Consider the following 56,066-nt stretch of genomic DNA (forward strand, 5'->3'; position numbering starts at 1 on the left):
CCGAAAAGATCGGCGGCAAGGGCGACGTTGTCATCATCAACGGACCAGCCTCGTCCTCGATCCTCGATCGCGTTCAGGGTTGCAAGGAAGCTCTTGGCAAACATGCAGATATCAAAATCCTGTCCGACGACCAGAATGGCCAGGGTTCCCGTGAAGGCGGTCTTGCCGTGATGCAGGGTCTGTTGACCCGGTTTGACAAGATTGACGCGGTTTTTGCGATCAATGACCCGACAGCAATTGGCGCTGAACTTGCCGCCAAGCAGCTCAACCGCAGTGAGTTCATCATTACCGCTGTCGACGGTGCACCAGACATCGAAAAGTCGCTCGCCAGCGGCAATTCCATGATCAAGGCATCCGCTTCGCAGGACCCATATGTCATGGCCGGTCAAGCCTTGAAGCTTGGCGTGGACGTGCTGAACGGCAACAAGCCGGCTGAGCCAATCGTGTTGCTCGACCCGCAGCTGATTACCGCAGACAACGTCAAGGATTACAAGGGCTGGACTGCAGCTCGCTAATCTCCTCCAGACAGGACTGGCACCGTACGTATATGCGGTGCCAGTCCGACTTTTTTCCATTCAATTCAGAAAGTACCGGGATATGTCGAAGATCGGTGTGCATTCCTTTGTCTGGAGCGCGGGCTCCTCGCGCGATGAGCTTGAAAAGGCGCTCGAGAACACGCAAAAGCTGGGCTACAAGCTGATTGAGTTCTCTTATCTTGATCCTGCTCAGGTCGATGTTTCCTGGCTCGCAGGCCGTATCCGTGAACTCGGCCTCGACGTTGCCGTCAGCATGGGCCTGCCACCCGAAGGCGATATCTCGAGCGATGACGCATCAGTGGTGGCCAACGGCGTCGATATCCTTGACCGGGCTGTCGCGCTGGTGCGCGATCTCGGCGGCAGCAAACTTGCAGGCATATTGAGTTCCTCCCATGGCAAGCAAGAACATGTGCTGACCAGAAGATCATGGGATAATAGCGTCTCAGCGCTGACAAAGGTGGCAGACCGCGCCAAAGCATCTGGCGTCACACTCAATCTCGAAATCGTCAATCGCTTCGAGAGCAACATGCTCAACACCGCTGCACAGGGAATGGCCTATATCAAGGATACAGGCGCCTCGAATGTGCTGCTGCATCTCGACACCTTCCACATGAACATTGAAGAGGCCGATGTTGGCCTCGCCATCCGTCACGCGGCGGACAAGATCGGCTACATCCACATTGGCGAAAGCCACCGTGGTTATCTGGGAACCGGCACAATCGACTTCCCGGCAATCTTTGACGCGCTGGTAGCAATTGGCTGGGATGACTATGTGACGTTCGAATCCTTCTCCACCACCATCGTCGATAAAGATCTGTCACTGAAGACGGCCATTTGGCGCAATTTGTGGGACGATAACGTTGCTCTGGCCAAACATGCGCACCGCTTTATCGAACTTGGGCTGGAAACAGCCCACCTCAAAGGCCAACTGGTTCGTCAGGCTCATCTGCCAGTTTAATGAACAGACCCAACACGCCTTAAAGTTCGTCGGCGGCCCACACATCTGAGCCGCCGACTTCTTGGGTCGCGCTTATTCAGCGGTCGCTTCGATATCGATCCGGCCTAACAGATACATCGGATTTTGCGATGCGGCTGCCAGATCAAGAACACCAAGGCCGTTCGGACCCTTGGCCTTGATAGTGACAGTCAATGTGCCTGGCGCGTTGATGAAGAGAAGAACGGCATCAGCAGTGCCCTGCAGTTGTGGCTGGGTGGCCGTGATTTCCTGCAGGCCCATGGTCGCACCGACCGTCAAGATGCCCCGCACCTGATCTTCGGTCATGTTGTTTTGCGCCGCGTAGAGCTTCACGGCCTTGTCAATCAGACCTTCGTCCTTGATCGTCATCTTCACTTCGCGGCCAGCGAGGCCAAAAAGCGCCCCTTGCATGCGTGTGGTATCAAACGAGAAAAACTCCTCGCCAAAGCCACTCACCAGACCGGAAAAATTGATGCTGCCGATATCCTTGCCATTCGCAGATATTTCCTTGATGACGAGGTTCTTGTTTGCTTCATCCCAATTTGCAGCAAGCCCGTAGGAGACGGTCAGAACCTCCATACCCATCTTGCGCAACTGCACGAAGGTTTCATCCGAAGAATTCTCAGGGATTGGAAGCGTCAAATCTTCCTGTTTGATCGTGATGTCGGTTGGAATGCCGTTAAATGGCTTGGTCAGTGCCATCTCATAGTTCTTGAGCTGGAACTGAACGCGCTCAGGCACCGCCGCCGCCGCCGCTTCATCACCTTCTGCCGTATCATCTGTCTTTGGGGTCGTCACGTCAACGTTGATACCTGCAGCGCGAATGGTGCCCAATTCCGGCATCAGTTGGCTGAATGCAAAGCTGGCCATCTCGTCTTCTTCAAGACTCACAAACTTGCCGAAGCCCTCGAGCGACGAACCCCAGTCGAAACCCGTAAGGCTGGCCTCAGCAACTTCGATTTTGTCGTCGCCATTACCCATTTTCAAGCCGTGCAGGCCGACATTGAGCTTGCGACCGTCCATTTGCAAAAAAGTACTATCAACGACCAGCTTTAGCTTCTTTCCTTCTTCATCGCTCGCCGTGTCAGGGGCGTCGACAGTCAGGCCGCGCAGCTCCAAATCGGCCTTGCCCATCATGTCTACGAGAGAAAGAAACTTGCCGAAATATGCCTGCCTCTCTTTAGGTGAGAGATCGTCATAGTTTGTCGCTGTTGATAGTGCCTTCAAAGTCTCCATAAGGGGCTCCGATGGCATGCGCGAGCTGACCCCCTTGCTGATCATCTCATCATAAGTGAACTTCGTCTCACCGTCTGAGAAAGCAATTTTGCTGACCGTAACCGGTCCATAGACAAGCTTTGCGTCCTTGTCGTCAGGGCCAGCCTTTTCAGTGTACAGCCGGACAAGATAGGCAACATCAATGCTCTCACCTGCGATAGCACCGGTCGTGATCAGCATATTCTTCGTTTTGGTCGCGGCATCACTCTCCGGCAGATCGACCGTAACATCATAGCTGCTGCTATCGACCGAATATTGGGCGATCTTGCCATCGGCCACCCCTGTGAAGACAACATCTTTGTAAACCGTCTTCTGACCGGTATTGGCGACTTTTTGAGTAGCGATGGTTTCAGGAATAAAAATACGCTTTGCGGAAAAGCTTGCAATCACGTCAGCAGGAGAGGCGTCGTGCGAGATATTTTTATTGAAAGCCGGCTCTTCCCAACGGATATGCGGTATCGAAGCGTTGACCAATTGTGTCTCGACTTCAACGCCATTTACCTGCAGATCGCTTTTGAGGAACAGAAATTCCTGGCGGCCATCAGCCGCCGCAATACGCAGATTGCCCCCATCGGCTTGAGGCAGCACAAAGTTGCGAACATGAATACGTCCGAGAAAATCGACCTTGACGACCTCAGCTGTGCCGCCAGTGCTGGTGATGAAATCCTTCACTTTACCTTCGTAGACAGTCTTAACCCCGACGACGCCGACGGCTGCAACTGCGATCACTGCAACGGCTGCAAATAGCGCCTTGCGCCGACCCTTGACGGTCTGCTTGTTTGCTTGTTCCACGAAGTTGGTCCTCTTACTATACAGAATTGAAACGAAACGTCTTTTAAGCACGCGAAAGTTGCTTCGCAAGCCCGGGCGGAGACAAGCGTCGGTGATAAATCAACGACTTGCAAAAACATGTGGCCACCCATGCCAGGAGTGACCGAGCCTGGGATCAAATTTGCGGCAGCGGTATCACAGCCAAGGACCGCAAATATCGCGATGGCACCATCAGGATCACGCGGAAAACTTCACGGTCACGCCACGTTGGCGGAAATAGGCCTGCATCAACTTACGGCCGGAGCGGTTGTTATGGGCCAATTTTGTCGGATCAAAAACCGCTTCCTTGGCGCCTTCACGCGCCAACGCCTGCTTGAGGTCAGTAATATGCAGGTCAATGTCAGCATTGTCCGACTGGATCGATGCGTAAATCTTGTCAGTTACCTCAGCTACTGTCTGTTCGCTCACGGTACTTATCCTCTCATTCGTAAAACCGGCCGGATATCACAAATTTTCTGGCTGTCCTACTGGATGAGTGATGTTCACAGAATCTTAATAACGGAAGTCTTCCGCAAATTTTGACTGATCTTTTCCGTGAACCAAAAGTGATCTTCTATTTTTGCATAGCTCCACTGCGCTATTGGCTATTTCGAAGGCACGCATTTTATCGTATTCATTAACTCAACGAAGCGATGCACCTCCTCCCGCAAAGCTTCGTCATCAGACGGCCCACTCCTCCTCCCAAGGGACGTCTGGAAGAATAGCGGCATCCTCCTCCCAGTCGCTATTCAAATCTTTCGAAAGCCTGCCGCACCTCCTCCCGCGGCAGGCTTTTTCGTTTCCCGCAATAGTTTCAGATATTTTTCGAGGCAGTATTCTGCCAGCAAAGCAAAAAATCGCGCTTGTAGCGCGATGGAGTTGGGCTGCAATCAATGATGTCGTATGGCTTGCGGCCGGAATGCAGAAATCCTTCCCTTCGTCTCGAAGGGAAGGACCGGTCGTTAGACAGAAAAGCGATCAGCCACCAAAGCCGAAGCCATCAGGAATGTCTGTCAGCGTAATGCCGAATGGCTCGAGGCTTTTCAGGATCCAGGTCTGATTGTTGCCAATACGGCGGTTATATTCTGCCCAAGCAGACACGAATGTCTTGAAAGGCTCGTCCACACTGTAGTTGAGGGCAATCACCGACGGTGTCGACAATACCGGAGTAGGGACCTGTACGGACCCAATGTTTGGTGCCTTCTTTGAAATCACGAGCCCGTTCAACATGGTGTTGACCAAGCCCTCGGCCTTGCCCGTGGTAACAGCAACAATGGCTTCGTCACGGGTCTTGAAACGCAGAATATTGGCCTTTGGCAGATATTGCTGGGTAATCAGGTCCTGTGCAGAACCAAGATCAACGGCAAATGTATATTTGGGATCGTTCAGTTCATTCCAGGTCTTGCCATTGAGCTCTTCTTTCGAGGAAACAATGACAAAGCTGTTGTAATAGGTCGGATCAGAGAACGACACCGACATGGCGCGAACTGGCGTTGCAGTAACCGCAAAAGCCATGTCGACCTTGCCGCTTTGTACATCCAGGATGGCGTTCGCCCAGCTGGATTCAACCACTTCAAGTTTGACGTCGAGCGTCTTGGCAATGTCATTTGCCATGTCGATGACAAATCCCTGCCACTCGCCCGTGCGGGGGTCCTTGTTGAAATAGGGCGTTTCATTGAGAATAGCCGGGATACGAAGGACGCCGCGGCTACGGATATCATCGATTGTTCCAGCTGAGGCAATGGTGCCGCCCAACAGTGACAGTGCAATCACTGCCGCACCACAGAGCTTGGAAAATAATTTCATAATCTCGTTCTCCTATGTTCCCCGGAATATTTTTTACTGTCCGCGACCCGCGCTCCTGAAAGTCCAGTCCACGAGGCCAGTCGGTCGAGAACCAGCCTATCCGTGATTTGACCGGGAACAATGCTAGAGACTCGGACGTACTTATCTGCTTTTTTATATGTCGTGCTCACAGCGGCGGAAGCGAAAGCTCGCTCGACCGCGGAGGATCGAGCACCGGCCCGACAAGTTCTCGGCGACAGTCATCGAACAACTGCTGTACCATCGGGTGTTTCTGCAGAAATCCTGCGGTTCCGAAATAGACGCGCACCTCTGGCAGATTGGTGAGTTTTTTACTGCGGATCGTGTGATCTTTCGGCCCGACACACCACGATGGAATAATCGAAAAGCCCAGCCCCTCGGCCACACAACGCTTGACGCTGGAACTGCCTGAAGTGGACACAACAGGTTGCACGATTGCCCCGTCACGCGCCAGAAAATCGACGGCAAGATTTCGAAGGGTCTGCCCGGGCTCGTAGGTTATGAACGGCCGCCCCTCCGCCCAGCTTGGTATATCCTGCGGGTCAGGAAGTTCGCCCCAGCTTTCAGGATAAACACAACTCAGCCTGTAACTGCCAAGCAATCGCTGCGGCACAACCGGATCACCAAAATATCGCTCGGAAATACAGACATCTAGACTACCGTTCTTGACCAGTTCGGCCAGGACGGTGTCACGTTCATACACCGCGAACTCGATTTCCGGAAAAACCTCGCGGAACCGCGACAATATGTTGGTGAAAAGGTAATAAAAAATCGCCTGTGGCATGCCGACACGAAGTGACGAACGTTGGTTCTCGATCAGCTTTGTCAACCGTTCGAGCATGATATCAAGCTCTGGATGCAACAGATTATAAAGTGCGCGCCCGCGTGGTGTGAGCGATATCCGCTTGGCGCCCTGTTCTGAATCGATCAGCTTACCCTTCAGAATCTGCTCCAGCCGCCGGACATGATTGGCGGCTGATTGGTAACTCAAGTTGAGTTCTCGTGCCGCACCGGAAAACGATCCCAGGCGCGCCACCTGATAAAATGTCTGGATGAGTGTAAGGCTTATCTTGGCCATGACTTTGGTCCCCCTCCCTCTTTTCTAGAGAGTGATGAGTTTTTAGCGGATACAAATTTCGTGACCAAGTAACGTCATCATCTTGTATCGACGGACAAGGCCAGCCTCCGCCAATATCGGGCGACAAGCAACAAGGTCGGCCAGAATTTATGCAATCCCGCTCTTCATTCAGCGTTATCGTCGTCGGATCCGGCATCGTCGGTGCTGCGACTGCCTACTTTCTGGCTCGGCGTGGCGCAGAGGTAAGGCTGCTTGACGCATCCGCACCTGCAGCCGAAGCAACCGGGGCTGCAGACGGCGCCGTCTCGGTCGCAAGCAAGCGTCCAGGCCCAATGATGACCGCAGCAATGAAGGGTGTCGCACTCTATGGGCAGCTGGCGGATGAGGGCCTGTTTGCAGGCGCGTTCAAACGACGCTCGACCTTCATCATTGCAGCGTCCGACGATGAATGCGCTGTGTTGGACGCCCATTCGGCAGCACTTGCAAGCGCCGGGGTCACTGTAGAGACGCTTAGTGACGCGGCCTTGCACCATTCATTTCCGGCACTTTCGCGACAGGCGAAAATGGCTGTCGAGGTGCATGGTGAAGGCCACGCCATTGGCTATCAGATCGTTCACCGGCTGCTGACCGCAGCTAAAATCAGAGTCGACCGCGATACGCAGGTGCAGGGCATCCGCGTTGAACAGGGCGGTAACCGTATCGCCGCTATTGCCACCAACCGCGGTGATCTCAGGGGCGACGCGGTTGTTATTGCGGCCGGCAACGGATCCGCCAAACTCCTTGGTTTGTCAGATGTGCTGACACCAAGAAAAGGCCAGCTTCTGGTGACCGAACGGGCACCGGCACTGAATGCCCTAATGCCCGGCGCCATCATGTCCGGCCGCTATCTCCTGAGCAAAGGCAGCCAGAAAGGCGCGCAGGCAGCAGCATCGCGTGGCCTCGGACTGGTTATCGATCCGCTCACCACAGGGCAGTTTCTGATCGGCGGTACCCGCGAAGATTTCGGCCGCCGCGAAACCAACGATATCGATGCGGTGACGCAGATATTGTCCAGCGCCGTCGATCTCGTTCCCGGTCTGGCCGGGGTCAGGCTGTTGCGGAGTTTTTCGGGCGTTCGCACCGCTGTTATTGATGGTTTACCGCTGGTAGGGCGAATTCCCGGTCTCGAAAATGGTTATGTCGCAACAGGTTTCGAAGGCGATGGCATTTGTCTTGGCCCGGTAACCGGCAAGGCTATTGCGCAGCTGGTTTGCGATCAAAAAACTGATCTCGATATCTCCGCATTTAATCCTGCCCGCTTCAACAGTTGTGGAGTGGCAGCATGACCGCAATGACATTTGAGTGGATGGGACAGAATATTCCGTTTCGTGCGGGTGAAAGTGTCGCGGCAGCCTTGGACGCAGCCGGCATCCGCAGCTTCGGCCATGACGGACTGGGACAGGAAACACGGTATTTTTGCGGCATCGGCGCCTGCCAATGTTGCGCCATGCGCATTGACGGCACAGTCCGTGAAGCCTGCATCACTCCGGCCAAAGTTGGCATGCGGGTGGAGCCGATGGAGAACAGACATGGTTGAACCAGATGTTCTCGTGATCGGTGGCGGGCCCGCCGGCATGGCCACGGCGACAGAGGTCGCGCGCGCCGGTTATATGGTTGAACTCGTTGAACAACGCGACACTCTCGGTGGTGCAATCTACCGCCAACCGATTGCTGGCGTTGAAAGGTCATGCCACACGGCGCAGACACAGGCTCGTTGGCAGGCGATCCTGAGTAAATTTTCGCAAGCCCGTATCCCGGTGCACCACAATTCGGTTTTCCTCGGCGTGGATGGCGACGGAGTGGTTTTGCTAGACAACAGGCGCACCGGACACATCGAGCAGCGCCGTCCACGGGGTGTCATCATTGCCTGTGGTGCTGTCGAAAAGGTTTTGCCGCGACCGGGCTGGCATCTTCCCGGCGTGTCCACCGCCGGTGGTTTACAAGTTATGATGAAAGAAACGGGCAGGGCACCGGAGGGGAATATCCTTCTTGCGGGAAGTGGTCCCTTGCTGATTGCAGTTGCCGCGCAGATGGCCAGGTTGGGCAAGCCACCGGTTGCCATTGTCGAGGCGGGTGATCCACTCCACCAAGTTGGACCCTCTTTTGCAATGCTGCCCCATCTTTCACTGCTACGTGAGGCAGTCGGATATCTTGCGCATATATATGCCCGGCGTATTCCGTGGATACGTGCTGCACGCCTGGTGGCAATCGAGCGCAATGAAACTGCACTCCTTGCAACCATTCGCAGCGAGGATGGCAAATCCCAGACTATCACGGCGGATCGCATCGGCCTGCATGATGGTATTCGCCCGAACGATTTTGGACTGCCGCCAGAGGTCACAGACAGCCCGTCAGGCCCGTTCGTTCTGCGGGCAGGTGATTGCCGCGAAGCTTTGGGTGCTTTTGCTGCCGACGCCGATGGTAAGCGGGCGGGCCAGGCAGCCGTTACCATACTTTCGGGCAAAGGGACGGCAGCGAACATCTCCAAAACAATAAATCGTGCCCGCAAGGCGCAGGACACCCTGTCAGCCCTTTTTGCACCATCAGATCAATCCTCGGTCTTCAACCAGTTGCCTGATGAAACCGTGCTTTGCCGATGCGAAGGCAAGACAATCGGTGATCTTCGCCAGCTCTGTGAACGAGAAGACCTGCTGAGCGGACGCGAAGTCAAACACAATGGCCGGTTTGCCATGGGCGCCTGTCAGGGACGTTTCTGCGCGGCAAATACCGCCGCTCTCATGGCTGAACTCAACCCGGGCGACCGTGCTGCGACAGCACAGGACCTCACCGGCCGCCGCTGGCCGTTACGTCCGGTTTCCATCGCGGCGCTGACTGGCGCCAACTCCACTCCCCACGATAACAATTGAAAAGGTTTACCGAGATGACTCAAGCGCAGCGATTGATACTTGATACAGCCAAGGTGATCATCGTCCGCAATCCATTCAACGATGCACCGGTTGGTGAAATTGCCGTCAGTTCGCCTCTCGAGATCGCAGAAGCCATCACACGTGCCAAGGCAGCCCAGAGCGAGTTTCGTCATTCAACTCCGGCGGTCCGCCGCGCAATGCTGAATGCACTGGCGCTGGAAATCGCCGCCGACGCGGAAAATCTTGCCAAGAGCATTTCCAGTGAAATGGGCAAGACAATCCGCGAGGCGCGTAACGAGGTTCGCAGAGCACAGAACACGCTGCGGCTGTCAGGAGATGCGGCAACATTTCTGGATGGTGAAGCACTGCACTGCGCTATCGTCGAGGGCGGCGCCGACCGTCTGGCAACCATTACCTACGAACCAGTCGGCGTGATCGGCGCCATCACACCATTCAACTACCCCCTGAACCTGCTTTGCCACAAGTTGGGCCCGGCAATTGCTGCTGGAAATGCAGTCGTTGCAAAACCATCTCCCAAGGCACCACTCGCCGCAGCACGCCTGCGTGAACTTGCCTTGAAGGCTGGATGGCCCGCCGATCTTTTCCAGGTGGTACATGGTGCAGCTGAGGCGGCCCTTTCATTGGCCAGGTCACCGATTGATCTGCTGTCTTTCACCGGCGGTCCGGCTGCCGGACTGGCACTCAAGAACGCCAGCGGGTTGATCCGCTGCCTGATGGAATTGGGTGGCAACGATCCGCTGTTTGTCCTGCCCGACGCAGACCTCGACAAGGCAGTCGCCACCACCATCGGACATCGTTTTGAGATTGCCGGTCAGAGCTGCGCAGCTGTCAAAAAGCTCTATCTGCACCGCGACATCGAAAAAACTTTCACAGAAAAACTGCTGGCAGCCGTTGATGCCGTGGAGTTTGGAAACCCGTCGGATGAGGATACCGACATGGGCACTGTCATTGACCTTGCTGCAGCCAAGAATGTGGCTGATCGGATCGCGGCAAGCGTTTCCGGATCGGGTGCAAGATTGCTAACCGGCGGCTCCCATGACGGCACGGTATTTGCCCCGACCGTGTTGACCGATGTCACGGCAGATGCGCCAGTCATTGCCGATGAAACATTCGGTCCGGTTATCGCAATCCGGTCGTTTTCCGACCCGGCTGAAGCGATTGCCGAGGTTAATGCCGGTGCCTACGGATTGCAGGCGGGTATTTTCACCAATGACCATGCGCTGATCAAGACCTTCTCAAGGGATCTTATTGTCGGGGGCGTTATGGTCAATGAAGGACCAGATTTCCGGGCCGAACACGTGCCGTTTGGCGGCGTGAAGCGCTCTGGACTTGGCCGTGAAGGTGTTCGCATTGCTCTACGCGAGATGTCGGAACCAAAAGTCGTCATCGACTGAGGAGTAACACCATGCGCATTGCTATTCTCGGCGCATCCGGCAGGGTTGGTACTCGTCTCATTGAGCTCACCCTTGCCAATCCGGGACTGGAACTGGTTGCGGCACTCGTTTCGCCGCAATCGAGGCTGGTTGGTACGCCGGTTGCCGGTGGCAGCATTGAATATCGCCCGGCGGAACGCTGGATAAAGACCCGCAGCGATGTGATGATCGACTTTTCCACTCCGGCGGCAAGTCTTGCGATGCAGGACCTGCTCTGCACGAAGAACATTCCCGTGGTCATCGGCACCACTGGTTTCACATCGGAAGATGATGCGCAGTTGACGGCATTCGCCACCAACCGACCGTTGATGATCAGCGCGAATTTCGCCCATGGTTTTGAAGCATTCCGGCGTTCAGTGATCGATTTTGCCCGCCGCATGCCGGACGCCACAGTGACGATCAGCGAAACCTATCATGCCCGCAAGAAGGCGGAGCCATCCGGCACGTCGCGGCTTCTGGCGCGGGATCTGTTTGAAGCACAGAGCCTTGCCATGGGGTTTCCCGCACCAGAGCCGGTCATCCTGATTGATCGTATCGGTGAAACAGTTGGTATCAACGAAGTACGCTTCACCATGGGATCGGCCCGTACAGTTTTCAGCTACCGCGTCGAAACACTGGCGGCTTACGCGGAAGGTGCGCTGGCCGCCGCGCAGTGGCTGGTTTCAAGACAACACCCCGCGGGGCGCTACAGCCTGGCCAACAGTCTGGCCGATTGAACGAGATAAAGAGAGGAACTTGGACCATGCAGAACATTCATGACCGTTTCAACGGAGTTTTCACTGCCCTCATTACCCCCTTCAAGGATGGCAGCGTCGATCTGCCCGCCTACGATGCATTGGTTGAGCGCCAGCTCGAAGCCGGTGTCGCGGGACTCGTGCCTGTTGGCACAACCGGTGAGGCAGCGACACTGAATGACGATGAAGCCGATATGCTGATTGCGCGCACCGTCAAGCTGGCCGCTGGCCGCGCGATTGTCATGGCTGGAGCGGGCGCCAATGACACCAGGAAAACGATTGAAAAAGTGAAGCGCGCCGAAGAAGCAGGCGCCGATGTGTTGCTGATCGTTACGCCCTACTACAACAAACCGACGCAGGCCGGACTTCTGGCTCACTACAGTGCAGCCGCAGAAGAAACGTCGTTGCCGATCATGCTTTACTCGGTTCCGGGCCGTTGCGGTGTCGAGATTGCACCGGAAACCTGCGCCGAACTGATGCACCGCCATGACAACATCATTGCAATCAAGGAAGCTGGCGGCTCAGCATCGCGTGTGACGCAGCTTCGCGCGGCATGCGGGGAGGGCTTGATCATCCATTCCGGCGACGATGGCCTGACCCTTCCGTTCCTGTCGCTAGGTGCCGCTGGCGTTACCAGTGTTGTCTCCAATGTCGCCCCGCGCGAAATGGTCCAGCTTGTCGAAGCCTGGAAGTCGGGTGACACGGCGCGCGCGCTGGCGCTTCACGAACTGATCGCCGAACTGACGGACGGAATGTTCATCGAGTCCAATCCCGGCCCAGTCAAGGCTGCCCTGGCACTCTCCAACCTCGCGGGACCGGAAATGCGCCTGCCGATGGTACCGGTATCGGACGTGAACCGCGAAAAGCTCATTGGAATTCTAGGTCGTTTTGCCAGCGCGTCTGTCGCCTTCCAAGAAATGCGATAAGCAGCGCCATCAGCTTTGCATTGTCCGCCTGTAGCGGACATAGCACTATCAAATCGTCAGCTGCTGTTACCTTGCGGCGGCTGACGCGAAAAACAAGGGAACAACAATGACAAAACGAACCGATGAGAAGCTGCGGTCCCCGCGCGGGTATTGCCCGTTTTTATGCGCGGCGGTGACAGCCGGAGGTGAGCGATGAATTACAGCTGGGACTTCCACTCCGTTTGGCAGTACTGGGACCTCTTTCTCTGGGGCCTCTGGATCACTGTCGTCTATACATTCGGCTCGATATTTTTTGGCATCATCATCGGTTTTGTGACCTGTGCGGCGCGGCTCTCCGGCTGGAAAATCTTCTCGGCCATTGCCCGCATCTATCAGGAAATCTTTCGCTGTACGCCGCTCTTGGTGCAGCTATTGTGGTTCTATTACGCGTTTCCGCTGCTAATCGGCGGCTCGATCGACAATCGCCTGGCAGCCATGTTGACGCTGTCGCTTTATGTCGGTGCGTTTTACGCTGAAATCTTCCGGGGCGGCATTGTTTCTATCGACAAGGGACAGCGCGAAGCGGCATCCGCTATCGGCATGAGCCCATGGCAGTCGATGACCCGCATCATCTTACCGCAAGCGATGAAAAGGGTGCTGCCATCCTTTATCAATCAGTCCGTCATCCAGTTCAAAAACACATCGCTGGTGTCGGTCATTTCGGTTGCCGATCTCGCCTACATGGCAGCGGTGGTCAACGGCCAGACCTACCGGCCGCTGGAATCCTACACATTAATGGCTGGCCTCTACATCGCCATGCTCCTACCGCTTACCCAGGCTGCGGACTGGATCGAACGACGCCTCAGAGTCAGCGACTAACGGAACGGATGCATGAACATGACACAGCACACACACGACAATATCCCTGTCATCGAAACGCAAGCGCTTCGTAAGGCATATGGCACACATGAGGTACTCATGGGGCTGGATCTCAGCCTCAAGCGCGGCGAGGTGGTCGCACTGATCGGCCCCTCGGGCTCTGGCAAATCAACCTTCATTCGTTGTCTCAACATGATGGAAACGCCAACCGGCGGCACGGTTCGCTTTCGCGGGAAAGTCGTTGGCCAGAGTTTTCGTGACAAGGGAGAGGCGGTCGGCATCGGTACCTTGCGTCGCCATGTCGGCATGGTCTTCCAGCATTTCAACCTATTCCCGCATAAAACGGTGCTGCAAAACGTTACCGAAGGGCCAATTGTCGTCTGCAAGCGACCAAAACGCGAAGCGGAAGAACTTGCGATGGATTTGCTCGGGCAGGTGGGGTTGGCCGAGAAACACGCATCCTATCCGGCTCATCTGTCGGGTGGCCAGAAACAGCGTGTGGCGATTGCCCGGGCACTGGCTATGGAACCCGAAGTCCTGCTGCTTGACGAAGTGACGAGCGCGCTTGACCCGGAATTGGTCGGCGAGGTTCTGGCGGTTATTCGTGGGTTGGCCGACAAGGGCATGACCATGGCAATCGTGACGCATGAAATGGCTTTTGCCGCCGATGTGGCAAGCCGCGTGCTGTTTCTCGACGGCGGCATAATTGCTGAAACAGGAACGGCAGATGAAGTCATCCTGCGCCCGAAAAATCCGCGCTTGCAAGGGTTTGTCCAGCGGTTCAGGGGGCAGACATTGTGACAAAACTCAACGTCAGCATCGTCGGCGCCGGAGAAATCGGCGTCGCCATGGCCCGAACCTTGTCGAAAAGTGGCGAATTTTCCATTCAGGTCGTTGACCGCTCGGAAGAAGCTTTGTCACGCTTGCAACAGATGGAGATAGATACCTTTGTCAAAGCCGTTCGACACGGTGAGGATTTGCAGACCCATTTGAGAGGGCAGGATGTTGTCGTTGCAGCCGTGCCGGAACCGGCGGTCGCAGATGTTGCACAGGCCGCAGCCAGAGCCAGCGTTCATTATCTCGATTTCACCTGCCCAACGCCGGAAACACAGGTGATACTGAACCCCTTGTCAAAATACCGGGCAGTTTTCAGCGGATGTGGTGTGTCTCCCGGGCTGATTGGCAATGTCACCTGCGGCCTGCTCAAATCATTTTCACCTGTCACCGACGTCATCATGCGTGTCGGCGCCATCCCGCGTTATCCCACCAATCGTCTCGGTTACGGGCAAATCTGGAACGTTGACGGGCTGATCGATGAATATACCCGGCCGAGTGCCGCGATCCGGGATGGGCAGTCGGTTCTGCTGACACCCCTGGAAGATTACGGCCGGTTGAGTATTGACGGAGTGAGCTACGAAGAGTTCATCACATCCGGCGGAGTAGAGGCGCTATCGATCTTCTCGCATGCCGCACCGAAAAACCTGACCTTCAAGACCATCCGCTATCCGGGCCATCTCGATTATATCCGTTTTATGCTTGATGATCTCAACCTTCGTCACCGGCGCGATATGCTGCGTTCGCTGCTCTACAATGGCCTACCGGTTATTGAAGACGACATTCTGCTTCTTGTGGTGACTGCACGCGGCTATCGTGGCAGGTTGCCAACCGAGCGGACTAAGTCCTATCGGTTTGCACCAAACAAGGACGTTGGCCCGTTCAACGCATTGATATCAGGCGCAACAGGTTATGCAGCCGCTCTGTTGTCGATGTTAAGCCAAGGCAAGATTGAGCCGCACGGGCATGTCGAACACCACCTCATTGATACGGATGCGCTTCTGGCATCGCCGTTTCTCAAGCCACTTTTGCAGTAACTGGTAGTCTACTATTCATGCAAAGGTTCGGACGATGTCCTCGACCGGTTGCCATGGCGACAGGTGCCATCCTCATGGCCGTGGCGGACCTCGTCGGTCGTAGTATTATTGCACCGCTTGAACTGCCTGCTTGTGTCGTTACCGCAGTTCTCGGCGCACCGTTTTTTATGCTGTTAATGCGCCCACCGGCATCCAGAAAAACCTCCGTTTCTGGATGATTTGTCAGCGCCAAAAATGACGCCATTTGAAATTGCGCATAAACAGTCTCACTAGAAAGCTCCGTCGTACCGTTTCCATAACCACCTCAGCCTAATTCGAGTGTTGTCACACCGAAAACACACGCGGTTTCGAATAAAGGAGGTGTTCCACGATACATCCTCGTCGTCTGGAAACCTTGCCGAAAACCGTGTTCTTGTAAAACAGCGGAAAATTTGGCCTGATCGGCAGGCACGTCGATGTTGATCAACTGACCTTCAACCTCGGCCGCACACGCAAGAATCAATGTCGTTGCAGCGTCAGTGTCTGTGGCGAAAAGTGGCCCGATCTTATAGCCCTCATGGCATTGCCGTGCGACAGCATAACCGCAGATCGCACCATCGCGGATGAGCACTTTTGTCTGCCTCGGCAACGCCAGCCAGGCTTGCAAAAAAGCCGCACGGCGCTCTGCAAAACACTCGGCGTCAAACGCGATCAGGCTGGCCGGATTAATATCTTCGAGGGAGCAGATGTCAGGATCGGTCTTGCCTTCCAGCGGTCCACTCCAGCGAAAGGTCTCATAGTCGGGGACAAATCCCATGGATCGATAATTCGCCAGTTGCTCCGGCACGCCATCAAGACCGATCGTGCGGTTTTTCAGATGTGCCATGCCGGCATCCCAAACGCGCCGCCCATATCCGAGCCCGCGAAAATCAGGATGCACGATATAAAGACCGATAAATCCGAAATCAGAACCATAGCAGATGGCGGATATGCCAGCGGCCATCTGTCCATCGACAAAACAGCCGATAAATCCTTCGGGATCAGCAGCCTGAAATGGTGCCGCATCGGCAAGCCCAGGGTTCCAGCCCTCAGCCTTTGCCCAGCCAATCAGCATGTCGATCTCCAACAGATCGAGCGAACGGATCACAACGCCACTCATAAGTCTGTCAGCCGCTCAGGTTGGAAGGGCTCCAACATGCCACGATAGGGTTTCGAAATTGGTGTCGCATAGGCACCGCGCTTGGCGGTCGATAGTCCAAGCGTGACCAGCGATTCCGCCTGTTTCACCGCTGCTGCAACACCATCCACGACAGGTACACCGAATTCGGCCCTCAGCTCAGCGGTCAGATCCGCCATGCCAGCGCAGCCGAGAACAATCGCTTCAGCCCTGTCTTCCTTCAGCGCCAGCGCGATCTCGCTGCGCAACCGGTCGCGAGCATTGGAGTTCGGGTCCTCAAGAGATAGCACTGGAATATCCGCCGCTCTCACCTTGCAGCGCGACGACATGCCGTAGCGATGGACGAGGTGTTCAAGCGGCAACCGCGACCGTTCCATCGTCGTCACCACTGTGAATTTCTGGGCAATGAAGGCCGTGGCAGAAACCGCTGCCTCGCAGATACCAATCACCGGAACGTTGGCGAGCGCCCGCGCAGCATCAAGACCAGTATCGTCGAAACAGGCGATGACGACGGCATCGATACCCTGTTTTTCGCCTGCGGCGATTTCCTTGAGCAGGCCAGGAACCGCAAAGACCTCGTCATAATAGCCTTCAATCGAAACCGGCCCCATCGATGAGGTAACGGCGACGATCTCCGTCTGGTGCCCTGCAACACGGCACGCACTGTCGGCGATGGTTGCGGTCATGCTGGCTGTTGTGTTGGGATTGATGATCAGGATGCGCATCGGTGTCTCATCAACTCCGCTGTCTGCGACGATTAAGATGGACGATCAGGCCGAGCGTGCCAGCAATCACCAGGAAGGAGAAGACCGTGGTGACCGTACCGAGTGCATAAAGCACCGGCGTCGTCACATTGGTCGTCATGCCGTAGATTTCGAGCGGCAGCGTATTGAACGATCCTGCGGTCATCAGTGTGCGGGCAAATTCGTCATAGGACAGCGTGAAGCCGAACAGGCCAACGCCGATCAGGCTCGGAGCGATCATCGGCAAAACAACATTCGAGAATGTCTGCCAGGAGGATGCGCCGAGATCCCGTGCCGCTTCCTCGTAAGCAGGTGAGAAGCGGTTGAACACGGCAAACATGATCAACACACCAAAGGGCAGCGTCCAGGTCAATTGTGCGCCGAAGGCCGAGGAATACCATGCCGGCTGCAGGCCGAGCTGGCTGAACAGCACGCCGATGCCGAGCGAAACGATGATCGAGGGGACAACGAGGCTTGCGACTGCCAGATAAAAGAGCGCCGTCGCGCCGATGAATTTTCGGCGAAAGGCCAGTCCCGCCAGCAGCGACACAACAACGGTTACCAGCATGACCATGATGCCGAGCATTGCCGAGCGGCGGAACGAGCCGCCGAAATCACCCACCGCCTGGGTTTCGAACAGGTTGGCGAACCAGCGCAGCGACACGCCATTGAGCGGGAAGGTGAGGCCGCCATTCGGCCCCTGGAAGGACAGGATCAGGATCGCCGATAGCGGGCCATAGAGGAACAGCACGAAGACTGCAAAGAAGATGGCGAGAAAGTAGAATTCCCGGGAGCGTTTTTCACGGTACATCTTAAAGCTCCTTCCGAATATCGACGATCCGCAATATGCCAGCGACCATCATCAACACGAGCACCAGCAGCACCACGGCATTGGCGGCAGCGGCAGGGTATTGCAGCAGCGACATCTGGTTCTTCATCATCAGAGCGACGGAGGCGCTCTGTCCGCCGGACATCACCTGCACGGTGGAAAAATCGGCCATGACCAGCGTTACGACGAAAATCGTGCCGATCGCCATGCCAGGCTTGGCCAGCGGGATGATGACGTTTGACAGGACCTGCCAGGAAGAAGCGCCTGCATCACGGGCCGCTTCGACCAGCGATTTGTCGATGCGCATCAATGTGTTGAAGATCGGCGTCACCATGAAGAGCGTGTAGAGATGCACCATGGCCAAGACGACAGCGAAATCGGAATAGAGCAGCCATTCCACCGGTTCGGAAATCACTCCGGACCCAACCAGCGCAGAATTGATCAGGCCGTTTCGTCCAAGAACCGGGATCCATGAAATCATCCGGATGATATTCGATGTCAGAAACGGCACGGTGCAGATCAGGAACAGCACCATTTGCATTGATGTGGTGCGGATGTGGAAGGCAAGGAAGTAGGCGACCCAAAAGCCGATGAAAAGCGTGATTAGCCAGACCAGAGCAGCATATTTAAGTGTGTTGAGATAGGTCTTCCAGGTAACCCATGACCCAAGCGTTTCGGCATAGTTCATCGTCAGGAAGTCGGGATACATCTGGGCGAAATCATAATCCCAGAAACTGACAACTGCGATCATGATGATCGGTAACAGCAGAAAGAACCCAAGAATGAGCGTCAGCGGCACCGCCTGTAGATAGGAGATGACGGAAATCGGCACCTGAAAGCCTTTTGGGCGAGCCTGCCCGACATTTTCCGTATCCGTCGATGTGATCGTCGCCATTGCTTGGCTTCTCCCTATGGGCCTCTGAACCTTCTCGCATTGAAAAGACATCGCTTCCGACTGCACCCTCTGGCCGACCGGCCATCTTCTCCACGACTGGGAACAAGACTTGGCCCGCTCACCCGCCATGATCGCGCCTGGCGGTGCGGCTGGGATAAGCCCTCCCCCTTGCGGGGGGAGGGTGATCTGTTTGTCTGTTAGGCTGCGATAAACTCGTTCCAGCGGCGGACCATGTAACGGTCTTCGTCCATCACCGAGTTCCAGCAAGCGACATGGCCCATGCGTTCCTCGAAGGAGCCACCGTCGCGCACTGCGCCGGCCTTTTCCATGACCTTGCCATCCGGCGCAACGATATCGCCGGTCGCGGCCTTGCCTTCGATCCAGTAGCCCCATTCATCGGCCGACATGTGTTCCTTGGCGGTTTCCATGCAGGCAGAGTAGTAACCCTGACGGTTGAGATAGGCGCCAACCCAGCCGGAGGTGTACCAATTGATATATTCGTAAGCCGCGTCGAGCTGTGCACCGGTAAGATGTGCTGCGAGACCCAGACCGCCACCCCACGAACGATAGCCTTCCTTCAGTGGCTGGTATTTGCAGTCGATGCCTTTGGAACGAACGGCGGCAACCGCTGGCGACCACATGGACTGGATGATCACTTCGCCAGACGCCATCAGGTTGACCGACTCGTCGAACGACTTCCAGAAGGCGCGGAACTGGCCGTCCTGCTTGGCCTTGATCAGGAAATCGATCGTCTTGTCGATTTCTTCCTTCGTCATGTTGCCCTTGTCGGCATATTTGATGTTGCCGAGCGCTTCCATGATCATCGCTGCATCCATGATGCCAATCGACGGGATGTTGAGGATCGAAGTCTTGCCCTTGAACTTCGGATCCATGATGTCGGCCCAGGTGGTGATATCGCGGCCAACCAGGTCAGGACGAATACCGAGCGTATCGGCATTGTAGATCGTTGGCATCATGGTGAAATACTGGGTCTCTTCCTTGGCAAAGGTTTTGTCGCCCGACTTTTCAACGAACCCGACTGTGTGGGGCGCGGTGCCCTGTGCAATCACGCTGTCAGGCGTCAACTTGCCGTTTTTGAACAGCGGCACGACCTTATCGTAATATTTCAGTTTCTTTGTATCCATTGGCTGGATGACGCCGGCTGCATAGACCTTCTTCAGGATCCAGTATTCGATATCGGCGATGTCATAGGACTTCGGCTGGGTGACTGCACGCTGGGCGGCGGCATCCGAATCCGTCGCCGTCATCTCGAGCGTGATGCCAAGATCAGCCTTGCACTTCTCGGCAATCGCATTGAGGTTCGACACGCCGGTGCCAAACTGGCGAAGCGTAATCGGGTTCTGCGCCCAGATGGTCGGGAAACCGGTAATCGCGCCCGAACCGGCTGCGAGGCCGGCCGCAGCCGATGCCGTTTTCAAAAGCGAACGGCGGGAAATACCCTTGGCCGTCTTGTCGATCCCCGTTTTTTTTGTATCGGTCATGCCAGTTCTCCTCTTGAGGTTTATTGTTGTATTTTCAGTGCTTCAGCCGCCCCAGCACGAGCGCGTCCTCACGCTCCCAGGAAAGCGGAATGGCATCACCAACCTTTACCGGATTGGCGAAATAGTCCTTGTCACTGAGGATCGCGGTAAAATCCTCCACACCGGAGCCATTGACGGTGAGCTTCACCGATGAGCCGCGATATTCGACATTTGAAACGGAACCGGTGAAACCGAGGCCCTTGTCGGTCGCCGGTGCAACACGCACGTGGTCGGTCCGAACCGCGATGTCGGCCGTGTCGGTGAGACCAGCAGCATCGGCACCGATCGCCAGAAAATCGCCGCCAGCCGGGACCGAAATCATCAGCTCATTGCCGGCGCTCTTTATCACGCGACCGGAAATCACATTGTGATCGCCCATGAACTTGGCGACGAAGGCAGTTGCCGGGCGCTCAAACACGGTCCGCGGATGAGCGGCCTGCTCGATGCGACCATCATTCATGATGACGATGATATCGGCGAGCGCCATTGCCTCTTCCTGGCTGTGCGTCACATGGACGAAGGTGATGCCAAGCGAGGTCTGGAGCTTTTTAAGCTCCGCCCGCATGCGGATTTTCAGGAATGGGTCGAGGGCTGAAAGCGGCTCATCGAGCAGAAGCGCTTCCGGATCGGTGATCAAAGCGCGGGCAAGCGCCACGCGCTGCTGCTGACCACCGGAAAGCTGGGCCGGACGCCGCGGCGCATAGGCTTCGAGCTGCATCAGTTTCAGCATTTCCAGAGCCTTGGCGCGCCGCACGTCTTTCTCCACGCCCTTCATCTTCAAGGAGAAGGCGACGTTGTCGACGAGGTCGAGATGCGGAAACAGCGCGTAGGACTGAAACATCATCGCCGTGCCACGCTTGGCCGGCGGCAGGTCAGTGACAACGGCATTGCCAAGACGGATATCACCTGTCGAGATGCTCTCGTGTCCGGCGATCATCCTGAGCGTCGAGGTCTTGCCGCAACCTGAGGGTCCAAGCAGGCAGCAATAGGTGCCGGCCGGGATCTTGAGGCTGATCTCATGGACGGCCGTGGTGGCACCATAGATCTTGGAAACGGATACGATGTCTATTTCAGCGGCTTTGCTCATAGGCACTCTCCTGAGATTATTTTTGGTGATGCAGGAGCTGTGCCAGTTCAATTTACCGTTGAAGATCAACGATATTCTGGCGCGAAACAGTTTTTGTCATTTAAGGCTGCGCAAATTTGCATCGATTGTTTTCGATCTCTTGGTCAAATCGTATGCAATCTAAGTTATGGATTGCTAAATATCCTACTAGGCAGGTGGCCCCGCAACGCGCTACAAGAAGTCATGCTGGACAAAACCAATGACCTTGCTTGAACATACATCCGCCTCTGCTGGTCCATTGGTCGAGGACCGCTCAATGGCGATCCGCGAGTCCCTGCGCAATGCCATCATTGATCGGCGGCTCGCGCCGGGAACAAAACTGTCCGAAGCGGAAGTTGGCGCGCTTTTTGATGTCAGCCGGACGGTGGCACGCGCTGCGCTTCAAATGCTGACCTTCGAAGGCCTTGTAAAGACCGAGCGTAACCGGGGTGCCTTCGTTTCCAATCCGACGCCAGAAGAGGCGCGGCAAATCTTTGCATCCCGCCGGCTGATTGAGCCAGGCATTGTTACCGCCGCCGCAGAACGGATCACGCCGCAGGATATCGCTCGGTTTCGCGAACAGTTGGTTGAGGAAGAGCGCTATATGAATGAGCGCGGCCCAGCAGCACGGCGGGCGGAAATCAAGGCATCCGGTGATTTCCACCTCATGCTGGCCTCTGTTGCTGGCAATGCCATCCTGCAGCGTTTTATGGATGAGTTGGTGGCGCGGTCTTCGCTGGTCATCGCGCTTTACGGCCGTTCAGGTGTGTCGAGCTGCGGCCATAGCGAACATTTCGCCATTCTGGACCTGATCGAACGCGGTGACGCCAAACGTGCCGCTGACCTGATGCTGCACCATATCGATCACATCGAGGCCGATCTCGACTTGCAGCCCAAGCAGGGCGTGGCGCTCAAAGATGCGCTGTCAATCGGCTGAAGGATGAGTTCATCGTGAAAATGACGCCGACCGAAAGGGTCGGCGTCTTTTTTCTTACTTCTTGATCGCTTCCAGATCGACATCCAATAACAGGTCTGGTCCCAGACCAAAGTCTGCCAGCTTGGTGATGCCAAAATCAGCGCCGGTGATTGCACCGGTTGCAGAAAAACCTGTCTTGATGGTCTTTGCATCCCAAGGAAGCGGCGATTCAGAATTCCATGTCACATCAAGTGTAATCGGCTTCGTCGTGCCTGCGAGGCTCAGATCGCCGGTAACCTTTGCAGTCTTGTCGCCGGTCTTTTCAATCGCGGTGCTTTTGAAGGTGACGTCAGGGAACTCTTCAACGTTCAGGAAGTCCGGGCTCTTGAGGTGCGTGTCACGCTGTTCGTGGTTGGTATCGATGCTGGCAGCATCGATCTTCAGCTCGATCGAGCTTTTCGTGACATCGTCCTTGTCGAATGAAATTTCACCGGACACGGTGCGGAACACACCATGCGCATTTGCCCAGCCAGCATGATTGGTCTTGAAGCTGACCCATGCATGGGTCGGATCAATCTGGTAGCTGTCGGCAGCAAAAGCAGTTCCGGCGGCAAGCAGACCGAAAAGGGTTGCGGTTGTTGCAATAAATTTCATAAAATTCTCCTGTGAACTGGCATCGGAATGATGCCCGGGGCTGGGGATCGTCAGCTGGCGAATTGCAGGCCAGCAATGAGGATTGCGATGATTGCCGGAACGGCAACGACCAAACCGCAAACCAGCGGGCGCAGTGCCGGGGCAAGTTTCAAGCGGTTTGCAAGGGTCGAGGTTAAAGGCAGCAAAACCAGAGTGAGGCCAGCAACAATGAGGCCAGCACTAGACGCTTGCGGAGCAAGTATGGCCGTTGCCAGCAGGCCAAGAAATGCAGTCCAGGACATGGCAAATCCGCCTGGACCCGCAAGGCTAAAGGCTCCGCCGTTGCCACGCAAATGGGCGATGTAGGCAATGAGAAGGTAACCGCCAAACAATGCCGTAAGCGCACCGTTGAACATCGCCATGCCCATGTAGCCACCGAAAATAGCAACCAGTGCTGCCGAAAGCGACGTGGCAAATGCAGCCTGCGGCAGAACCGGTTGGCGGTCCTGTGTTTCATCCGAGGTGCGCAAAGCAACCCAGATACTACCGGCAACGGCGATGGCGATCAGGATCAGCGTAACGACGAGTTTCCGTTCGCTATTGGCAAGAATGACGCTGCCCATCCACCAAGCAGGCGCAGCCAAAGCAACCAATGCTGCAACGCCCGCCAAAAGCCATGAGCGGGTGCGGATGACAGGGGCAAGGACAACGAAGACAACACCAAAAACCAGCAGGACATAAGGCAGCTTGTGTGCCGCCCTTACAGGTGGAAATGCAGGCAGTCCGTCCAGACCGACCAGCACCACAGCTGCAAAAACCGGGATCAGCGCGCTGGCCAGAACCAGCCCCATCCCGCTTGCCTTGCGGGTCAAAAGGCTTGCCACGACACCAAGTGCTAAAGGAATTGCAACGATTGTGAGGAGCATCGTCTGAAGCATGTAGAAAACTGGCTTTCCGTATCACTATATGAAATTGGGTCTGTAATGGCGGCGACGCTAATCCGACTGTTCTACGCCACGCAAGCGGGGCAACGGGGCTGATACGTCACATTGACGTGATAGAAATAGTAATCGAGGGGTGATACTTCGTTCACAAAAATTGAACGATGAAACGCATCACGTGTCCGGGATCGGTTCGGTTGCCGAACCCGAAAATTGTGGGCGTATAGCCGACGAATGACGCTCCGATTTGCCCGGCGCGCCACTCTATCCGTCGCCTATATGATTTTTGTCCATCTGCCCTTGAGGGTGAGAAACGTTAAATCGGGCTGCGTTATCGCGGCATAGACATAGCCGGTCTCAAAATCTTCCACATGCGTGACTGTGGTGCCGTCAGCTTCTTTCCAGGTTACCCAAAACACATGAAGCCGAATGAACGTTGCGCTATAGGTTTCCATATGGGCAACAGCATCGAAATCCTCAGCCGATGCATCCGCCCAACGCAGGGTTTTGCCATAGGGCGCAAAATCGACATGGAACACAACGGCGCCTTAGTCGGCCCGGTGACGGTGACCGACACCTGGGGAGGTTTCATTCGCCATTTTCTCCGCCTCGATCTGTCGAAGTTTTCAACCCCACTTCATCTCGCCCTTGGCTACCTTTGCACCCAGCTCCAGCGAGCTGACATCCTTGAGGTCCGGATAACGTTTGAGCATAGCGGCAATCACCTCAGCGCTATCCTTGCCCTTGGACATTTCTTCCTCGAAAGCGATGAGATAATCCCGGGTGAACTTAATGGCCTCAACGCCTTGCGGTGCACCTTCGGACTGGTGACCGGGAATAACGATCTTCGGGTTACGGGCAATCAGATCATCAAGCGCCTTGATCCATGCCGCACGCTTTTCAGTAGTACCTTCATCAGCCACCCAGACATGAATACCGGAAGACACAAGAACGCCGCCAAAAACCGCTTCAAGTGATGGTACCCACAGGTAGCGACGATCATGCATTGTGGGAATTTCGACGATTTCGATTCTGTCGCCGTCGAGTTCCAGTGCTTCGAGATCTGACACAGCGGGAATGACGACATCCGCCAGCTGTTGCGGGCCATTTTCCTTGAGTTGTGGACCCCAAACCTCCAGCTTGCCCTGGACATTGCTATTGATAGCGTCAACTGTGGCTTTCCGGGCAATGACCTTCGCATCAGGAAAAACGTCAACGACCGGCCGCAGGCTGAAATAGTAATCAGGATCGTTGCAGCTCACATAAATTGTCGACAGGTTTTTTCCTGTTGCCTTGATGGCGGCTGCCAGAGCACGACCGTCTGACAAGGTAAAACCGCCATCAATCAGGATGGCATCTTTTTCCCCGGTCAAAAGAACGGGTGTGCGGCGAAAGCCGGTCTCATCCGCCTGGAAAAACGTCCATTTCAAAGTTGCGGCAAATGCCCGTGATACCGAGACTGGCAGTGCCGCAAGGCTGGCGGCGGCGGCTGTGAGCTTGAGTGTGTTGCGTCTTGTAAACATGGATATGTCCTCTGAGTGAAATTGTCAGGCGGCTTCGACATGAGCCTTGAGGTTTTGGAAATTGCCAAAAAGGGCGCTCGAATCCACCAGGCGACGGCGTTCACCTTTTTCGATGATGAGTGCAGGAACGCCGTTGGCATTGAACTGGTGGAACAACTGCTTGCCGATTTTCACGAGATCGGCGACGGCCAATCGAATTTCGTCATCTGGCGGGCGAACACGGGCGGCAGCCTGAGATAATCCTGCCTCTTCCAACAGGTTTGCGACGACGGTCTGATCACTTGTGTCCAATCCCCTGACATACCGGCCGTGCTGCAAGGTTTGCAAAGCCGAAAAGCGTGTCTGCGGCGTATGCAAGCCCGCCGCCACGACACCTCTTGTGGTAGCAGTTGAATCAAACATCGAGCCTTGCTTCCGGAGGACTTTTTCAAGGTAATCCCTGGAAAATTCCTGGCCGGTAAGCCGCTGGATACGTTGGTCATTCGCCCATGCATATGCTGAGAACGCTTCATCCAGCGGGCGGGCTCCCGAACCTGAAAACAACCCTGTCGGGATTGCCTCGATAGACGTACCTTCCGCCATCAACCTCGTCAGCATTGGCGATGCGCCATAACACCAGCCACACAGGGGATCGAATAGATAAATGATGCGGTTCGGCTGCATGTCTTTGATCCCGTTTCGATTGTCACCATCATCCATTGACTTTGACAGGGAATAAAGATCGGTTATTCGTACAAACTGTATGATTAAATGAGACAATGATGAGTGATCTTCTCAACCTCAACCGTCTGATATTTTTTACAACGGTGGTGGAAAGCGGCTCGTTTACTGCGGCAGGCGAACGTCTGGGCGTGGCGAAAGCTGTTGTCAGCCATCACGTGGCAAGGCTTGAGGAGGAGCTTGGCGTCACGCTCCTGTCGCGAACAACGCGAAGGCTGGCCACCACGGAGGAGGGGCGGATATTCTACGACCGCTGTGCCGTCATTCTGAGAGAGGCCGAGGCCGCTTATGGGGAAATGTCCCACCATACAAGCGAGCCCTCTGGCACCCTGACATTGACCGCACCGCTAGACTACGGCGCGGTGATTGTCGCCCCTGTGATAACAGCCTATCTCGCGCGTTATCCAACTATGAAAGTCGACCTGGTCTTCGACGATACGGTTATCGATCCCGCAACCCAGCAGCTTGATCTTGCCATTCGCGCTGGCTGGCTGACCGATACAAGCCATCAGTCACGACGGCTTGGGGCGTTTGAACAATATCTTGTCGCCACACCATCCGTGGCAGAGCGGTTTTCCTCACTCAAGACACCAGCCGACGCAGCCAATCTGCCGTGGATCGAAAATTCAGTGCTGCGTCACCCGCTTCGCTGGATGTTTTCCCGTGACGGCTTTCCCTCCGAAATGGTCGAGGTATCGTCTGCCATCCGTACGGATAAGACACCGGCCGCCTATGCCTGTGTGCTGGCCGGGGCAGGGGTTTCGGTTTTTCCTGATTATATGCTGGGCAAAGAATTAGCGCAGGGCAGACTGGTGCGGCTGCTGCCCGATTGGAGCCTGCCAGCTGGCGGCCTGCATGCCGTTTTTCCGGTCGCTCGCTTTCGACCTGCAAAGGTGCGACGTTTTGTGGAGATGATGCTGTCGGCCGAACGCAAACGTGCGCTTGAGGCCTAATGCGCATCCTACTCACTGTGGTAACCTGAAGTGATCATCGATGTGGCGGCGATGGCGGGTTTCCTTGTGCCAGCCGATTGCCTTGCGATAACTGCCAAACAATTGTTTGCCATGAACATCCTCGACCGTGAGGCCATGGACCATTTCTGCATCGGGCTCGACATAGAGAGCATCAACAGGACAATAGAGTTCGCACATGAAGCATGTCTGGCAGGAATCCTGCCTGAGAATTTGGGGAGGCCCGTCCGGCATCGCCTCAAAAACATTGGTCGGGCAGACCTGCACACAGAGATTGCAATCGGTGCAGGTTTGCGGATCAAGAACTTCAATCATTATTCAGCTACCTCCGGCAACAGGTTTGAACCTACCGGTTCGGAACGAATGAGAATGTCATCAAGCCCGCTGAGAACAAGGCGATGATGTTGGGCTGGATCCTGCTTGGGGAAATCATCGCGACGATGCATACCACGCGTTTCCGTACGGGAAATCGCGGCCTTGTACATGTAGCGCGCCGTTGCGGTCATCGCCTGCGCTTGGCGCAGCCGTAACGTTCCGGTTTCATCCACCGGCACGGCAGTTTTGATGTCATCCCACAGACCATCCAGCCGTTTCAAGGCCGCTGACAGCACGTCGTGGGTACGGAAATAGTTGATATCGAGCGGGAAGACCTCATTCTGCACCGCTGCCAAAATGGCGGTGGGATCCGCATAATGTGACGGATTTCTCGCAAAGTTCTCAGCTTGTGGATCTGATATAGAATGGGGTTTGGCGTTGGCTTTTGCGAAACCGGCGGCCGCGACACCGGCAAACGATCCTGACGCAATCGCCCAGGCCGCGTTATGGCTGCCGCCACCGGTAAACCCGCCACAGATCGGTTCGCGCGTGGCATTGTCACCGGCCGCATAAAGGCCGGGAACCGTGGTGGCACAATCAAGCCCGGTCAGCCGCAGCCCCCCTGTTCCACGAACCGTTCCTTCAAGGCGAAGCTTGACCTCGAACATCTGGGTAAATGGATCAATGCCACGTCGGTCAAAGGGAACAAAAAAGTTCGGTTGCGCCTGCCGCAATATCGTTCTGACCTCATCGGTTTCAGCCAAATCAAGTCGGGCGAATACAGGCTCCGACAGCAACGTGCGGGCAATGATCGAGCGGCCGCGTGCGGAGCCAGCCCCTTCAATCAGGCTCTCATTCTTTCGGTAAAACTGCGCAAAACGATAAAGCGCTGTCTTGGTAATGGAGGCAAAGGCCGGCGATATCGCATAGGCCGATGAGAATTCCATGCCCGACAATTCGGCACCAACCTCTGCCCCCATCAGATAACCGTCACCGGTCAACACGTCACATCCAAGTGCCTTGCTCATGAATGCACAACCTCCGGCAGCCAGCACAACGGCACCGGCAGTCACCTGCCATTCGCCACCCCCCTGTTGCATAATACCGGTTGCGCCCGCCACCCTGTCGCCATCAACAAGCAAATGTGTCGCGGGATGATGATCCAAGATGGTGACGCCGGCGTTTTTGACCTTTCGCCGCAACAACCGCATATATTCCGGCCCCTGCACCGAGATGCGCTGCTGTTCTCCACTTTCATCACGCGGGAAGGGGTAGCCCCAGTCGGCCAGCCGATTGACGCTTTCAAACGTCTTGTCGAGTACCGGTCGCATCCAGTTACGGTCTGAAAGATAGCCGCCCATCGCTTCACGGCTGGCCATGGCGGCCTCACGCTCTTGTGGGTCCGGTTTCACGTACCAGATCTGCGTGCCAGCGGATGCCGTTGCACCAGAGCTGCCGCAATATCCCTTCTCGACAAGCACCACGTTGGCGTTTGCCGCCACGGCCTCCAGCGCCGCCCAGCAACCGGCCGGACCACCGCCGATAACCAGAACATCACAGTCAAAAGCTGATTGCCGACTCTTAGAGGGGGAAATGTTTGTCAGGGATAAGTTCATATCATCCGTCCTAAATGAAACCATTGCATTGCAGAACAAACCAGTTTCAACATAGATTTTGTGTTGTTTATCGGAGTGGTTTTATGACCCTTGCCAGCCTTGCCATGTATGTCAGCCCGCCACAGGTGGCGCAGGCGACCCATCAGTTCTGGCAGGCGCTCGGTGCGCGGTTGCGCGACTACGGGCTCAATGCTCCTGATCTGCTTGATGACACGGTGCGATATGACGAAGCCTGGCTTCGTCCGGATCTCATTTTTGGGCAGACCTGCGGATATCCCTATGTGCAACATCTCAGGGACAAGGTTCAGCTGGTTGCCACGCCCAATTACGATCTGCCGGGATGCGATGGACCGATCAAATGCAGCTTTATCATCGTCAGTGCGCAGTCTTCGGCGCAGTCCATTGAGGATTTGCGCGGCGCCCGTGCGGCGATCAATGAGCCCGGAAGCAATTCCGGCTACAATCTCTTCCGTGCCTTCATCGCACCCCATGCCGAAAACGGGCGTTTCTTTTCCTCCGTTATCGAAACCGGTGGCCACCGTGCCAGCATCGACGCGGTGGCAAGCGGCAAAGCGGATATCGCCTCCATCGATTGTGTGACCTTTGGCAATACCCTGCGCTTTGACGCGGAACGCCTTGCAGGTGTTCGTGTCTTCGCCGAAACACCGCGGGGTCCCGGCCTGCCATTCATCACCTCGATTGAGACCTCGGCCAAAGATCTGGTGATCCTGCGTCGGGCGCTTGCAGAAACGATTGCCGATCCAGCGCTCGACGACATCTGTGACGTGCTGTCGCTGCGCGGCATCACGTTTCTCGGGGACGCCGATTATCAAATCTTGGCCAAATTGGATCGAGACGCTGAAGCTCAAGGTTACCCCGCAATCGCTTGACGCGGGATCGGCTCCGCAGAAACCAACGGGAAATGACAGGCCACGCTGCGCGCTCCCGTGCCCGCCAGTAATGGCGGCGCATCGGCGGCGCATTTCGGCTGAGCCACGGGACAGCGTTTGTGAAAGCGGCAGCCGCTTGGCGGGTTGCTGGGGTTTGGCAATTCACCTGTTAGAACAATCCGTTCACGCTGCCGACTGGGGTCAAGCGTCAGATTGGCGGAAAGCAGCGCCTGCGTGTATGGATGAGCTGGCTCTCTAAACAGGCTGGCGGTTGGCCCGCTTTCGACAATCTGTCCAAGATACATCACCGCCACTCGATCCGTGACGCGCCCCACCACGTTTAGATTGTGTGAGATCAGCAGGTAACTGAGGCCAAGTCGATCTCGCAGGCCACGCAGCAGATTAAGCAGTTCACCCTGAACAGAGATATCAAGGCCAGCGGTTGGCTCATCCGCGACGATAATGGAAGGATTGGCCGCCAGTGCACGCACCAGTGCCACGCGCCGAGCCTGTCCACCGCTCAATTGATGCGGATAACGCGTCAGCAATTGCTGGCCAAGGCCAAGACTTTCCGCAAGAGCGACAATCTCTGCAAAACGTTCGGCGGTGTAAACATTCCTGATTTTCAACGGTTCGGCGAGAAGTGTTTTGACGGTAAGCCGTGGCGAAAGCGAAGCCGCAGGGTCCTGAAACAGCAACTGGACTCGGCTTTGCGCATCGCTAGCCTTACGGCGGGTGCCTGCACGAACGCTTTCACCATCGACCGAAAGCGTGCCAGAGGCGAGCGGCTGAAGACCGACAATAGACCGTGCAATGGAAGATTTACCGCAGCCGCTTTCGCCCACGAGACCAAGCGTTTCACCACGCCGCAACTCCAGGGTAACACCGTCTACGGCGGTCAGCCTGTGGTATCGAACAACTGCGTCCTTCAGAACAAGTGCAGGCTCCTCCATTACGCGGCCTCCCGCCAACAGGCATAATGGTGCCTATGGTCCACCTCACGTTGCGGTGGTTTCTGGTGACATTGCACCTGCCGCGACGGACAGCGGGCGGCAAAAATGCAGCCGTCAGGCCGGTTCGTCAGGTCGGGAACATTGCCCGGTATGGTCGACAGATCCTGCGTCGCATCAAACGGCGCATAGGGATCGATTTCGCAGGCAAGAAGCGCTCGCGTGTAAGGGTGGCGGGGATTGTGCAACACCTCGCGCACCGGGCCGGTCTCAACCACGGTCCCCGCATACATCACCACAACGCTGTCACACAATTCGGCGATCAGGCCCATGCTGTGGCTGACGATCAGCATGGAAACCTTTGTTCGCTGCCGCATTTCATGCAGCACCTCAACGACCTGTGCCTCAATCGTGGCATCGAGCGCCGTTGTCGGTTCATCGGCAATCAGCAGTTTCGGCTCAACCAGCAAGGCCATAGCAATGACAACGCGCTGGCGCATGCCGCCGGAAAACTCGTGCGGATAACGGCGCATGCGGCCGGCCGCATCCTGAACACCGACATCGGCCAGCACCGTTTCGGCACGCTGCCAGAGTTGTCGTTTGCTCAGTTTTGGAAAACGTCGCCGCTGGATATCGACCAGTTGTTCGCCGATCGTGAACATCGGGTTCAACGCCGTCATCGGATCCTGAAAGATCATGGCAATATCAGTGCCGCGAAGGGAGGCTGTACCCTTGGGATCAAGCCGTATCGCTTTCTCATCAAACGTCGCGTTCTCTGTCTCGACCGTTGCGTTGTCGGCGAGAAGTCCAAGCAAAGCAAAGGCAATCGTCGACTTGCCGCTGCCACTTTCTCCGACAAGGCCGACGGATTTACCCCTGTTGATGGTCAGGTTTACGCCATCGAGAATATGAGCGCTGCGTCCTTTGCCTCGATAGGAAACGTGCAGGTTTTCGATGGAAAGGAGTGCCTCGGTCATAGGGTTTTCCTGAGCTTCGGATCCAGCGTATCGCGCAGCGCTTCACCCAAAAGCGCAAAACCAAGCGTGGCGAGGATCAGCGAAATGCCTGAGAAAGTGGCAAGCCACGGAGACTGGTCGAGATAGACGTAACCGTCATTGAGCAGATTTCCCCAGCTGGCGAGGGGAGGGCGCACGCCAAGACCAAGAAAACTGAGACCAGCCTCGATGGTGATGACAACGGGAATATCCATGCAGGCCAACACGAAGATGGGGCCGATGATGTTGGGAATGACGTGATGCAGGATAATGCGCCATGTCTGCGCACCAAGTACCTTCTCAGCCTCGATGAAAGGGCTGTTGCGCAGCGTGATCGTCTGGCTGCGCGCCACCCGTCCGAAATGCGGAATGAACACGATGCTGACCAGCAAAACGACGTTCCCAAGTCCGGGGCCGAAAACCGCAACGAGCGCTAGAGCAAGAATGATGCTGGGGAACGACGTCACCACGTCGAAAATGCCGACAATCAATAAGTCCACCGGACGCGGTGACAGCGCCGCGACAATTCCAAGCACCACCCCGGCGGTAAGGGAAATGGCAATCACCGAAAGCGAGATGCCAAGGGCAATTCGGGCCCCATATATCAGGCGGCTCAAAATATCGCGGCCAAGGTGATCGGTGCCCAGTATATGCTGGAGAGACGGATCCATCAGGCGGTTGGCGGGTGCGATGGCGTTCGGCGCATAGGGTGCAATCAGCGGGGCCGCAATGGCCAAAAGACAGAGCAATGTCACGGCCAGCAGGGCAAAGGTACCGCCGGGGCGGCGGGAGAGATCAGCAAACATCGTCATCTCAAGGCTCACTTTTGCGGGCCAGCCGCGAACGTTCGCGTGGGTCGGTGAGTGTTTGAGATAGCTCCGCAACAAGATTTGTCAGCACATAGAGCAGAACGATCACGAACACGCCGCCTTGGACAACAGGATAATTGCGGGTGCGGATGGAATCGTAGATGAGGGAGCCAAGGCCGGGCCTGTTGAAGATAACCTCGGCAAAAACTGCCCCGCCCAACAGTTCGCCAAATCCCATGCCAAGCACAGCGATGGTTGGCAAAATTGCCGGTTTGAGCGTGTATTTGATCAGGATTTTGACTTCACTGACACCATAGGCGCGTAGCGTGCGGATAGGGCTTTCACTCAGCACTTCCAGCAGCGAGGAACGGAGCAGGCGGGCAATGTAACCCACCCAGCCAGCAGCGAGCGCAAGTGTCGGAAGCACAAGATGCCAGAGCTGATCCAATGTATCCCCACGTTCTCCCGCGCCCAGAACCGGAAACCATCCGAGCTTGACCGAGAAAATCATCAGTAGGAACACCGAAACAACGAAGCTGGGTGTCGAGATAAAACCCACGCTGACAAAGGCGATCAACCGGTCTATGCGGCCACCTGGGCGATGGGCAGATATCAGCGCGAGCGGCACGCCAATGGCAATTGCCAGAAGCATCGCCGAGATGGCGAGGGCAACCGTATTGGGCAGGGCCGCCGCCACCAGCTGCAAAACTGGTCGGTCGTTAAAGACGTCCTGGCCCAGATCGCCGACGATCAGTCGACTGAAAAATGTCAACACCTGCATCTGCAGCGGTTTGTCGAGGCCAATGCGCGCGTTCAATGCTGCAACGGTTTCAGGCGTAGCACGCGAACCGAGAATGACGGTTGCCGGGTCGCCGGGGATCAGTCGTGTCAACGCAATTAACAAAACAACAGAGCCGGCGACAGCGAGAGCCGCTGTCACCAGCTTGAAAACCAGATGGCTTTGAAGAGATGCGCTGCTCATCGCAGCGCCTCCCTGTATTTGTTCTTGGTCGCCACAGGCTCAGACCGCCGCGTCCGTGAAGGCCGTATAGAGCCAGTTATTGCCGTTCGGCAGCACACCGGGCTTCAGCCATTTGCGTGAGGCAAAGGCATTGAGATTGTGAGTGATCCAGATAAAGGCTGCGGATTCGTCCAGCAGTTTCTGCGCCTCGATATAGATCTTTTCCCGCTCTGCCGGAGCAACGGTGACGCCACCTTTCTGGTGCAGGGCGTCATAATCGGCGTTCTTGTAACGTTGCCAGTTCCACTGGCCGACCTGTTCCGACGTAAACCACTGCGTCTGGAAACCTGGGTCGAACTTGCCATTGAACTTGACCAGCGAAAGTTCGAGATCCTTGCTGGCGTCGTTTTTGCCAAGTGCCCAATAGGCCGCCGATTCGAGCGCTTCAATCTCCACCTCAATCCCAACATCGGCGAGATTTGCCTGAATGATCTGTGCGATTGCCTCGTAACGGGCGCCAGCTTCAACCGTCAGCTTGGTCTTGAAGCCACCGGAATGGCCAGCTTCGTCAAGCAGGGCCTGCGCCTTTTCCAGATCACGTTTGTAAACCGGCGCGTCTTTCCATGCACCGAGCAAACTTGGAGCGAGAAGTGCGTTGGCACGTGGGTAAATGCCGGAATAGGCACCTTGAAGAATGGCATCGACATCAACAGCATAACGGATTGCCTGGCGTACCCGGATGTCGCCAAACGGTGCCTTTTCTATATTCGGCCCAAACCAGACGTAATCGATCGCGGGAATTTCCGTAACGCTTGCGTCCGGCAGCGCGGAAAGCGTCTTGCCGTTTTCCGGGTCGATGGCGGTGAAGTCGATTTCGCCAGACTGGAAGGCTATTTCAGCCGTCTTCTGTTCGCCAATCGGCTTGCCGACAATCTGCTGGAAATGTGGTTTGATCGGCCCCTTGTAATCCGGGTTGATCTCAAGGACGAACTGTTCGCGCGGCGTCCATTCCTTCAACACGTAAGGGCCGCTTCCAACAATCTTGGTGGCAAAGTCTTTGCCAAGAGCCTCAAACGCCTTCTTGGAAACGATACGGCCAGAACCATCGGCCAGCGCAATGGTGTAGAGTGCCGGTGCCGGGGTCTTGAGGATGATACGCCCCTCAAGCGGACCGGTAACCTCCACATGATCCAGTGCCGACCAATCCTTTGCGTAGGTGACGGACTTGCCTTCGGCGTCAGGCTTGATGAAACGTTCGAAGGAGAATTTTACGTCTTCCGCCGTCAGATCACCATAACCGCCGGTAAAGGCGAGGCCGGATCGCAGCTTGAAGCGGATTTCGGTGTCGCTGACCTGCTCAAGTTCTTCTGCGGCGTCCAATTCCCACTCGGTTGAGCCGGGTTTGAAGGAAATCAGCCCCTGCTGCACAGACCAGATGACATTGAGGTCAATCGGGCCAGAGCGGTTGGCGGGATCAAGGTTGACGAGATCCTTTTCCACGCGGACGGTAATCTTGGTACGGTCAGCATTGGCAAAGGCCGGGCTGATACCTCCGAAAGCGACCACAGTGGCAATGGTGGCGCCGCCCGCGAGAAACTGTCGGCGTGTTGAATTCAGTGTCATTGATGTCCCCTGTCCAAAGCGGCTTTGTGCCGTATATGCCTCTATGGTCAGGATTAGATCGCATAATCTATGGTTTTGGTAGAATTGATATTCTCCTGTGAACCATCATCGGCAAACTAGTTTTCCGTTTTTCAATTCCGTTGCGCAAAGTCATATGGCGCGTCAGGACGTTGCGCGACCTATATTTCGGCTGTCAATTCCAACAGCATTTACCAATGCCGGAGCAGCCATGTCCCGCCATTCTACCCTGTCTCACATTGGCCAGTCGTCGATCGCACGCGTCGAATGGCAGACGGCTATTCTCACAATTGTCATCTACGGCGGCTTCATTTGCCTGACATGGTTCTGGCAATCGCTGCCTCTGCTTGTCGTCATGGCGCTGGGCGGCTGGCTGGTGGCATGGCAGGGATCTTTGCAGCACGAAGTCATGCACGGACATCCCACACGGCTACAGGCAATCAATGATGCGGTTGGTTGGCCGCCGATTTCCCTGTGGTTGCCTTATGCAATCTACAAGGAAGGTCATCTGCTCCACCACCGCGACGAGCACCTGACGGATCCAATCGAGGACCCGGAGTCCTCCTATTATACGCAGGCAGCGTGGGAGCGCTTGGGCTCATCCGGCAAATTGCTGTCAAATCTCAATATGACACTTCTGGGACGCCTCACCATTGGCCCTGCCGTGATGATCCTGAGTTTTCTGTTTCTGGAGTTTTTGCTCATTCGTGCCGGAGACCGGCGCAGAGCATTTATTTGGGGCAGGCATAGTCTGGGTGTCGCCGTGGTGCTGACATGGGTGGTCCTGGTCTGCCAAATGCCGCTTTGGATCTATCTGTTCGGGTTTGTTTATTTTGGCGCCGCGCTGAGTAGATTACGGTCTTTCGCCGAGCACCGCTTTGCCGAACACCATGATGAACGCACGGCAATTGTCGAAAACAGCCCACTGTTGGGTCTGCTGTTCCTCTACAACAACCTCCACGTTCTTCATCACAAACGGCCGGGTATTCCCTGGTACCAGATTCCCCGTTTATATCGTCGGCACAGAGAGTTTCTGGTCAATCTCAATGGTGGACTGGTCTATGATGGCTACCGGGAAGTTGCGCGTCGTTTTCTCCTAAAACCGCACGATGATCCCCGTCATCCAAACCACCGTGAGGGATAAGCCGTCACCACTTCTCTCGGTGACGGCATGGAACGATAGCCCTTGATGTCCGTTTGTCCTGCCGTAAAGAAAGCCTTAGCACGGGCACTACATCAGCCATCAAGCATTGCGGAAGCCGCACACCGATATATTGTTGCCACTTCCCGCAGGAAGTTTCTCCGGAGGAACACCTCATGAAATCTCAGCAGATCGTTCTTGCCAGCCGACCAGTGGGTACGCCGAAACCACAAAATTTCCGGCTTGAGGAAGTCGACTTACCGCAGGCAGAGGAAGGTGAGGTTACAGTTCGGGTGCTGTTCCTGTCACTTGACCCCTACATGAGGGGCCGCATGAGTGATGCGAAATCCTATGCTGCGCCGGTACCCATTGATGGCATCATGGAAGGCGAAACCATTTGTGAGGTCCTGAAATCCAGAAGCAGCAATTTCGCGCCGGGCGATATTGTGCGAGGTAGAACCGGCTGGCGAACCCACGCGGTCGTGGATGGCAATGCTCTACGAAGGGTCGAGACACATGGTGCACCGCTGACGACCGCGGTCGGTGCACTTGGCATGCCGGGTTTCACTGCATGGAGCGGCCTGAAATTTATCGGCCAGCCGAAAGCGGGCGAGACCGTTGCAGTCGCCGCGGCGTCCGGCCCTGTCGGCTCAATGGTCGGACAGCTCGCAAAACTCTTGGGTGCAAGGGCGATTGGCATCGCAGGTGGTACGGAAAAATGCGCCTATGTGAAGGATGAGCTTCACTTCGACGCGGTCATTGATCACCGCTCCGATGATCTTGCCTCTCGACTGGAGGCGGCGACGCCCGACGGTATCGATGTCTATTTCGAAAATGTCGGCGGACATGTCTGGGATGCGGTCCTGCCACGGCTCAACAAGTTTGGACGAGTTCCGGTGTGCGGACTTGTCGCCCATTATAATGGCGCGTCAACATCCGATAATGACCGGTTGCCGGCGACCATGTCTGCAATTCTGCGGCAAAGCCTGCTCGTGCGTGGTTTCATTCAGACCGAATTTGCAGCAGATCATTTCGACGAATTTCTTGCAGAGGTCGGTCCGCGCGTGGCAGCAGGCGAGCTACGATATCGCGAAGATATTGTTGACGGTATCGACAATGCACCAGACGCCTTCACCGCAATGCTGACCGGTGGCAATTTTGGAAAGCTGATCATCAAGGTCGCTTAAGGCGGCGTGGCGTTGTTTAATTCTGGCACGCTTGCGATCGGTTGAACACCTCAACCGAAGCAGCGTTCTGCCGCAGTCTACGGTGCACAAGTCGGAAAATTTACATTGACCGTTTTAGATCGCGAGGTGAAACTTCGGGCTCATAAAACAGGAGGGAACACATGGACGAACCAGACCGCTGGCGACATATGCGAAACGCTCCGAGAGACGGCAGTCGCATTCTCGTTACCATCCGCCCCACGGAACAGGGGCCAGGGGCAGTTGATCTCGCCTATTGGTCAAATGGCGATCAGTTCGGAGGCGAAGCCTGGCGCTCTTCTGATTCTGCTCCCGGCCGCATCATCGAATATGCCGAGCCCGAGTTGAAGTGTTGGATGCCGATCCCCTCGGCAGACCCTGACCGCATGAGCTTGCCCTCTCCGTGGAAAGGAAAAGACACACAAGAGCTGGAAGTTGACGGGTCGGGAATCTAACCACGCCCACACAAAATTCCGCTGGCCGGTACGATGCCTATCTCGTTGTATTCGGCACAGCGAGGCGTTCTATTGCTTGTCGGGGGTGTTCTGCGGCCAGCGTATAAGCGCGTCGCGGCCAGCATCTGTCAGACCGTAAATCCCTCGTTCCAGCCGCTCAAACCATCCATAAACATTTGAAAGCAATATCTTTCCTGCGTCCGGGACTGATGTCGTGACATCACGAACACGCAACGGTCCTGCAGCCAGAGCGGCCGCGCAACCGAGTGCCTGTTGGCGATAGGCTGTCATGACAGGTTGGCGTGTGCTGCCGCCGAGTGCAGGATCACCCCGCCTGTTGCGGTGTTCGCGCATCAACCGGGAGCGTCGTTTCGGATTGGTGCGCGGCATCGGGGTAACCGAGCCGACGATAACGCTGACATCGCCTGCATCGGAAACACCGAGCATGCCAATCCCAAGCCTGCGGCAAAGATCTCTGTAACGTTTGTCCGCTTCGCGCCCTCTGCCTTTGGCTGAAATCCGAGCCGCAATCCACACCTCGTCAGAAACCGCGGCGCGGTCAACGGCCTGTAAGATAAGTTCAAGATTGAAGGAAAGTTTCAGCTCACAAACCACGACGATGGTCGGATCACTATCGCTGAGGCCAACGAGATCGCAGCCACCAATTTCGCCTTTCACGGCGTAACCTGCCTGTTCGAGAAAGTCTTTTACGGGCAGATAAAGGGAGGTTTCCATAGGACTGCTGTTAGATGTGGAGAATCGCATCACAAGCTACAGTGATTGCTCGCCTGCGTCACCACAGGCGCAGGCAACAAATATCCACACGACGATCCGAAAGAATGGATGCCGTTAGAATATCTGGCGAACTTTGCAGACAGAAATGCCGTCGTTAGAAAACAGCCCCCGTCACTCAGCGTGCCGGAACAACTGATATTGATCGAAAGATCCCATATCGAAGGCCACGACGAAAAGACGGGCTGTTTTCACAGCCCGTCAATCCAATCGATACCACGACGTGTCGCAGTAATTATCTGGTCTTCTTTGGCTTCGAAGGCAGAAGGCCTTCGCGCTGCAGCTGCTTGCGAGCGAGCTTGCGCTGACGGCTTACAGCTTCAGCCTTTTCACGAGCCTTCTTGATAGATGGCTTTTCAAAAGCTTCACGCAGACGCATTTCGCGGAAAATGCCTTCACGCTGCAGTTTCTTCTTGAGAACTCGAAGCGCCTGATCGACATTATTGTCGCGCACTAATACTTGCATTTGCCCCTCTTGAGCTAAAAATCGAAAATCGTGCGCCACCATACTCATTTTCGCGGCGATTCCAAGATCGATAACAGCTTTCTTTTGGCATTTTTTTCAAAGAATCGGACGAATTTTGCAGTTATTGTCATGGTTGACCGGTAAAAATGGAATCCGACCCGTCACCCTGACGGAATCACGTCACTAGGAAGGTCCCCAAATCCGACAATTTACGTGTGAAATAGTCCAGTCAATGGAATCGCTATCGCTCGTAACTGAAGAACCCGAAATGCACGCGACATGATCACGCTGAAGTTCGTTGACGAATCTACTGATAACATGTCCAAATCCTCTCAACTTACGGCTACCCACCTGATTGATTGAATGCCCTACATGATCCGCAAACGCCGACTTGGTAACACATCGCTGGAACTCAGTGAACTGGGTTATGGCTGTGCCGCCATCGGCGGCATGTATAGAAGTGTCAATCGAGCAGAGGCCACGGAAGCGCTGACAGCCGCCTGGGAGGCGGGGATCCGCTATTTTGATACCGCGCCCGGTTACGGCGTCGGCATATCAGAGCGCATTGTCGGTGACTTCCTTCGCGACATCCGACCCGATGACTATGTGCTGTCCACCAAGGTCGGCAAACTTCTAAAGCCCGCCAAGTCGGCTGCGACAGGCCCTATGCCCTTCGAGATCACGTTCGACTATAGTTATGACGGCATCATGCGGTCCTACGAGTTCAGCTTGGCCCGGCTTGGCCTCGCCAAGATTGATCTGCTGCTTGTCGACGACCTCGATCCACAAACGCTCGGTTTGCTGGAATACCGCAGGCATTTCCCAAAATTTCTCGATAGCGGCATAAAAGCCATGGAGGAGTTGCGATCCAGCGGCGACATCGCTGCATTTGGGTTGGGTGTCAGTGATGTTGGGGCATGCATTGATATCATGCAGAGAGTGAAGCTTGACTGCCTGCTTATCAACGGCCGCTATACACTCCTTGATCGCACAGTCGGCACGCGTGTTCTCGGCATGTGCAGACAGTCCGCCACACCACTGATCGTCGGCAGCCTGTTCAACTCTGGTACTCTCGTTCGCCCCACTGGGAATATGGACGAGATCGATTTCATCGCAAATCGCGCGCGCGAGGTTGCCGCATCAGCGGACGTAGACATTGCATCCGCTGCAACGCAGTTTCCGTTGAGAGACGAGCTTGTGACGTCTGCGATTTTGGGAAGCGCACGTCCGTCCCGCATTCGCGCGGCGATTGCCGGATTGTCCGATACGATACCGGAGACGGTGTGGACGCAGTTCTCGTCATCCGCCAAGAACTGAGACGCTGTGACCACCCCTCGACAGCAGGGCTCTCGTAAATCCGCGACAAACTCCAGCATAAAAGCCATTTCATTCGGCTTGGAATTTCAAGCAAAACTTACCAACCTTTAATCCGGCGGATATCCAACGGTAATCCACACTCGTCTAATGTCTATCCCATGGTCGCGAAACAAGGCGTCGACCATTCAAAAAGGATCAGGACCATGACGACTAGATTACACACATTCGTCACCACCGGACTGGTCGCCTTGACGATTGCTGGTTCAGCGTTCGCCACCGCCTCCCAGGCCGAAGCACGCAATAATTTCGGCCGCGGTCTCGTTGCGGGTATCGCGGGCGCTATGATTGGTGGGGCGTTGCTTGCCAACGGCCATCACGCGTCGGGTTATGGCCCGCCAGCCTACGCAGTAGTGCCATATGGGCCTCCTCCCGGCCCCTATGGCGCGCCAATATATGCCTCACATTATCCCGCCTGCCATGTTGTTTGGCGACAGAACGCCTGGGGTGACATGTACCGCGCCCGCGTTTGCGATTAGGCGCGCAAAACCTTCCGTTGAAACCGTACCGCGACACAATCCGAACCCGCCAGAGCCCTTCGCCCTGGCGATGGGAAGCCATTGCCTGTCCCGGTGTTAAAAGAGAGTGAGAATGATCATGTCGAATATCCTTCACAGAAATCGCGTCCTCGCCCTGCTCGGGGCCGCCATTATCGCGGTGCCATTGGCAACACCGGTCATCCTCGGCAGCAATACTGCTTTCGCAGCACCGTCCTCCGCCCCGGCAGTCAGCGGTATCGTTGCACCGGCAGGCTCTTTTGCCTCCATCGTTTCTGCAGACAAGCCTGCCGTCGTTACCGTCACCACAACGATGAAGACCGAATCCGTCGCTTCGGGCGAAACCTCACCTTTTGGTGAAAACTCGCCCTTCAACGATCAATTCAAGCAGTTCTTCGGGCAGCGCGGCATGCCAATGCCACAGCAGCGTCAGTCGCAGCGTTCCCAGGCCCTCGGCTCAGGCTTTGTCATCTCGTCGGATGGCTACATCGTTACCAATAACCACGTGATCGACAATGCCATCGACATCAAGGTCACTCTCGATGATGGTACGGAACTGCCAGCAAAGTTGATCGGGGCTGATCCAAAGTCGGACCTTGCGGTCCTGAAGATCGAGTCTAAGACGCCACTCGCCACCGTGTCATGGGGTGATTCCGACAAATTGAAGCTTGGGGATCAGATCTTAGCGATCGGTAATCCGTTCGGCATCGGCACGACGGTCACTGCGGGTATCGTCTCGGCACGCGGTCGTGACCTGCATTCTGGCCCTTATGACGACTTCATCCAGATCGATGCACCAATCAACCACGGTAACTCTGGTGGTCCTCTTGTGAATAGCGACGGCAGTGTCGTCGGCGTCAACACGGCGATCTACTCACCAAACGGAGGTAGTGTCGGCGTCGGTTTCGCCATCCCTTCGGATCAGGCCCAGCGGGTCGTGGCAAAGCTGATGAAGGACGGCTCTATTGAGCACGGCTTTATCGGCGTGCAGATCCAACCAGTGTCTGCCGATATTGCCAATGCAATTGGGCTCGAAAAGTCTGAAGGCGCGCTGGTGGCCAGCGTGAACGATGACACCCCTGCTGCGAAGGCTGGCGTCCAGGTCGGTGACGTGATCACAGCCCTTGGTGGTCAGGCCATTTCTTCACCACGCGACCTGTCGCGTATGGTTGCAGACATGACCCCTGGCTCGAAGGAAAACCTGACGGTATGGCGGCAGGGTGCCAGCAAGAACCTGCAATTGACGATCGGCCAGAACAGCCAGGACCAACAACAGGCTTCGACCGATCAGGACAAGGGTGGCCCTGCAGCGCAAAAGCTTCCCACCATTGGCATTGGCCTTGCCGATGTTAATGATCAGGTCCGTCAGGCCCTTAACCTGCCAGAACATGAAACTGGTGCCGTCGTTGCAAGCGTCGCACCTGACAAGCCGGCAGCGGAAGCTGGCCTGCAGGCAGGCGACCTGATCCTCTCGGTTAATCAGCATGCGGTCAAGACAGCCCAGGAAGCCAAGATGGCCGTGGCAACTGCTGGCAAGACAGGCAGAAAGGCCGTTCTGTTGCTCATCCAGCGCGGCAGCGACCAGAGCTTTGTGACCGTTCCGTTCGCAGTCGGTTGATCATAAAACTAATGAAACCGGCCGTGTACTCTTCGGGTGCAAGGCCGGTTTTACGTGGGGATATTTCCGGTAAAAAATCCGAAGGCTGCCTATCCGCATGAGAGTATCGACCAGGCCATCAAATGCCGGCAGAAGGAAAGTTTGGAGACAACCAGACTCTTGCAAATCGCAGCCCACCGCCCTAATTAAACAGAATACTGCCAAGGTTCCTTGGCACGTAAGCGTTAACGTAACTCAACGCGCATGATCAAAACGGGCTTCCCGGTTCTGATCTGCGCGGCTGTGTCCTGCAGATCGATCCGTCGGCCTCTGAAAGGGATACATTTTGACAACCGACGTATTTACTTCTTCTCCGAAAATTGACCGTATTCGTCACGAACTAAAGCGACGTGATCTCACCGTCATCGCCAAAGACAATATCACTCCGGCGATGCTGCGCATCACGCTGAAGGGCGATGACGCTTCGGACTTCGTCAGCCTCGGAGCCGACGACCACATCAAGATCTTCATTCCGACATCAGGCGGCGCCCCTGAACGCCGCGACTACACGCCGAGGCGTTACGATACGTCGTCACGCACTGTCGTCATTGATTTTGCCATCCATGAAGCAGGTCCCGCGACCCAATGGGCACTGAATGCCAAGATCGGTGACGTCTTGTCCATTGGCGGCCCCAAGGGCTCTGCGGTCGTTTCGCCAGACATCATCAACTGGTTGCTGGTTGGCGACGAAACAGCGCTCCCGGCAATTGGCCGCCGCATAGAGGAAGCCCTGCCGGGCCAACGGATTTCTGCGGTCATTGCAATTACCGGACCTGAGGAAAAGCAAGACTTTACCTCAAAGGCAGAGGTGAACATCCATTGGGTTTACCGGCCACTCAGCGATGCCGCCAAGGCGGACCTGCTGCTTCAAGCACTTGAACAGATCGAAATCGCGCCGCACACCTTTGTCTGGGTTGCTGCCGAAGCGTCAGTGACGCGTGACGTGCGTCGCTATCTCGTTGAACAGCGCGGGCATGCCCTACCGTGGACCAAGGCCTCCGGCTACTGGGTCAAAGGCATGGCGGACGCTCATGAAAAATTCGAGTGACATCCTGTAATGCACCAGAACTTGCTCACCATGAAAAGCCGTCAGTCACCCAGCCTGTGCTGGTGACTGACGAATGTCTGATTACGCTTAAGGAAAGTCGCAGGCGTGCCGTTTTCGCGGCACCCACGATCTCAGATATCTGATGTATCCCGATCTGGCAGGCCAGTCCGCACCCGGTTGACCACCGTCCAGATCAACAGCACACAGGCCATCGGCTGGAGGTGCCACATCCACTCAGGAAGCGTATCGAACATCGCCACCAGCAGACCAATTGCCCCAAACAACAGTGCACGGTCGCTTTTTCCCATCGGCCCTTCGTAGTTTCGTCCCTTGCCATGGGCGACACCCAGCACACCGGCAAACTCCGTCAGCACCGAGAGGAAAACAATGGTCGCAATCCATGGGAGCGAGAAGGGCGCGACCAATGCAAACGGAATGTACAGTGCTGCGTCCGACACCACATCTGTAATTTCATTGAGGTAGCCACCGAGGGCAGATTGCTGCCCATGCTCACGCGCCAGCATGCCGTCGACGGCATTAAAGGCCATGCGCAGAAACATCCACAGTGGCACCAGTGCAAACAGCCCCGGCAGCGGCTGAACCAGCAACAACGCACCGATTGCAACGGAAACAAGTGCCGCACCCACGGTCACCTGATTGGCTGTTACCCCTGATGCCGCCAGCCGTCCGACAAGCGGGCGAAGGACGGCCTGAAACGAAGATTTCAGTTTGTAGATCGACATGAAAGCCCGAATCCGATTGAGTGCATCCACACATGCAGGCGCAAGTTGATGAAATCAACTGGAAATTTTGGAAATCATCCTTATAGAGTCCAGTTCAGTCAAGTGGGAGTGACAACGGCATGATCAAATCAGAGTTTGCGAGCCATGACGGCATGGAGCTTTTCTACCGTTACTGGCTGGCACGCTCCGGCACTGCCAAGGGTGCAATCGTGCTTCTCCATCGCGGCCACGAACATGGGGGCAGAGTAGCCCATCTTTCCGAAGAGCTTGGTCTTGATGACTTCGCTTTCTATGCCTGGGACGCGCGCGGCCACGGAAATTCTCCCGGTGAACGCGGTCACTCGCCATCCTTCGCGCACTCTGTACGTGATCTCGATTGTTTCGTCCGTCATATTTGCGAGACCGGCGGTTTTGCCATCGATCAGATTGCCGTTGTCGCGCAGAGTGTTGGTGCGGTGCTCGCAGCGACCTGGGTACATGATTATGCGCCCAATATCCGCGCACTGGTGCTGGCGTCCCCGGCATTCGACGTCAAACTTTATGTTCCCTTTGCAAAGGAAGGCATTGCACTTTGGCAGAAGCTGAAAGGCACCTTCTTCGTCAATTCCTATGTCAAGGCACGTTTCCTGACGCATGATCCTGAGCGTATTGCATCATTCGAAAGCGATCCGCAGATTACCCGCCCCATCGCGTCCAACATTTTGCTGGAGCTTTACGAGGCGGCCGACAGGGTAGTCTCCGACGCCCGCGCTATTACCGTACCGACGCAGTTGCTCATTTCCGGCAGTGATTTCGTTGTGCGACACGCGCCTCAGCATCGTTTTTTTGAGAATCTCGGTAGCACCATCAAGGAACGCCATGTGCTGCCAGGCTTTTATCACGACACGCTCGGCGAGTTACACCGGGTCAAGGCATTGGAAAAGATCAATGCGTTCATCACGGCACGTTTCGATGAAACGCCAGTCGTTGCAGATCTTCGCAAAGCACATCTCTCCGGTTACAGCCGCGATGAAGCTGACCGATTGGCAACGCCGCTGTCACTAACGACACCGCGTGGTCTCTACTGGGCTTTGACGCGCGCCTCGATCCGGTTTGGCGGTCTGTTTTCAAACGGCATCAAGACGGGTGTTCGCACCGGCTTCGATTCCGGCTCGACGCTTGATTACATCTATGAAGACGATGCCCGAGGCCTTGGCCCCGGCGGTCGGCTGATCGATCGCCAGTTTCTCAATGCCATCGGCTGGCGTGGTATCCGGCAACGCAAGTTGCATTTGCAAGAGTTAATTGGCAAGGCATTCGCCCGCCTCAAGGCAGAGGGCAAGCCTGTGCGCGTGCTCGACATCGCGGCCGGTCACGGACGTTACATTCTGGATGCGGTGGCAGCGTCAGATGTGCGACCGGACAGTATCCGCCTGCAGGACTACTCACCGATCAATGTCGAAAAGGGTGGCACACTGATTGCCGAGCGTGGCCTGAGTGATATCGCCTCGTTCCACCGCGCCGATGCCTTCGATACGGCGGGATTGGCCGCGATTGAGCCGAAGCCGACACTTGCCGTGGTTTCCGGCCTCTACGAATTGTTCCCTGACAATGATGCCATCGAAGCCTCGCTTCACGGCCTTTCGCAGGCGCTGGAACCGGGATCGCTGCTGCTTTACACCGGCCAGCCCTGGCACCCGCAGCTAGAGATGATTGCGCGGGCGCTGACCTCTCATCGTGGTGGCGAAGCCTGGATCATGCGTCGCCGCACGCAGCAGGAAATGGATCAACTTGTCGCGGCCGCCGGTTTCCGCAAGATTGAGCAGCGCATCGACAAGTGGGGCATTTTCACCGTGTCGCTGGCCGAACGTATCTGAGGGCGGCATGGAGGAGGGGGTTACATCGGTTCCCGAGGGAACACGCAGCGCGGTTCTGCGACGGGCAGCCCTGTGGCTCGCTTTCCTCGCTCCGTTCTTTTATCTCACCTACGGCCTAGCGAACTGGCAGGCATCGCTGCGTGCAGACGTGCCGAACCTGGCATTTGCCTGGGAAAAACACATTCCCTTCATTGCCTGGTCAATCGTACCTTATTGGTCGATCAACGCATTTTATGCGTTGTCTCTGTTTGTCAACGACACACCGGACGACGTCAGCCAATTGGCGCGTCGTTATCTCACCGCACAGATCATAGCCGTTGTCTGCTTCCTGTTATTCCCGCTACAGGCAATTTTTGTCCGGCCTGAAACTCATGGCTTGCCGGGTTTCATGTTCGATGTTCTCGGTGGCTTCGACAAACCGTTCAATCAGGCACCCTCGCTTCACATTGCCCTTCTGGTGATCATCTGGGATCACTGGCGTGCCCGTTTAAAGGGTCCGGTTCTCGGTATTTGGCAGGTCTGGTGCCTGCTGATCGGCATATCGGTGCTGACCACCTGGCAACATCATCTGATCGACATCCCGACAGGAGCACTGCTCGGTCTGTTTGCCCTCTGGCTGTTTCCGGCGCAAAAAACGTCACCAATCGCCACCTTCCATTTAACCGGTGATCGAAGGGCGAGACGACTGGCAGTGGCCTATGCGTTGGGTGCCGTATTGTTTCTTCTGATCGCAGTCCTTTCGTTGCGCAATTCCGGCGCAGGCCTGTTGTGGTTGTGGCCGAGTGTTGCGCTGGCACTGGTAGCGATCGGTTACGCCGGTGCGGGACCACAGGTCTTTCAAAAGGATGGCAACGGCGTAACCAGCCTTGCGAGCCGTTGGCTGCTTTGGCCCTATCGCCTCGGAGCAAAGGTGAACCGCTGGTGGTGGACGCGCAAGCTACCGGCTGCGGTCGAGGTCGCGGATAGAGTGTTTCTCGGACGTGCACCTGATCGAAAAGAGCTTGCCGCCTATTCTTCTGTTGTCGATATGACCGCAGAATTTCCAGCCCGTTGCGTTCCCGGCCTCAACTGGCATTCCATTCCATCACTCGACCTGCTGGCCCTGACGCCAGAAAGCATCCGTGCCGGAGCGCTGGCCGTTGATGACGCTCGCCGGAACGGACCCGTGCTCGTCTGCTGCGCGCTCGGTTTTCAGCGCAGTGCTGCCGTCGTCGCGTGTTGGCTTGTACGGTCAGGCCGCGCGACAAATGCCAAAGCGGCGGCAGACCACCTGATGACGCTTGGTCGGACGGTTCATTTGAAACAGGCAACCTATGCGGCAATCGATGAGGCGGCACGATGAGTGACTGGAAAACGGCCACAATGCGTATGGCCCGACGGTTGCGGCGTAATGGCATCAGCGGTGGTCTGATCGCACTTTTGCTGGTCGCCGTCGCACCGGTCACAGCAGGGGCACACGGTTTTACCGCAGCCCTTGGATGGTGGCTGCTGTTGGCTTTCTGCCTTGCCCCGATCGCACTGGCCGTCCATCTTCTCTTCGACGCTCGTCTCTTTCATCTGGCCGCATCTCATGAGAGTGAAGCGGAAGCACTCGCCGCTATCGATGACGTTTTGGCCCGTATGAGGCTTCGGGCGAGGACCGCCGTTCCAGCACCGCTATTGCAACGGTTTTCCGGATGCCGTCGCCTCATTCTGTTGCAATGGTCGACCCTTGCCATTGCGATTTTGCTCTATGGCATTCTTATGCTTGATGCCGTCGATGGAGTTGCGACATGAGCGGCAGTGCATCTCTGCTTCAGATCGTCTCCGGGTCGATGCTCGCTGTGCTTGCGCGGGCGGTGACCGGGGTCCGGCCTATCTGGGCCGGATCAGCACCGAATGGTGGTCAGCGCATCTATTTTGCCAATCACGCAAGTCATGGCGATTTCATTCTCGTCGCAACGTGCCTGACACCATCCGAGCGTAGCCGGACAGCGGCGGTGGCCGGTGCCGACTACTGGAGCGCAGGGCATGTGCGCCGTTTCATCTCCCGCCGCTTGCTGCGAACGGTGCTTGTCGAGCGCAACTGGGTGGAACGAACGGCTGACCCCATGCAGGTGATGCTGGATGCGCTCGACGCCGGTGAATCACTGATCTTTTTCCCTGAAGGCACCCGCAATATGACAGAGGAACCCTTGCTGCGGTTTCGCTCCGGCTTGTACAACCTCGCGGTCGCCCGACCGGGTGTCGAACTTGTTCCCTGCTGGATTGAAAACATGTCCCGCGTTCTACCCAAGGGGGCTCTCCTTCCCGTCCCGCTGTTATGCCGCACCGTTTTTGGTGCGCCGGTGACGCTCAAAGAGGGCGAAGACCGCAAAGAATTTCTCGAGCGCGCCCGGCGAGCCCTTCTATCCCTTGCCCCGCGAAAAGATGGAAATAACGGATGAGCGACGACACCACGCGCCTTTTTCTCGGTCTGATCGGGGTGCTAGTCACCGCGAGCGTCATTGCCGGTGTGTTGTCCTGGCGCAGCCCCAAACCGCTGCCATCGACACTGGACAATCTCAATGCGCGTATCAAGGCGTGGTGGATCATGGTCGCCGGCATCAGCTTCGCGTTTCTGTTTGGGAAACGCGGGGTCCTTTTGCTTTTTGCTTTCGTTTCCTTCGCATCGCTGCGGGAATATGTAACGCTGACCAAGACGCGCCACGCCGACCGCTGGACATTGCTTGGCATGTTCTTGATCATTGTGCCTACGCAATATTATCTGATCTGGATCGATTGGTACGGACTCTATTCGATCTTTATTCCGGTCTACTGCTTCCTTGCCATGCCAGCGATTACGGCGATGCGCGGCGACACGTCCCGCTTTCTCGAGCGGGTCAGCGAACAGCAATGGGGTGTGATGCTGTCGGTCTATTGCCTCAGCCATGTTCCGGCGCTGGTCACGCTACCCATTCCCGGCAATGAAGGGCGTGGGCTGTTGCTCATCGCCTTTCTGATTGCCACAGTGCAAGGCAGCGATGTGCTGCAATATATCTTTGGCAAATTGTTTGGTCGTCACAAGGTGGCGCCCAGCATCTCGCCATCCAAAACCTGGGAAGGGCTGATTGGCGGCATCGCCAGCGCGTCTCTTATGGGGGCAGGGCTGTTCTGGCTCACCCCGTTTTCACCACTGGAAGCCGGATTCCTGGCCGCACTGTCCTGCGTCATGGGCTTTTTCGGTGGCCTTGTTGCCTCCGCCATCAAGCGGGATCGCGGCGTCAAGGACTGGGGCCATATGATCGAAGGCCACGGCGGCATGCTGGACCGGGCAGACAGCCTGGTTTTTGCAGCGCCAGTCTTCTTCCACATTGTTCGCTACGCCTGGACTTGAGTTTCAAGTCCAGCAGCGTATTTGCGCGGCGAATTGTGCAGCCTATAAAAGCTCAGCGACGCATTCGGCCGCCAGCCTATGATCTTCAACGTCAGGGAGACCGCTTACCGCGACCGAGCCAACGAACAGGCCGCCTTTCAGGAAAAGCGGGACAGCACCACCAGACGGTGCGAAATCCAGAACAGGCAATGCAAACCGTTCATTGAGGTTGTAGCCCTTCTCTTCAGCCAATATCCGCATGTAGAGAGAGCTTTTTTGAAACCGGTGGACAACCGCACATTTACGGCGTGCCCAATTGAAATTATCGATCGTTGCTCCAGGCAGAAGACATGCAAACACCACGTCGTTGCCATGCCGAACCTCGATTGCGATGGGCAAGCCGGCAGCGGCTGCGCGCTCGCGAATTTTTGCGCCAAGTTGCCAGGCAACGTCATAGTCAAAATGTGAAAGCTGCAGTTTTTCCTGTTCATCAAGAAGTTCTGAAAGCGTTGGCGCAAGCAAGCTCATTAAATTACCTTCAGTCAGATTTTCGGTCATGCATGGCACACGCGCTGTGGCTGCTGGCACGAATAGTGGCGCGAGTTTGAGGGCAAAGCAAGCATGCCTCACGGCATACTTGCAGTTACCCACCTGCCGACCGCTTGGCAACGGGTTGCGCCTGTTCGGGTCAGCCCAGCAAACCCGACGTTTTCCTGAGAAATGTCGACCAAACGGCGTAACCGGCAGCATTCATGTGAACGAGATCGGGAAGGTAGTAGCGAAACATCGGCAACCTGTTTTCGCCAATCAGGCCGACGCTTGGATCTAGCCAGCTGGCATTGCCATCCGTTTCACACCACTGACGGGCCAGCTGGTTGAACAAGTCAAATTCATCGCGATAAATCCAGCGGGCCGGACTGTGTTTGATGGCAAAAACAAAAACCTTGGCCTCCGGCAAAGTCTTTGAAATAGCCTCTCGCAATGTCTTTAAATGGCCAAGAGTTGTCTGGGCTGTCAAGCCATCGCTGGCAATGTCATTTTCGCCAAAATACAGGGCAATCCGGCGTGGCTTCAGAGGCGTCAGGAGTTGGTCCATGTAGTGAATGCCGGAAAGATATGTTCCACCACCGAACCCCAGATTGACGACATCCAGTGAGCCGAGGTCTTCGGTGATCGAACTCCAGATCCGGAACGATGACGAACCGTAAAAGGCAATCGGATTATCAGGCAGGCCGATACGCTCCAGCCGAGCCAGCGTTGTGATGATATCGTTTTCGTGACGGCCTGTGCCGATACTGGGCGGAAAATCATACATGGGGTTTCTCCTGGACTGTTGCGGCTCTAAGAAAGTGAATGTTTGAGAACATTCAACGCCCCGCGAACAAGAACGTCATCTGCACCGAGGTCAATTTCCAGATCGAATTTTCTGGCTGCGGCCAGATAGAGGTCGTTCAATCCGTCATTGCCAACAATGGTTGCCTTGTCGCCCGGCGAATACCAGCCCGCATCGCAGGCCTGCCGGAACTCCTGACCAATGACCATGCCATGAACGTAGGATCGCAACTGATCGGGTGACAGCTTGCCAGCCAATCCGCCCGTTCGCGATGAAAACAGCAGTGAGAGCATGGCGCGCGAGTTTTTCGCCTCCTCAAGGCCCTGGTCAAAAGCGGCCGGATCATCAATGGGCGGCTGGGTGGCACCTCGGGCGATGAAGGAATGGTTGATCAACAGCGCGAAGACCTCGCCAGTCACGAAGGTTTGAAAACCGGCGATCTTGCCCGCCTTGACGCTTGCCCATTTGCTGTGAGTGCCCGGAATGATGATGGTTGCATCAGCGCCTAGCCCATGCCCAACGATCTGCGTCTCTTCCCCGCGCATCACATCCGGAAAAGGACGACGGGCCGGATCAGTCAATCCCGGCAGGAAAACCAGGTCCGACCCATTCGGCAACTGTCGTTTTGTGCTGCCGGCGGCCAGGTCTGCAGGTCCTGCTGGGCAGGGCACGTAGGGAATTTCCACCCAGCCGTTGCGGCTGGTGATCATACCGAGCGCAGCGACCGGGATCGCACCATGGGTCGAGAACCAGGGCGCCAGAGCCCCCATCAATGCACCCTCATGTTCGCCCTTCTGAAGGGACGAGATGCCCTGTGCGGTTTCCAACTGGTCCAGTTGTTCACCATTGGCGTCCACCAGCGCAGCTCTCAGTGATGTGGTTCCCCAATCGACGATGATCGATGCGGTTTGTTCTGCCATGTCGTGAGCCTCCTCGCTCATTTTCATCTGAGGGCTTGTCATAAGAGTTTTGCGCATGTAGTGTCAATTAGTGAATTCAAAGTATCAATATGTGAGACTTCAATGGGAGGTGAGGAAATGGCGACTGGTCTGAAGGGCATACTGCCCGTTCTGCCAACACCGTTTTTGAAGAGCGGCGAGGTTGATAAGGCAGGCATGTCACGACTGGTGCAATTTGCACTTGAACAGGGCGTGGACGGCGTGGTTTTTCCCGGCTTTGCCAGCGAGGTTGAGAACCTCAGCGCTGACGAACGTGCCGAGCTTCTGGCAGTGGTTGTTAAGGAGGCCGCAGGGCGGGTCCCTGTAGTGGCTGGTGCCAGTGCCGCTGATTGGCGCGAAGTGGTGGAGCACGGCCGGGTGGCCGCCAGCCACGGTATCCGCCATCTGATGGTACAGCCGCCGAAATCGGTAGGCACCGATGCCCCGGCATTGATCGAATTTCTTGGCCATGTACTAGACGCACTGCCAGAGATCGAAATCATCCTGCAGAATGCGCCTGCGCCACGCGGTTCAGACCTGTCACCCCATGCGATTGTCGAGATTATTCGTGCTTTGCCGCGTGTTGCTTACGTCAAGGAAGAAACATTGCCGGCCGGCCCGGCAATCAGCCACATCATCGCAAACGCCCCTGACAGCCTGAAAGGTGTGATCGGCGGCGGCGGCGCACGCTATATCCTGGATGAATATGCCCGCGGTGCAACCGCTGCCATGCCAGCTCTCGAGATTGCCGGCGAACATGTGGCAATCGACCGGGCACTGGTTGCCGGCAAACACAACGAGGCGCGGGCGATCTATGTTCGCACCCTGCCGCTTCTGGTCTTGCAGGCAGTCTACCGTATGCGATTGACCAAACATGTGCTGGCCCGTCGCGGCATCATCGACGGTGTCGGAGTGCGTGCTCCGACCCCTGATCTCGACGCGGCGGCGATTGCCGATATCGATGCCAATCTTGTTGAACTCGGTCTTCTCTCCGCGGAGGCCGCATGAGCAGCCCGGTCGCATCCATCGAGGTTTTTACCCTGACCCAACCCCGTAAAGTGCCTTATCTGGGCGCTTTAAGGGAAGGTGAGGTGGTCAATCCCAACGGCTACATCGTACGCAAAGGAAACCGCACGGTTTACCCAACCTTTGACCGCAGCCTGCTTGTGCGCATGACCACCCAAAATGGGGTGGTTGGCTGGGGCGAAACCTATGGCATTGTTGCACCAGGTGCTGTGGCCGCACTGATCAATGATCTGCTAGCCGGTTTTGTCATCGGCCGCGACGCCTCTGATCCGTCCGCAATCTATGACGATCTCTATGACATGATGCGGGCGCGTGGTTACACCGGTGGCTTTTATGTCGATGCACTGGCGGCCCTCGATATTGCTCTGTGGGATATAGCCGGTCAGGAAGCGGGTAAATCCGTCCGTGATATGCTGGGCGGTGGCGTAGACGATTTTCCGGCTTATGTTTCGGGCCTGCCGGAAAAGACGCTGCAGGCACGCGGCGACCTGGCAAAATACTGGCAAGATCGCGGCTTTGACGCCTTCAAATTTGCGACACCGGTGGCCGATGATGGCCCGGCCGCAGAAATGGAAAACCTGCGCAAGGTTTTGGGGCCGCAGGCAAAAATCGCCGCCGACATGCATTGGAACCAGACACCGGAACGGGCGCTGGAGCTGATCGCAGACATGGCGCCGTTTGATCCATGGTTCGCCGAAGCGCCAGTCTGGACCGAAGATATTGCCGGGCTGGAAAAAGTATCCAAAGGCACCGACATCCCGATAGCCGTCGGGGAGGAGTGGCGCACCCATTGGGACATGCGCGCCCGCATCGAGCGATGCCGCATCGCCATTGTACAGCCGGAAATGGGCCATAAGGGCATCACCAACTTTGTTCGCATCGGCGCCCTTGCGACCGAACATGGCATTGACGTGATCCCGCACGCAACAGTGGGCGCCGGTATCTTTCTGGCGGCAAGTCTGCAGGCGTCTTCAACATTGAAGACGCTTAAAGGCCACGAATTCCAGCATTCGATTTTCGAGCCGAACCGTCGCCTCCTTTCAGGTGAGATGGATTGCCGCGAAGGTCGTTATTACCTGCCCTCCGGGCCAGGGCTCGGGGTAAAGCCGTCGGAGGCGGCGATCAGTATGCTTGAACGTATCTGAATTGGTTCTTTGGGAGGAAGCCATGAACAAGACAATGAAAAGACTGGCGCTCGGCGCCGCGACCACAGCTTTGGTGACCATTGGCAGCCTTGCGCCTGCCATGGCCGACACGGTGCTGAAATTCATTTCCTGGCAAACCGATGATGCCGGCACCGGTGAGTGGTGGCACTCGGCCATTGCAGAATTTGAAAAACAGCATCCCGGCGTGAAGATCGAATTCACCAAGGCCGAGCGCAGTTCCTACGCTGATACGATGACGACGCTGTTTGCGGCCAACCAGCCGCCACAGATCGTGCATCTCGCATCCTTCGAATTCCAGATGTTTGCCGATAGCGGCTGGCTGGAGCCACTCGATCCCTGGCTCGAAAAGGACGGCATCGACATGACCGGCTGGGCCGGTCAGAAAACTTGTGAATGGAACGGTGAAACCGTCTGCATCATGACCAACTACTTCGGTTTCGTGATGGCGTACAACAAGAAGATTCTCGATGAGGCCGGCATTGCGGTGCCAAAGACTTATGATGAATTCTTTGCCGCTGCCAAGGCAACCACCAAGGATCTCAATGGTGACGGTATCATCGACCAGTTCGGTACGGGTCATGAAACCAAGGGTGGCCCGGGCCAATATCTCACCGAGATGCTGAACTACATCATCGATGCCGGTGCCTATTGGACTGACAAGGACGGCAATATCACCATTGATACGCCTGAAATGGCCGAGGGTCTGACACGGTGGAAAACCGTGATGAAAAGCGGCATCAGCCCGGTCGATATGAGTGCCAGCGATGTGCGCAAGCTTTTTGCCGATGGAAAAATGGCCATGCGTCTGGATGGACCATGGCTTTACGGCACCACCGAAAAAGGTTCGGCCAAGAACGACATCGTTTATGCTGTACCACCGCTGACACCGCCGCTCGGTGGCTCATCCAACGTGCTGGCCATGCCATCAGACATTCCCGATGACCAGAAACAACTGGTCTGGGATTTCATCAAGCTGACGATGACACCTGAATTCCAGCGCACCTATGCGACGCTAGGCGGCAACACGCCGCCAAGCCCTAAGGCTGATGTGTCTGGCGTTGAAAAGACCATTCCGCATTTCCCGGTTCTTCTGGAAACGATGAAGGCTGCATCCGAGAAGGGTATCGACCGCGTACCGATCGGGCTTGAGCTCTATTACAACGAGTTCAGCAAGATGGTGATGGAAGAGACCCAACGGATGATCATTCAGGACCTAGACCCTGCGGAAGTCGCAAAGACCATGCAGGCCAAGGCGGAAAGCATCAAGGGCTAACCCTTTTAGGGGCCATGGCCCGCCCACATCGCGGGCCATGCAAAAAAACACAAAGCATCCGGCAGGAGAAATATCCATGACCGACACCGTTCAGCCGGAGCGACGCAAGTTCTTTGACCTTGCGCGCCCCAGCCGGCAACATCTTCTCGGCTACATCTTGATCGCTCCGGCGGTTTTGATGGTCGCCGCCATCATCGTCTGGCCGCTTGTCCTGGCGATCGACCTGTCGTTCCAGCAAGTCAAGATACCAAGGTTGGGTGGCGCCAGCCGTCCGTTCTCGATCAGCAACTATGTGTGGCTATTTTCCTCGCCAGAGTTTTGGCTGGCCTGCTGGGTTACGCTGAAACTGGTGATTGTGGTCACA

The 56,066-nt window shown here is 56.1% G+C and carries 59 protein-coding genes (2 of these 59 running past the window's edge); 31 read left to right on the forward strand and 28 right to left on the reverse strand.

The genetic code is table 11. From position 1 onward, the window contains the following. Positions 1-515, forward strand: the 3' portion of a protein-coding gene (locus tag M2418_RS18415; protein ID WP_192490762.1) for an ABC transporter substrate-binding protein. It extends 424 nt beyond the left edge of the window; only the last 515 of its 939 coding nucleotides appear in the window; its start codon lies off the left edge, out of view; it ends in the stop codon at positions 513-515. Between the two features lie 82 nt (positions 516-597). Continuing rightward, positions 598-1,494: a sugar phosphate isomerase/epimerase gene (locus M2418_RS18420; RefSeq protein ID WP_259148389.1), complete on the forward strand. Its 897-nt coding sequence runs from the start codon at positions 598-600 to the stop codon at positions 1,492-1,494. A gap of 72 nt (positions 1,495-1,566) precedes the next feature. Here the strand turns inward: M2418_RS18420 and M2418_RS18425 are convergent, their stop codons facing one another. The 4 genes from M2418_RS18425 to M2418_RS18440 form a co-directional block, all read right to left on the reverse strand. Next, positions 1,567-3,579, reverse strand: a complete 2,013-nt coding sequence (locus M2418_RS18425; RefSeq protein ID WP_259148390.1) for a hypothetical protein — start codon at positions 3,577-3,579, stop codon at positions 1,567-1,569. A gap of 216 nt (positions 3,580-3,795) precedes the next feature. Beyond that, positions 3,796-4,026, reverse strand: coding sequence for a hypothetical protein (locus M2418_RS18430; protein WP_259148392.1), 231 nt, complete (start codon positions 4,024-4,026; stop codon positions 3,796-3,798). A 549-nt stretch (positions 4,027-4,575) separates the two neighbouring features. Then, entirely contained in the window at positions 4,576-5,403 is an 828-nt protein-coding gene (locus tag M2418_RS18435) for a transporter substrate-binding domain-containing protein (protein ID WP_259148394.1), read from the reverse strand. 166 nt (positions 5,404-5,569) lie between these two features. Beyond that, on the reverse strand, positions 5,570-6,499 hold the full coding sequence (locus tag M2418_RS18440) for a LysR family transcriptional regulator (protein ID WP_259148396.1): 930 nt from the start codon (positions 6,497-6,499) through the stop codon (positions 5,570-5,572). Positions 6,500-6,648: 149 nt separating this feature from the next. On the opposite strand from M2418_RS18440, the gene M2418_RS18445 reads away from it, so the two are divergent. The 10 genes from M2418_RS18445 to M2418_RS18490 all read left to right on the forward strand — a co-directional run bounded on the left by M2418_RS18445 (position 6,649) and on the right by M2418_RS18490 (position 15,466). Beyond that, complete coding sequence (locus M2418_RS18445; protein WP_259148397.1) at positions 6,649-7,824, forward strand: FAD-binding oxidoreductase; 1,176 nt, start codon at positions 6,649-6,651, stop codon at positions 7,822-7,824. After that, positions 7,821-8,075: a (2Fe-2S)-binding protein gene (locus M2418_RS18450; protein ID WP_259148398.1), complete on the forward strand. Its 255-nt coding sequence runs from the start codon at positions 7,821-7,823 to the stop codon at positions 8,073-8,075. Before M2418_RS18445 ends, M2418_RS18450 begins: the two co-directional genes overlap by 4 nt. Further along, positions 8,068-9,405 (forward strand): FAD-dependent oxidoreductase, encoded by a 1,338-nt coding sequence (locus tag M2418_RS18455; protein ID WP_259148400.1) that lies wholly within the window; start codon positions 8,068-8,070, stop codon positions 9,403-9,405. Before M2418_RS18450 ends, M2418_RS18455 begins: the two co-directional genes overlap by 8 nt. A gap of 14 nt (positions 9,406-9,419) precedes the next feature. Beyond that, positions 9,420-10,820 (forward strand): aldehyde dehydrogenase family protein, encoded by a 1,401-nt coding sequence (locus M2418_RS18460; protein ID WP_259148410.1) that lies wholly within the window; start codon positions 9,420-9,422, stop codon positions 10,818-10,820. A gap of 11 nt (positions 10,821-10,831) precedes the next feature. Continuing rightward, positions 10,832-11,575 carry a 4-hydroxy-tetrahydrodipicolinate reductase gene (locus M2418_RS18465; protein WP_259148411.1) on the forward strand — a complete coding sequence of 248 codons (744 nt, stop codon included), beginning with the start codon at positions 10,832-10,834 and terminating at the stop codon, positions 11,573-11,575. 26 nt (positions 11,576-11,601) lie between these two features. Beyond that, the gene (dapA, locus tag M2418_RS18470; RefSeq protein ID WP_259148412.1) at positions 11,602-12,519 is read left to right on the forward strand and encodes a 4-hydroxy-tetrahydrodipicolinate synthase; all 918 of its coding nucleotides are present in this window, start codon (positions 11,602-11,604) and stop codon (positions 12,517-12,519) included. A 192-nt stretch (positions 12,520-12,711) separates the two neighbouring features. Beyond that, entirely contained in the window at positions 12,712-13,377 is a 666-nt protein-coding gene (locus tag M2418_RS18475; protein ID WP_250983939.1) for an amino acid ABC transporter permease, read from the forward strand. A gap of 12 nt (positions 13,378-13,389) precedes the next feature. Further along, the gene (locus tag M2418_RS18480) at positions 13,390-14,178 is read left to right on the forward strand and encodes an amino acid ABC transporter ATP-binding protein (protein ID WP_259148413.1); all 789 of its coding nucleotides are present in this window, start codon (positions 13,390-13,392) and stop codon (positions 14,176-14,178) included. Then, complete coding sequence (locus M2418_RS18485) at positions 14,175-15,248, forward strand: saccharopine dehydrogenase family protein (protein WP_259148414.1); 1,074 nt, start codon at positions 14,175-14,177, stop codon at positions 15,246-15,248. The genes M2418_RS18480 and M2418_RS18485 overlap by 4 nt, the downstream gene beginning before the upstream one ends. 53 nt (positions 15,249-15,301) lie before the next feature. Continuing rightward, positions 15,302-15,466, forward strand: a complete 165-nt coding sequence (locus tag M2418_RS18490; protein WP_259148415.1) for an iron ABC transporter permease — start codon at positions 15,302-15,304, stop codon at positions 15,464-15,466. Positions 15,467-15,552: 86 nt separating this feature from the next. Here the strand turns inward: M2418_RS18490 and M2418_RS18495 are convergent, their stop codons facing one another. From M2418_RS18495 to M2418_RS18520, 6 genes are all read right to left on the reverse strand, one after another. Further along, entirely contained in the window at positions 15,553-16,386 is an 834-nt protein-coding gene (locus M2418_RS18495) for a GNAT family N-acetyltransferase (RefSeq protein WP_259148418.1), read from the reverse strand. Continuing rightward, entirely contained in the window at positions 16,383-17,129 is a 747-nt protein-coding gene (locus M2418_RS18500) for an aspartate/glutamate racemase family protein (RefSeq protein ID WP_259148420.1), read from the reverse strand. Before M2418_RS18500 ends, M2418_RS18495 begins: the two co-directional genes overlap by 4 nt. Positions 17,130-17,139: 10 nt before the next feature. Further along, a complete protein-coding gene (locus M2418_RS18505; protein WP_259148422.1) occupies positions 17,140-17,958 on the reverse strand; it encodes an ABC transporter permease in 819 nt (272 codons plus the stop codon). Position 17,959: 1 nt separating this feature from the next. Continuing rightward, complete coding sequence (locus tag M2418_RS18510; protein WP_259148423.1) at positions 17,960-18,871, reverse strand: ABC transporter permease; 912 nt, start codon at positions 18,869-18,871, stop codon at positions 17,960-17,962. A gap of 197 nt (positions 18,872-19,068) precedes the next feature. Beyond that, the gene (locus M2418_RS18515) at positions 19,069-20,373 is read right to left on the reverse strand and encodes a PotD/PotF family extracellular solute-binding protein (protein ID WP_259148424.1); all 1,305 of its coding nucleotides are present in this window, start codon (positions 20,371-20,373) and stop codon (positions 19,069-19,071) included. Positions 20,374-20,407: 34 nt separating this feature from the next. Then, positions 20,408-21,499 carry an ABC transporter ATP-binding protein gene (locus tag M2418_RS18520; protein ID WP_259148425.1) on the reverse strand — a complete coding sequence of 364 codons (1,092 nt, stop codon included), beginning with the start codon at positions 21,497-21,499 and terminating at the stop codon, positions 20,408-20,410. A 238-nt stretch (positions 21,500-21,737) separates the two neighbouring features. Here M2418_RS18520 and M2418_RS18525 point away from each other — a divergent pair, with 238 nt between their 5' ends. Beyond that, complete coding sequence (locus M2418_RS18525; RefSeq protein WP_192490784.1) at positions 21,738-22,454, forward strand: GntR family transcriptional regulator; 717 nt, start codon at positions 21,738-21,740, stop codon at positions 22,452-22,454. 54 nt (positions 22,455-22,508) lie between these two features. Here the strand turns inward: M2418_RS18525 and M2418_RS18530 are convergent, their stop codons facing one another. The 5 genes from M2418_RS18530 to M2418_RS18550 all read right to left on the reverse strand — a co-directional run bounded on the left by M2418_RS18530 (position 22,509) and on the right by M2418_RS18550 (position 26,193). Continuing rightward, positions 22,509-23,087: a YceI family protein gene (locus tag M2418_RS18530; RefSeq protein WP_259148427.1), complete on the reverse strand. Its 579-nt coding sequence runs from the start codon at positions 23,085-23,087 to the stop codon at positions 22,509-22,511. 50 nt (positions 23,088-23,137) lie between these two features. Further along, a complete protein-coding gene (locus M2418_RS18535) occupies positions 23,138-24,004 on the reverse strand; it encodes a hypothetical protein (RefSeq protein WP_259148428.1) in 867 nt (288 codons plus the stop codon). Between the two features lie 278 nt (positions 24,005-24,282). Continuing rightward, on the reverse strand, positions 24,283-24,546 hold the full coding sequence (locus M2418_RS18540) for a MoaF-related domain-containing protein (protein ID WP_259148429.1): 264 nt from the start codon (positions 24,544-24,546) through the stop codon (positions 24,283-24,285). A gap of 87 nt (positions 24,547-24,633) precedes the next feature. Continuing rightward, positions 24,634-25,530, reverse strand: a complete 897-nt coding sequence (locus M2418_RS18545) for an MBL fold metallo-hydrolase (protein ID WP_259148430.1) — start codon at positions 25,528-25,530, stop codon at positions 24,634-24,636. 24 nt (positions 25,531-25,554) lie between these two features. Beyond that, the gene (locus tag M2418_RS18550) at positions 25,555-26,193 is read right to left on the reverse strand and encodes a DsbA family protein (RefSeq protein WP_259148432.1); all 639 of its coding nucleotides are present in this window, start codon (positions 26,191-26,193) and stop codon (positions 25,555-25,557) included. A gap of 98 nt (positions 26,194-26,291) precedes the next feature. Here M2418_RS18550 and M2418_RS18555 point away from each other — a divergent pair, with 98 nt between their 5' ends. Further along, entirely contained in the window at positions 26,292-27,203 is a 912-nt protein-coding gene (locus tag M2418_RS18555; protein WP_259148433.1) for a LysR family transcriptional regulator, read from the forward strand. 12 nt (positions 27,204-27,215) lie between these two features. On the opposite strand, the gene M2418_RS18560 is transcribed toward M2418_RS18555, so the two are convergent. Together M2418_RS18560 and M2418_RS18565 are read right to left on the reverse strand one after the other, a co-directional pair. Beyond that, the gene (locus M2418_RS18560; RefSeq protein WP_259148434.1) at positions 27,216-27,536 is read right to left on the reverse strand and encodes a ferredoxin family protein; all 321 of its coding nucleotides are present in this window, start codon (positions 27,534-27,536) and stop codon (positions 27,216-27,218) included. Beyond that, a complete protein-coding gene (locus tag M2418_RS18565; protein ID WP_259148435.1) occupies positions 27,536-29,152 on the reverse strand; it encodes an FAD-binding protein in 1,617 nt (538 codons plus the stop codon). Before M2418_RS18565 ends, M2418_RS18560 begins: the two co-directional genes overlap by 1 nt. 83 nt (positions 29,153-29,235) lie before the next feature. Here M2418_RS18565 and M2418_RS18570 point away from each other — a divergent pair, with 83 nt between their 5' ends. After that, a complete protein-coding gene (locus tag M2418_RS18570; protein ID WP_259148436.1) occupies positions 29,236-30,042 on the forward strand; it encodes a phosphate/phosphite/phosphonate ABC transporter substrate-binding protein in 807 nt (268 codons plus the stop codon). On the opposite strand, the gene M2418_RS18575 is transcribed toward M2418_RS18570, so the two are convergent. Genes M2418_RS18575 through M2418_RS18595 form a run of 5 tightly spaced genes read right to left on the reverse strand, consistent with a single transcriptional unit; the run spans position 30,024 to position 35,380 of the window. Further along, positions 30,024-30,995, reverse strand: coding sequence for an oligopeptide/dipeptide ABC transporter ATP-binding protein (locus M2418_RS18575; protein ID WP_259148437.1), 972 nt, complete (start codon positions 30,993-30,995; stop codon positions 30,024-30,026). The two genes, M2418_RS18570 and M2418_RS18575, sit on opposite strands and share 19 nt — an antisense overlap. Next, positions 30,995-31,969, reverse strand: a complete 975-nt coding sequence (locus tag M2418_RS18580; RefSeq protein ID WP_259148439.1) for an ABC transporter ATP-binding protein — start codon at positions 31,967-31,969, stop codon at positions 30,995-30,997. Before M2418_RS18580 ends, M2418_RS18575 begins: the two co-directional genes overlap by 1 nt. Next, a complete protein-coding gene (locus tag M2418_RS18585) occupies positions 31,966-32,799 on the reverse strand; it encodes an ABC transporter permease (RefSeq protein WP_192490795.1) in 834 nt (277 codons plus the stop codon). Before M2418_RS18585 ends, M2418_RS18580 begins: the two co-directional genes overlap by 4 nt. Position 32,800: 1 nt before the next feature. Next, positions 32,801-33,778, reverse strand: coding sequence for an ABC transporter permease (locus M2418_RS18590; protein ID WP_259148441.1), 978 nt, complete (start codon positions 33,776-33,778; stop codon positions 32,801-32,803). Between the two features lie 39 nt (positions 33,779-33,817). Next, the gene (locus tag M2418_RS18595) at positions 33,818-35,380 is read right to left on the reverse strand and encodes an ABC transporter substrate-binding protein (RefSeq protein WP_259148443.1); all 1,563 of its coding nucleotides are present in this window, start codon (positions 35,378-35,380) and stop codon (positions 33,818-33,820) included. A gap of 229 nt (positions 35,381-35,609) precedes the next feature. Here M2418_RS18595 and M2418_RS18600 point away from each other — a divergent pair, with 229 nt between their 5' ends. The 3 genes from M2418_RS18600 (at position 35,610) to M2418_RS18610 (ending at position 38,199) form a co-directional block, all read left to right on the forward strand. Then, positions 35,610-36,542: a fatty acid desaturase gene (locus M2418_RS18600; RefSeq protein WP_259148445.1), complete on the forward strand. Its 933-nt coding sequence runs from the start codon at positions 35,610-35,612 to the stop codon at positions 36,540-36,542. Positions 36,543-36,715: 173 nt separating this feature from the next. Then, on the forward strand, positions 36,716-37,726 hold the full coding sequence (locus tag M2418_RS18605) for an NADP-dependent oxidoreductase (protein ID WP_259148446.1): 1,011 nt from the start codon (positions 36,716-36,718) through the stop codon (positions 37,724-37,726). A 161-nt stretch (positions 37,727-37,887) separates the two neighbouring features. Continuing rightward, a complete protein-coding gene (locus M2418_RS18610) occupies positions 37,888-38,199 on the forward strand; it encodes a hypothetical protein (RefSeq protein ID WP_250983968.1) in 312 nt (103 codons plus the stop codon). Positions 38,200-38,268: 69 nt separating this feature from the next. Here the strand turns inward: M2418_RS18610 and M2418_RS18615 are convergent, their stop codons facing one another. Both M2418_RS18615 and rpsU read right to left on the reverse strand, forming a co-directional pair. Next, positions 38,269-38,934, reverse strand: coding sequence for a DUF2161 domain-containing phosphodiesterase (locus tag M2418_RS18615; RefSeq protein WP_259148448.1), 666 nt, complete (start codon positions 38,932-38,934; stop codon positions 38,269-38,271). A gap of 292 nt (positions 38,935-39,226) precedes the next feature. Next, positions 39,227-39,457, reverse strand: coding sequence for a 30S ribosomal protein S21 (rpsU, locus tag M2418_RS18620; RefSeq protein ID WP_192490802.1), 231 nt, complete (start codon positions 39,455-39,457; stop codon positions 39,227-39,229). A gap of 372 nt (positions 39,458-39,829) precedes the next feature. Here rpsU and M2418_RS18625 point away from each other — a divergent pair, with 372 nt between their 5' ends. The 4 genes from M2418_RS18625 (at position 39,830) to M2418_RS18640 (ending at position 44,033) form a co-directional block, all read left to right on the forward strand. After that, positions 39,830-40,774, forward strand: a complete 945-nt coding sequence (locus M2418_RS18625) for an aldo/keto reductase (protein ID WP_259148451.1) — start codon at positions 39,830-39,832, stop codon at positions 40,772-40,774. 203 nt (positions 40,775-40,977) lie between these two features. Continuing rightward, a complete protein-coding gene (locus tag M2418_RS18630; RefSeq protein ID WP_259148453.1) occupies positions 40,978-41,310 on the forward strand; it encodes a hypothetical protein in 333 nt (110 codons plus the stop codon). A gap of 118 nt (positions 41,311-41,428) precedes the next feature. Next, positions 41,429-42,946 (forward strand): DegQ family serine endoprotease, encoded by a 1,518-nt coding sequence (locus M2418_RS18635; RefSeq protein ID WP_259148455.1) that lies wholly within the window; start codon positions 41,429-41,431, stop codon positions 42,944-42,946. Between the two features lie 325 nt (positions 42,947-43,271). After that, positions 43,272-44,033, forward strand: coding sequence for a siderophore-interacting protein (locus M2418_RS18640; RefSeq protein WP_259148457.1), 762 nt, complete (start codon positions 43,272-43,274; stop codon positions 44,031-44,033). Between the two features lie 131 nt (positions 44,034-44,164). On the opposite strand, the gene M2418_RS18645 is transcribed toward M2418_RS18640, so the two are convergent. After that, entirely contained in the window at positions 44,165-44,776 is a 612-nt protein-coding gene (locus M2418_RS18645; protein WP_259148459.1) for a CDP-alcohol phosphatidyltransferase family protein, read from the reverse strand. A gap of 119 nt (positions 44,777-44,895) precedes the next feature. Here M2418_RS18645 and M2418_RS18650 point away from each other — a divergent pair, with 119 nt between their 5' ends. From M2418_RS18650 to M2418_RS18670, 5 genes are read left to right on the forward strand one after another with little or no spacing between them, the layout of a single operon-like run. Then, on the forward strand, positions 44,896-46,632 hold the full coding sequence (locus M2418_RS18650) for a bifunctional alpha/beta hydrolase/class I SAM-dependent methyltransferase (protein WP_259148460.1): 1,737 nt from the start codon (positions 44,896-44,898) through the stop codon (positions 46,630-46,632). 7 nt (positions 46,633-46,639) lie between these two features. Beyond that, on the forward strand, positions 46,640-47,974 hold the full coding sequence (locus M2418_RS18655) for a phosphatase PAP2/dual specificity phosphatase family protein (protein ID WP_259148462.1): 1,335 nt from the start codon (positions 46,640-46,642) through the stop codon (positions 47,972-47,974). Then, positions 47,971-48,408, forward strand: a complete 438-nt coding sequence (locus M2418_RS18660) for a hypothetical protein (RefSeq protein ID WP_259148464.1) — start codon at positions 47,971-47,973, stop codon at positions 48,406-48,408. The genes M2418_RS18655 and M2418_RS18660 overlap by 4 nt, the downstream gene beginning before the upstream one ends. Next, the gene (locus tag M2418_RS18665) at positions 48,405-49,058 is read left to right on the forward strand and encodes a lysophospholipid acyltransferase family protein (protein WP_259148466.1); all 654 of its coding nucleotides are present in this window, start codon (positions 48,405-48,407) and stop codon (positions 49,056-49,058) included. The genes M2418_RS18660 and M2418_RS18665 overlap by 4 nt, the downstream gene beginning before the upstream one ends. Then, positions 49,055-49,987, forward strand: coding sequence for a phosphatidate cytidylyltransferase (locus tag M2418_RS18670; RefSeq protein WP_259148468.1), 933 nt, complete (start codon positions 49,055-49,057; stop codon positions 49,985-49,987). The genes M2418_RS18665 and M2418_RS18670 overlap by 4 nt, the downstream gene beginning before the upstream one ends. A gap of 42 nt (positions 49,988-50,029) precedes the next feature. On the opposite strand, the gene M2418_RS18675 is transcribed toward M2418_RS18670, so the two are convergent. The 3 genes from M2418_RS18675 to M2418_RS18685 all read right to left on the reverse strand — a co-directional run bounded on the left by M2418_RS18675 (position 50,030) and on the right by M2418_RS18685 (position 52,219). Then, positions 50,030-50,494 (reverse strand): heme-degrading domain-containing protein, encoded by a 465-nt coding sequence (locus M2418_RS18675; RefSeq protein ID WP_259148470.1) that lies wholly within the window; start codon positions 50,492-50,494, stop codon positions 50,030-50,032. A gap of 160 nt (positions 50,495-50,654) precedes the next feature. Further along, a complete protein-coding gene (locus tag M2418_RS18680; RefSeq protein WP_259148472.1) occupies positions 50,655-51,281 on the reverse strand; it encodes a GDSL-type esterase/lipase family protein in 627 nt (208 codons plus the stop codon). Between the two features lie 26 nt (positions 51,282-51,307). Next, positions 51,308-52,219: a 2-dehydro-3-deoxygalactonokinase gene (locus tag M2418_RS18685; protein ID WP_259148482.1), complete on the reverse strand. Its 912-nt coding sequence runs from the start codon at positions 52,217-52,219 to the stop codon at positions 51,308-51,310. A 117-nt stretch (positions 52,220-52,336) separates the two neighbouring features. Here M2418_RS18685 and M2418_RS18690 point away from each other — a divergent pair, with 117 nt between their 5' ends. From M2418_RS18690 to M2418_RS18705, 4 genes are all read left to right on the forward strand, one after another. Further along, positions 52,337-53,245, forward strand: a complete 909-nt coding sequence (locus M2418_RS18690) for a dihydrodipicolinate synthase family protein (protein WP_259148483.1) — start codon at positions 52,337-52,339, stop codon at positions 53,243-53,245. Then, a complete protein-coding gene (locus M2418_RS18695; RefSeq protein ID WP_259148485.1) occupies positions 53,242-54,408 on the forward strand; it encodes a mandelate racemase/muconate lactonizing enzyme family protein in 1,167 nt (388 codons plus the stop codon). The genes M2418_RS18690 and M2418_RS18695 overlap by 4 nt, the downstream gene beginning before the upstream one ends. A gap of 22 nt (positions 54,409-54,430) precedes the next feature. After that, positions 54,431-55,702 carry a sugar ABC transporter substrate-binding protein gene (locus M2418_RS18700; protein WP_259148487.1) on the forward strand — a complete coding sequence of 424 codons (1,272 nt, stop codon included), beginning with the start codon at positions 54,431-54,433 and terminating at the stop codon, positions 55,700-55,702. Positions 55,703-55,778: 76 nt separating this feature from the next. Further along, positions 55,779-56,066, forward strand: partial view of a carbohydrate ABC transporter permease gene (locus M2418_RS18705; protein ID WP_250983985.1) — the beginning only. It continues 639 nt past the right edge of the window; 288 of the gene's 927 nt are visible here — the first part of the coding sequence; it begins with the start codon at positions 55,779-55,781; the stop codon falls past the right edge of the window.

Origin of the sequence: Rhizobium sp. BIGb0125, assembly GCF_024810055.1 — a bacterium.
Taxonomy (GTDB): domain Bacteria; phylum Pseudomonadota; class Alphaproteobacteria; order Rhizobiales; family Rhizobiaceae; genus Agrobacterium.

Coding starts and splice junctions, on each gene's coding strand:
- M2418_RS18520 (WP_259148425.1), bottom strand. CDS start 21,499: ATGAGCAAAGCCGCTGAAATAGACATCGTATCCGTTTCCAAGATCTAT.
- M2418_RS18630 (WP_259148453.1), top strand. CDS start 40,978: ATGACGACTAGATTACACACATTCGTCACCACCGGACTGGTCGCCTTG.
- M2418_RS18445 (WP_259148397.1), top strand. CDS start 6,649: ATGCAATCCCGCTCTTCATTCAGCGTTATCGTCGTCGGATCCGGCATC.
- M2418_RS18700 (WP_259148487.1), top strand. CDS start 54,431: ATGAACAAGACAATGAAAAGACTGGCGCTCGGCGCCGCGACCACAGCT.
- M2418_RS18585 (WP_192490795.1), bottom strand. CDS start 32,799: ATGACGATGTTTGCTGATCTCTCCCGCCGCCCCGGCGGTACCTTTGCC.
- M2418_RS18610 (WP_250983968.1), top strand. CDS start 37,888: ATGGACGAACCAGACCGCTGGCGACATATGCGAAACGCTCCGAGAGAC.
- M2418_RS18525 (WP_192490784.1), top strand. CDS start 21,738: ATGACCTTGCTTGAACATACATCCGCCTCTGCTGGTCCATTGGTCGAG.
- M2418_RS18650 (WP_259148460.1), top strand. CDS start 44,896: ATGATCAAATCAGAGTTTGCGAGCCATGACGGCATGGAGCTTTTCTAC.
- M2418_RS18685 (WP_259148482.1), bottom strand. CDS start 52,219: ATGGCAGAACAAACCGCATCGATCATCGTCGATTGGGGAACCACATCA.
- M2418_RS18680 (WP_259148472.1), bottom strand. CDS start 51,281: ATGTATGATTTTCCGCCCAGTATCGGCACAGGCCGTCACGAAAACGAT.
- M2418_RS18530 (WP_259148427.1), bottom strand. CDS start 23,087: ATGAAATTTATTGCAACAACCGCAACCCTTTTCGGTCTGCTTGCCGCC.
- M2418_RS18455 (WP_259148400.1), top strand. CDS start 8,068: ATGGTTGAACCAGATGTTCTCGTGATCGGTGGCGGGCCCGCCGGCATG.
- M2418_RS18545 (WP_259148430.1), bottom strand. CDS start 25,530: ATGTTTACAAGACGCAACACACTCAAGCTCACAGCCGCCGCCGCCAGC.
- M2418_RS18475 (WP_250983939.1), top strand. CDS start 12,712: ATGAATTACAGCTGGGACTTCCACTCCGTTTGGCAGTACTGGGACCTC.
- M2418_RS18580 (WP_259148439.1), bottom strand. CDS start 31,969: ATGACCGAGGCACTCCTTTCCATCGAAAACCTGCACGTTTCCTATCGA.
- M2418_RS18495 (WP_259148418.1), bottom strand. CDS start 16,386: ATGAGTGGCGTTGTGATCCGTTCGCTCGATCTGTTGGAGATCGACATG.
- M2418_RS18550 (WP_259148432.1), bottom strand. CDS start 26,193: ATGCAGCCGAACCGCATCATTTATCTATTCGATCCCCTGTGTGGCTGG.
- M2418_RS18635 (WP_259148455.1), top strand. CDS start 41,429: ATGTCGAATATCCTTCACAGAAATCGCGTCCTCGCCCTGCTCGGGGCC.
- M2418_RS18505 (WP_259148422.1), bottom strand. CDS start 17,958: ATGTACCGTGAAAAACGCTCCCGGGAATTCTACTTTCTCGCCATCTTC.
- M2418_RS18465 (WP_259148411.1), top strand. CDS start 10,832: ATGCGCATTGCTATTCTCGGCGCATCCGGCAGGGTTGGTACTCGTCTC.
- M2418_RS18665 (WP_259148466.1), top strand. CDS start 48,405: ATGAGCGGCAGTGCATCTCTGCTTCAGATCGTCTCCGGGTCGATGCTC.
- M2418_RS18490 (WP_259148415.1), top strand. CDS start 15,302: ATGGCGACAGGTGCCATCCTCATGGCCGTGGCGGACCTCGTCGGTCGT.
- M2418_RS18535 (WP_259148428.1), bottom strand. CDS start 24,004: ATGCTTCAGACGATGCTCCTCACAATCGTTGCAATTCCTTTAGCACTT.
- M2418_RS18570 (WP_259148436.1), top strand. CDS start 29,236: ATGACCCTTGCCAGCCTTGCCATGTATGTCAGCCCGCCACAGGTGGCG.
- M2418_RS18435 (WP_259148394.1), bottom strand. CDS start 5,403: ATGAAATTATTTTCCAAGCTCTGTGGTGCGGCAGTGATTGCACTGTCA.
- M2418_RS18440 (WP_259148396.1), bottom strand. CDS start 6,499: ATGGCCAAGATAAGCCTTACACTCATCCAGACATTTTATCAGGTGGCG.
- M2418_RS18480 (WP_259148413.1), top strand. CDS start 13,390: ATGAACATGACACAGCACACACACGACAATATCCCTGTCATCGAAACG.
- M2418_RS18510 (WP_259148423.1), bottom strand. CDS start 18,871: ATGGCGACGATCACATCGACGGATACGGAAAATGTCGGGCAGGCTCGC.
- M2418_RS18450 (WP_259148398.1), top strand. CDS start 7,821: ATGACCGCAATGACATTTGAGTGGATGGGACAGAATATTCCGTTTCGT.
- M2418_RS18600 (WP_259148445.1), top strand. CDS start 35,610: ATGTCCCGCCATTCTACCCTGTCTCACATTGGCCAGTCGTCGATCGCA.
- M2418_RS18515 (WP_259148424.1), bottom strand. CDS start 20,373: ATGACCGATACAAAAAAAACGGGGATCGACAAGACGGCCAAGGGTATT.
- M2418_RS18655 (WP_259148462.1), top strand. CDS start 46,640: ATGGAGGAGGGGGTTACATCGGTTCCCGAGGGAACACGCAGCGCGGTT.
- dapA (WP_259148412.1), top strand. CDS start 11,602: ATGCAGAACATTCATGACCGTTTCAACGGAGTTTTCACTGCCCTCATT.
- M2418_RS18670 (WP_259148468.1), top strand. CDS start 49,055: ATGAGCGACGACACCACGCGCCTTTTTCTCGGTCTGATCGGGGTGCTA.
- M2418_RS18420 (WP_259148389.1), top strand. CDS start 598: ATGTCGAAGATCGGTGTGCATTCCTTTGTCTGGAGCGCGGGCTCCTCG.
- M2418_RS18660 (WP_259148464.1), top strand. CDS start 47,971: ATGAGTGACTGGAAAACGGCCACAATGCGTATGGCCCGACGGTTGCGG.
- M2418_RS18595 (WP_259148443.1), bottom strand. CDS start 35,380: ATGACACTGAATTCAACACGCCGACAGTTTCTCGCGGGCGGCGCCACC.
- M2418_RS18615 (WP_259148448.1), bottom strand. CDS start 38,934: ATGGAAACCTCCCTTTATCTGCCCGTAAAAGACTTTCTCGAACAGGCA.
- M2418_RS18695 (WP_259148485.1), top strand. CDS start 53,242: ATGAGCAGCCCGGTCGCATCCATCGAGGTTTTTACCCTGACCCAACCC.
- M2418_RS18625 (WP_259148451.1), top strand. CDS start 39,830: ATGATCCGCAAACGCCGACTTGGTAACACATCGCTGGAACTCAGTGAA.
- M2418_RS18645 (WP_259148459.1), bottom strand. CDS start 44,776: ATGTCGATCTACAAACTGAAATCTTCGTTTCAGGCCGTCCTTCGCCCG.
- M2418_RS18690 (WP_259148483.1), top strand. CDS start 52,337: ATGGCGACTGGTCTGAAGGGCATACTGCCCGTTCTGCCAACACCGTTT.
- M2418_RS18575 (WP_259148437.1), bottom strand. CDS start 30,995: ATGGAGGAGCCTGCACTTGTTCTGAAGGACGCAGTTGTTCGATACCAC.
- M2418_RS18560 (WP_259148434.1), bottom strand. CDS start 27,536: ATGATTGAAGTTCTTGATCCGCAAACCTGCACCGATTGCAATCTCTGT.
- M2418_RS18460 (WP_259148410.1), top strand. CDS start 9,420: ATGACTCAAGCGCAGCGATTGATACTTGATACAGCCAAGGTGATCATC.
- M2418_RS18565 (WP_259148435.1), bottom strand. CDS start 29,152: ATGAACTTATCCCTGACAAACATTTCCCCCTCTAAGAGTCGGCAATCA.
- M2418_RS18500 (WP_259148420.1), bottom strand. CDS start 17,129: ATGCGCATCCTGATCATCAATCCCAACACAACAGCCAGCATGACCGCA.
- rpsU (WP_192490802.1), bottom strand. CDS start 39,457: ATGCAAGTATTAGTGCGCGACAATAATGTCGATCAGGCGCTTCGAGTT.
- M2418_RS18590 (WP_259148441.1), bottom strand. CDS start 33,778: ATGAGCAGCGCATCTCTTCAAAGCCATCTGGTTTTCAAGCTGGTGACA.
- M2418_RS18555 (WP_259148433.1), top strand. CDS start 26,292: ATGAGTGATCTTCTCAACCTCAACCGTCTGATATTTTTTACAACGGTG.
- M2418_RS18605 (WP_259148446.1), top strand. CDS start 36,716: ATGAAATCTCAGCAGATCGTTCTTGCCAGCCGACCAGTGGGTACGCCG.
- M2418_RS18675 (WP_259148470.1), bottom strand. CDS start 50,494: ATGAGCTTGCTTGCGCCAACGCTTTCAGAACTTCTTGATGAACAGGAA.